Consider the following 56,577-nt stretch of genomic DNA (forward strand, 5'->3'; position numbering starts at 1 on the left):
GCGCGTAGCCCGGACGGAGGGGTGTCACGCTCTCGATAGGGTGACACCCCTCCACCACTTCGTGGTCCCCCTCCCCTGCAAGGGGAGGATTTGCGCTTTAGCGGCCGGTCATGGCTCTGGCGTTGGCGAGGAAGGTGCGGCCGATGCGGATTTCGTTGCCGTCGGCGAGCGCGGCGAACCACACGCCGCTGCCGTCGTGGCGCAGGCGGGCGATATGGTCGCGGCGGACGATGTGGGAGCGGTGGAGGCGGACGAATTGCTGCGGGTCGAGCCGTTCCTCCAAGCTGCTGATCGTCTGGTGGAGGAGGTAGCTGTGGGTGCCGACATGGAGGCGCATATAGTCGCGCTCCGCCTCGATCCGGTCGATCTGGTCGGTGGCGATGCGGATGAGTTCGGAGCGGTGCGGCACCCAGAATTCCTCGGCCCAATCGGTCTGGGCTTCGGTCGAGATGGCGGGCGCGTCGGTGGGGGGCAGGCTGCGTGCGGCCTCCACCCGGTCGATCGCGCGGGTCAGCCGGTCATGCGCGACGGGCTTGAGCAGATAGTCGACGGCGGCAAGATCGAAGGCCTCGACCGCGAAGCCTTCAAAGGCGGTCACGAAAATGACGGCGGGGCGCAGGCCCATGCGGCCGACCGCGCGAGCGACGCCTATGCCGTCGAGCAGCGGCATGGCGATGTCGAGCAGGACGAGGTCGGGTTTCAACGCTTCGATGAGGCGCAGGGCGGCTTCGCCATCGCTGGCGGTGCCGCAGAGCGTCAGGCGCGGTTCGCGGGCGCACAACATCTGCAGCCGCTCGATCGCGAGCGGTTCGTCATCGACGATCATGGTGCGGATGGACATGGGGATCAGCAACTCTGGCGGATGATGGGGAGGGTGATGAGGACGGAGAAGCCGCCGCCCTCACGCGGACCATAAGCGATGCGGCCCTGATCGCCAAAGCGGGCGGTCAGCCGGTCGCGCACATTGGCAAGGCCGATGCCGCTGCCGCGATCGGCGTCGCCGGGCGGCTGGTCGCCATCGTCAGTGACGTTGATGTGCATCAACTCGCCATCGGCGCGCGCGGTGATGCGGATCTGCACCGGGCTGGACGTGCGCGAGACGCCATATTTAATCGCATTTTCTACCAGCGGCTGGAGGATGAGGCCGGGGACGCAGGCGGTCATGAGGTCGGCGGGAATGTCGATGACGCTGGTCAGCCGTTCAGGGAAGCGGACCCCCTCAATATCGAGATAGAGTTGCTGGAGATGGACTTCTTCGGCCAGCGGCACGTCGTCGAGCGGATCGCCGGTCAGGCTGGTGCGGTAGAAGTTGGAGAGCGACAGGATCATCTTTTCCGCTTCGTCGGGTTTGTTGCGCATGACGAGGGTCGAGAGGCTGTTGAGCGTATTGAACAGGAAATGCGGGTTCACCTGATAGCGCAGCGAGCGCAGTTCGGCCTGTTGCGCGGCGCGTTCCAGCCGGGCAGCTCGGCGTTCGGTGCGGTGGACTTCGCTGGCGTAGGAGAGAGCGAGGTAGAGCGCGGCCCAGGCGGAGAGGAAGAAATAGCGGCTGATCGCATCCTCGACGATCTGGATCAGCGCGAAATATTCTTCGCTGCGATATTTCATCCGGTCGCCATCGGTGAAGATGTTGACCGGGTCATAGACGTTGAACATGTAGAAATTGGCCGACGCCATGGCGAGCGCGAAGGGCGCGGCGAGCGAAAAGGCAGCGACGACGCGGACGCTCAAGGGCTTCGTGTCGAAGCGGCGCAGCATCAGGTAGAAGATCCAGGTGGTGACGATGCCGATGACGGTGACGATGGCGCGCCGCGCGGCCAGCTCATAGGGGGCGTCGAAGCCCATGACCGTGGCGCGCAGCGTGACCAGCACGGCGTAGAATAACCAGAAGCCGAGAATGGAATAGAGCGCGATCGCGGGCGAGATGCCGCGTTCGCCGTCGTCGGGCGCATATGTCATGACATCCTGTTTACCCGCGCGCGTGATACTTGTCGCCCCATCGCGTGGCTGCTGGTCGAAGCGGCTGGCGCGTTGGTCGAACGGCGCGTGGGAACCGGGATGCGGGCCGGTCCGTTGATCAGGAGAGATGCCTGTGTGGCATCGAGCAGGAGAGACGCATGACCCCGACTGATCATTCCCATACGCAGACCCATGAGCAGGCCGATGGCGCGCGCAGCAGCGACGCGCAGGACCATGTTCGCGACGCCGAGGAAAAGCTGGACGAGGAGTTGGAGGATTCGATGGATGCATCCGATCCGCCGTCCAGCACGCGGCCCGGTGACAAGGGCGATCCTGTACCGTCATCGGGCTACACGCCTGAGAATTGATGGCTTTTTGGCCGCAAGGATGATAGAGTTTGGGGGCGGCAGATGAAGCCATCGCCGCCCGTAAAGAGAGGAGCCGCACCCCATGCCGACATCCGCTACCCCCGCCGTCGAGCGCATTGCCCGCGTCCTGGCTGGACGCCATCTGAGCCAGAATGGTGAGGGTAGCGATCCCCATGCAGCGAGTGCGGTGGATGCAGCATGGTGTAACCATGTCGAGGATGCCTATGCCATACTGCATACGTTGCGCGAGCCGGACGCGCAGATGGCACAGGCGGGCGACGTCGCGGTATGGCGCAGCATGATCGGCGCGGTGTTAGCGCGCCGGTCGGAGGCATGAGGGACGGCGCGACCAACCGAACCTTGGCTTCGCATTTTCATGTTGCGCTGCACAAGGAAATCTGATCCCTTGTGAATGGCGGCGGAACAGGCGCTTAAGCCTTCAGTAACCATAGAGGGCGCATGTTCTGACGATCGACTACAGGTCGGAGGGCATGAACATGGGTACGAGTGCAAAACCTGCGGACGGAGCCGTCACCTTGGCGGAACTGCGCGAATTCGCCAGCTTCTCGTCTGCCACACAACGTTATATTCGCCGGTCGCTCGACATCGGCCTGCATCGCCGCGATGCGATGAAGCTATGGTCGCGCGATCTGGTGGAGGAAGCCTCCATCCGCGCACAGGCACGCATCTATGGGCGGCTGGAAGAGATTAAGGCCCGCGTGCCCGATGACAGCGGCCTGGAACAGGTGGAGCCGTTCATGGCCCCGCTGGTGACCATCTCCGCCTTCGACCTGGGGCAGGACCGGCTGGCCAGCTTTTCCTCCTATCGGTTCCTGTACGAGCGGCTGTTGGGCGCGGGCGCACGACCCTGGCTGCCCGGTGCTTTCTGCGCGGCGGCGAGCCTGCCGCACCTGCACCCCGAAAAGCGGCGCGTGCTGTTGCAATCGATCAGCGAAGCGGCGGCGACGGCGGCGGGCTGGTCCAACCGCGAGCCGAGTTTCTACCCCGAATGGGTTGAGAAGGTGGATCTGAGCAAGGCCAACTGACAGCGCAAGGCGATGCCCGCATCCGGGGGGAAGCGGGCATCGGCACAGGGCGGAGAATATTGGCAACTTGCCTATTGGCGGTCCCGGTCGAGCGCCGACAGCGCGCGGGCGCAATTACGCAGCGCCGGTAGCAGGCGGGTGCGCAAGTCGGCCTCGCTATGGCGCTGGGCATTCGTGCCGATATTGAGTGCCGCACGGATTTGCCCGGTGGACGAACGTACCGGCACAGCGATGGAACGCAGGCCCGGTTCGAGTTCCTGATCAACGATCGCAAAACCTTCGTCGGCCACCTGTTCGCAAATGGCGAGGAGGCGGCTGATCTGCGTTTCGGTCCGCGCTGTGATCGGAACGATCGCCACGCGCCTGAAATAAGCGCGCCGCTCGTCCACACTCATCCCGGCCAACAGCACACGCCCCATCGATGTGGGATAGAGGGGGAGGCGGCTGCCGACGCGCAGGGCGACAGACATGATACGGGAGGTTTCCGCCCTGGCGATATAGCAGACCTCGTCCGCCTCCAGCAAACCAAGCGAGCAGGACTCGCCGATTTCATCGCGCAGGGTGTCCAGCAGCGGCTGGGCCTGAACGGCCAGCGGGGTCGAGGAGAGATAGGCGTAGCCCAACGCCATGACCTTGGGCTTGAGGGCGTATTTCGTCCCGATCTTCTCCGCATAGCCAAGGCGCGTCAGTGTATGTAGGCAACGGCGCACGGCGGGGCGGCTGAGGTTTGTAAGCTGGCTCGCCTGGGCGATGGTCATCAGCCGTTCCTGTTCCGCAAAACATTGTAGCACGGCAAGTCCGCGCGCCAGCGATGTCATGAATTCCGGGTCGCCGTCGGCCTGCAGGTCCGCGTCGTTCATGCTTCCACTTTATCCGTCCATAATGATCGATAATCGGCGTTCTACACCGCTTGGCCATCGACTCAATGGCCTGCGTTTCCGTCCGTCATGTGCATCGCGGTATCGGGCTGACTGGCTGGCTGCCGGTCAGCGGAATGCCGGGCGTGGACATGCCCTCAGGCATAGCGGCCGGGCGCGACCTTTCGCAATGTGATGGGCGGCTCCGTCGTGCCTACCGATGGCTCATCGATCACCGAGAGCGGGTCTATGGCCTGGCTGAGCAGCAGACCGCAGCGATCCACGCCGTGCCATATGACCGTGCCGCATACCTCCATATGATCACTGATCAATGTGATGCGCGCGGCGATCGGCGGCAAAAAGGCGGTTTCGAGCAAGGCACCATAGGCCGAGATGTTGAGAATGGTCACGGGTTCGCTGATGCCATCCCATAGCAGGGTGGCAGGGGCATTGGCGACGAAGCGGCTTTCGCGACGGCGGTCGGGCTGATGATGAGGTATGCGCGTCATGACGTTCTCCGGGCTCCCCCCAGGATCAGCCACGATCATGATATGGTTACGTTACCGAAATCACACGTCATCTGGTCAATACTATATTAGCCATGCGGGGCGGGCACGGTGCAGGCCCGCCAAGCCGCAATCAGGCCAGCGCGCCGTGGCAATGCTTGTATTTCTGGCCCGAACCGCAGGGGCAGGGGGCATTGCGGCTGATATCGAGATTGGCGAACTGATTGGCGGGGGCGGTGTCGAGCGGCCGGGTGGGAATGGTGGTGGTGATACCGCCCGTCTGGCCCGCGTCGATGTCCGCGCTGTTATCCTCGCCGGAAAAAGGATCAATGTGGGTGGTGATGAAGTCGGGCAGCACCGGCAGGTCGAATTGCGGCAAGGGTGCCTCATCCATGCGGAACTGCACCCGCGCGATTGAACCCGTCACATCTTCGCGGATATTTTCGAGCATCCGTTCGAACAGCGCGAAGGCTTCCTGCTTATATTCGTTGATCGGCGTCTTTTGCGCATAGGCGCGCAGATGGACGACCTGGCGCAGGGCGTCGAGCGTCGCCAGATGCTCCTTCCAATGATGATCGAGGCTTTGCAGCAGGATCGACTTCTCGATCATATGCCAGTCGGACGCATCGACATTGGCGACCTTTCCGGCAACGGCTTCGTCGGCCATCGCCACAAGCCGTTCCTCGATCATTTCCGGGTCGATGGCATCTTCGGCGAGCCAGGCGTCGAAATCGACGTCCAGCCCCAGAATTTCTTCGGTGCGGGTCTTGAGCTTCACCATGTCCCATTGTTCGGGATAGGTGCCGGGCGGGCAGGATGCGCCGACAATGTCGTTCACCGTTTCATGGCGCATGTCGGTAACGACGTCGTCCACTGTATCGGCATCCATGATGTCGGAGCGCTGTTCGTAGATCACCTTGCGCTGGTCGTTCATGACATCGTCATATTCGACGACCTGCTTGCGGATGTCGTAATTGCGCGCCTCGACCTTCTTCTGCGCGGTCTCGATCGCCTTGCTCAGCCATTTGGACGGGGGCAGTGCCTCGCCATCTTCCAGGTTGGAGCGGATCATCTTGGCGAACATCGTGTCCGGGCCAAAGATGCGCATCAGGTCATCGTCGAGGCTGAGGTAGAAGCGCGACAGGCCAGGATCGCCCTGACGGCCCGAACGGCCGCGCAACTGATTGTCGATGCGGCGGCTTTCATGGCGCTCGGTCGCCAGCACGAACAGGCCGCCCGCCGCCAGCACTTCCTGCTTCTCCACCTCGATCTCGGCCTCGATCCGCTTGATCGCCGCTTCACGCTCCGGCCCTTCGGGCATGTCGCGCAATTCGTCCTCGACCCGCATTTCGAGATTGCCGCCCAGTTTGATGTCGGTGCCGCGCCCCGCCATGTTGGTGGCGATCGTCACCACGCCCTTGCGGCCCGCCTGCGCCACGATATGCGCTTCGCTCTCATGGAAACGGGCGTTCAGCACGGCGTGGGGCACGCCTTCCTGATTGAGGAATTCAGACAGCATTTCGGACTTTTCGATCGACACTGTCCCGACGAGGACCGGCTGACCGCGTTCGGCATGTTCCTTGATCGTCCGGGCAATGCCGCGGAATTTATCCTCGATATTCTTGTAGAAACTATCCTGCTCGTCGATCCGCTGCACCGGCTTGTTGGTCGGGATGGTGACGACGTTCATCTTATAGATTTCGTAAAATTCGGTCGCTTCGGTCGAAGCGGTGCCGGTCATGCCCGAAATCTTGGGATACATGCGGAAATAATTCTGGAAGGTGACCGAGGCCAGAGTCTGGTTTTCCGGTTCGATCTGGACGCCTTCCTTGGCCTCCACCGCCTGATGCAGGCCGTCCGACCAGCGGCGGCCGTCCATCATGCGGCCGGTGAACTCGTCAATGATGATAACCTTGCCGTCCTTGACGATATAGTCGATGTCGCGGCGGAACATGACATTGGCGCGCAGCGCCTGGTTCACATGATGCACCACCTGCGTATTTTCAAAATCATAGAGGTTGGTGCCCTGGAGCAGCCCGGCATCTTCCAGCAGACGCTCGATCCGCTCGGTGCCGTCTTCGGTCAGCGTGACGGAGCGCTGCTTTTCGTCCTTCTCATAATCGGCTTCCGTGACCTGCTTCACGATCGCATCGACCGAGACATAGAGTTCGGACTTGTCGTCGGTCGGGCCGGAGATGATGAGCGGCGTGCGCGCCTCGTCGATCAGGATCGAGTCCACCTCGTCAACGATGGCATAGTTGAACGGGCGCTGGACCATCGAGGCGCGGTCATATTTCATATTGTCGCGCAGATAGTCGAAGCCGAGTTCGTTGTTCGTCGCATAGGTGATGTCGGCGGCATAGGCGGCGCGGCGCTGATCCTCGCTGATGTTGGGCACGATGACGCCGGTGGTCAGCCCCAGGAAGCGATAGACCTGCCCCATCCAGTCGCAGTCGCGGCTGGCGAGATAGTCGTTCACGGTGACGACATGGACGCCCTTGCCCTCCAGCGCGTTCAGGTAGGTGGCGAGCGTTGCCACCAGCGTCTTGCCCTCACCCGTGCGCATTTCGGCGATCTCGCCGCGATGCAGGACGATGCCGCCGACCATCTGCACGTCGAAATGGCGCATGCCCAGAACCCGGACGGACGCTTCGCGCACCGTGGCAAAGGCTTCGGGCAGCAGGTCGTCCAGCGTCTCGCCCGCGGCCAGCCGCTCGCGGAACTTGACGGTCTGCGCGGCCAGATCCGTATCGTTCAGCGCCTGCATCGCGGGTTCGAACGAGGCGATCCGATCGACGATCTTGCCCAGCGACTTCACATAGCGTTCGTTGGACGAACCGAAGATGGACTTGGCGAGTGCGCCGAACATGGACATTCCTGACTCAAAAGGGAGGCGCGGCCCATTGAAGGACAGGCGCGCGGACATGCGCGGCGATTTAGGGATGGCTCAACGGTTAGTCAATCAAGGTGCGCGCGGCGCGCAATGCTGGCTGAACGTCATAAGGGTGGCCATGTAGGCTTGCCGGGTTCGACGGACTGGCCGTGCGTCAATGAGAAGCATCTCTGCTGGCGGTCCATTCTCGCGCCAACGTTCGTTCTTGATAGAGGGCATTTCGTCTACAGTCTGTGATCCGGGGTATTGGTTTTACCGATCCCTGGCGGCAACTCCGCATGTGCCGAATACCGACTGGCTGCCCCGGCCCCGGTAACAATCTGATGCCGAAAGGACTGCGGTCGCCAGGATAAGGCGGGTTTCGTTGAAACCAGTATAACAAATATTGGCCTTACCCATTGACAAGCTTTTTTCGATATTGCAGTCAGCGATTGTGATAGCGTTACCATTCAGAAAGATTGTGTAACGTCACGCACTATCCAGGGAGAGGATGAAATGGCACGATATCAAACAGATGTTCGTCGCGCCTTGTTGGCTGCGACCGCTATTACGACGATGTTCGCGGGGGAGGTTCATGCGCAGGCAGGTGATGCGGCTCCGCAGGCTCAGTCGATAGCGCCCGACACAACCGTAAACGACATCGTGGTGACCGGCTATCGCGCCTCGCTGCAAAGTTCCACTAACGCCAAGCGCGATGCCACTGGCTTTACCGATTCCATCTTTGCGCAGGATATCGGGAAATTTCCCGATACGAACATCGCCGAATCGTTCAACCGTATTCCCGGCATTACGATCAACCGCGACGTGAACGGCGAGGGCGTAAACGTCGCGATTCGCGGCCTTGGTTCGAACTTCACCAACGTCACGCTGAATGGTGCGCCCATCGCCGTATCGTCATCGGGTGCGACCGACGCGCAGGGGACGGACCGTTCCGTCGATCTCAGCTTTTTCCCGACCGACCTTTTCACCAAATTGACGGTCAACAAAAGCTATACCGCAAACCTGCTGGAAGGCGGCGCAGCGGGCAACATCGATATGCGCTCCGCACGGCCGTTTGATCGCCCCGGCACACGCTTCACCTATAATATGCAGGGCACCAAGCAGAGCGGGGTCGACAAGATCGGCGCGCGCGGGTCGGCAATTTTCAGCACCACCAATGATACGATGGGGATCCTCGTCGGCGTGTCCGGTCAGCGGCTGTTCACGGACAATCGCGGCTATGAAACGATCGGCTATACCAATCCGGCGCTGACTGCCGCGCAATGTGGGGCAGCCACCGGGTGCAACACGACCGGCGGCGGCAACTGGACCATCCCGGCCACCGTACCGGCCGGTGCGGGCGCGGGCACCGTTGCTGGCCAGACCATCGATCGTGCCTGGTTGCTTGCCAATAATCCGGGTGCCACCATCCAGCAGATCGACAATGGCATCCTGCCCCGCCTTGGCCGTTTCTCAGCGCAATATGGTCGTCGCGACCGCATCAATGCGATCGCCAGTGCCGAATGGCGTCCGTCCGATACGATGAACTTCTATATTGACGGTCTCTATGGCTATAAGAAGAATGACCTGACCCGCGAAAATATCGCGTGGATCGTGCGCAACGGCCAGCTCATCCCGACCAACACCAGCTATGATCGGGAAGATTGCGCCGCGGGTTGCCTGGTTACCAATGGCACTTACGCCAACTCGCAATTTTTCCTGGAATATCGTCCCCTCACGGAAACGACCCGTCTTTACAGCATCAATCCCGGCGTGGATTGGGAACTTGGCGATCGCCTGAAGCTGTCGTTGCAGGCCAATTACACGCGCAGCACCTTCCATCGCGAAATCCCGACCGCCGGTCCGGTCACCGCCATGGGTACGGGTGTGACGGTGGACTATACCTATAACCCCAATGGTCCGCCGACGATCGCAGCCAATGTCGACCTCAATGATCCGAACAATTTTGTCTGGAACGGCGGTCGCGTGAATATTTCCGACGAACGGCGCCTCAACAAGACGAAGGGCGTACGCGGTTCGCTCAACTGGGGCGATGAAAATCTCAGCATCCAGGCCGGCGGCAATTATGACGATGTCAGCCGTCGCATTCGCGGGTTCGACAACAGCCAAGCGTGGCAGAACGCCGTTTGCGGCGGCAATCCCAATGTGTTCCTGCCGGGGCCGAACAGCCAGCCTGTCTGCGTCGGCGCGGCATCGCCGGTGGCTGGCACGCCTGGCTATCCCGACTATCCGGGCTATGGCACGGGCTATACCGCAGGGCAGAGCGGAACGGTCAACTATGGCGGTTCGCTCGTTCCGGTGGGCCAACTGCCGAGCTTCCTCATGCCGGGCCGTGCGGGCTTCGTCACCGTCGATTGGAACCGTTTCAAGCAAGCGTCCAACTATGATTATTTCCATGACAATGCGCCGGAATCGGGTGGGTCCAACACCGGGGCAAGTGGTGGTCTGATCCATGAAAAGTCCTTCGCCGCCTATTTGATGGCGTCGGGCAAGCAGCAGATTGGCGACAATGACCTGCGCTTCAATGTTGGCGCGCGCTATGTGAAGACGGATCAGACGATCGAGGGCCGGGTTTCTATCGCCGATCCGCGCAACAACCCGACCGCCACCACCCAGTTGCCGGACGGTTCGCGCTATCCGAGCATCGTTACCATGGTTCGCACTTCAAATAGTTACGACAAGTGGCTGCCGACTGCTACGCTGGCCTATGATCTGGGCGATATGGCGGTTGTCCGGGCGGCTTATTCCAAAACGATGACCCGGCCTGACCCGGCCGCGCAGTTGCCCGGCGTTGGCTTTGGCGATCCCTCGGCCGCGACCGCGACGATCGGCAATCCTGCCCTCAACCCCTATTTCTCGAACAACCTCGATCTGGGCGTCGAACTCTATACGGGTCGCGAAGGCCTGATTTCGTTCAATGCCTTCCGCAAGTCGCTGACGGGCTTCACCAACAACCAGATCACGACCCAGCCATTTTCGTTCCTGGCGCAATATGGCATTACCTATGACTCGCTGAACCCCACCCAGCAGCAGGCGATCGACCTGCGGGGTGGTCCGGCTGCTGCAACCATTCAGGTTCAGTCGCAGGTCAATGTGCCCAACAAGCTCACGGTCAACGGCCTTGAGTTTCAGTGGGTGCAGCCGCTCGACTTCCTGACCGATCGGTTCGGCGTTCGGGGCTTTGGCTTCAATGCCAACGCGACCCTGGTCGATCAGCGCAGTGACGGACCTGCAACCGCATTTGGTGTCGCGCCCTTTACCTATAACCTGATTGGTTATTATGAAAATGGCGGCGTCAATTTGCGAGTGTCGACCACCTTCCGCGAAGGATCGCAGAGCAGCGGCGGCAACCAGAACGGCATTCCGGCCGCCGCCCTCTACAGCGATGATTACCAGCAATGGGATTTCGCTTCATCTTTCGACCTGGAGAAGCTGTTTGGATGGAAGGGCGCGCCGCAGTTGACCGTCGATATCCAGAACTTCACCAACTCGAAGCTGCGCAGCTACTTCCAGTTTGAAGGGGCGACCTTCACCCAGTACAAGCCGGGCGTACAATATCTCGTCGGGCTTCGCGGTAGCTTCTGATCGAAGACAGGCGGAGAGGGTGGCGCGGCAACGCTCCACCCTCTTTGTCTTCCAACGCTTATGAGGCGGGATAGGGACGGTCGTCCCCGCCGGGCGGTTTTAGCTGGATTGGAACTCTCTGATGCTGTCACGTCGCGATGTGCTTTCTGGATCTGTTGCTGCGGCGCTTGCCGCAAGCCCGCTGCGCGCAGCGGTCAGTTTTGACGGGAAAGCCAAGGGTTTCGAACTGGCCGCAAAGGGGGCAAGCGTCCCTCTTTTCGTCGACCAGGGTGATTTTCCGGGCGTGCGTCGCGCCGCTGGCGACCTGGCGGCGGACGTGGGGCGGGTAACCGGAACGGATGCCGCCTTCTCGCCCGCGCCCGACAAAAGACGCATGGTGCTGATCGGAACATTGGGCAAAAGCCCGACGATCGACCAACTTGCTGCAACGGGCAAGATCGACGTCGCGCCGATAAGGGGCAAGTGGGAAAGCTATACGCTACAGACGGTTCGCAATCCGCTGCCGGGTATTGAAGAAGCGCTGGTGATCGTCGGCAGCGACAAGCGCGGCACCATCTATGGCATCTATGATCTGTCGCAGAATATCGGCGTGTCCCCCTGGTATTGGTGGGCGGACGTGCCGGTGGTGAAGCGCGATCAGGTCCGCATTTCCTACGGTACATATTTTCAGGGTGAACCAGCGGTTCGGTATCGCGGCATCTTCCTCAACAATGAGGCACCCTGCCTGTCCGCCTGGACCGCGGAAAAATTCGGCGGCATGAATTCGGACTTCTACACCAAGGTGTTCGAACTCCTGCTGCGGCTGCGCGCCAATTATCTCTGGCCGGCAATGTGGAATAACGCCTTTAACGAAGATGATCCCAAAAACGGGCCTCTGGCGGATGAATATGGCATCGTCATGGGGACATCGCATCATGAGCCGATGAACCGCGCGCATAAGGAATGGACGTCGCGCAGGCCGGGCAATGGCGAATGGAATTATGTCACCAATCGTCCGGCGGTGCAGCAATTCTTCCGCGAAGGGGCGCAACGCAGCAAGGACCGCGAACTGTTGGTGACGATGGGGATGCGGGGCGATGGCGATGTCGCGATGGAAGGCACTGGCGGCATTCAGTCCGACATAGACTTGCTCGAAACCATCATTTCGGACCAGCGTCGCATATTGCAGGAAGAAACCGGCAAGCGCATCGAAGACATCCCGCAGGTTTGGGTACTCTTTACCGAGGTCCAGAAATATTATGACGCGGGCCTCAAGGTGCCCGACGATGTAACCTTGATGTTTGCCGATGATAATGTGGGTTATATTCGCCGCCTTCCCACGCCGCAGGAGCGTGCAAGCCGGACGGGTGGCTTTGGTGTCTATCACCATATGGACATGAATGGCGGTCCGTATAGCTATAAATGGATCAACACCAATCCCTTCCCGAAGATCTGGGAACAGATGAATCTCGCGCTGGAATATGGCGCGAACCGCATCTGGATCAGCAATATCGGCGACCTGAAGCCGCTGGAACTGCCGATCGAATTTTTCCTGGCCATGGCCTGGGACCCCAAGGCGGTGACCAAGGAACGGATGGCGGAGTGGACCCGGCTATGGGCAGCGCGCGAATTTGGCCAGGCCCATGCCGCCGAAATCGCGTCACTGGTGTCGCGTTACGCCAAATATAATGCCTGGCGCAAACCGGAGCAGTTGCGGCCTGACACCTATAGCCTGCCCAATTTCAGGGAAGCCGAACGCATGGTCGCCCTGTGGCGGGCGCTGCGTAACCGGGCGGAGGCCGTGAACGAGGCTCTGCCGGAGATGTACCGCGCCGCTTATTATCAGTTGGTGCTTCATCCCATCAGGGGATGCTGCAATCTGACCGAAATGCTTGTGGCCGCCGGGCGCAACGGGTGGTTCGCCGAACAAGGCCGTGCCAGCACCAACAAGGAAGCCGTCGAAGTGAAGCGGCTGTTCGCGCAGGCGCATCGGATACGCGATACCTATAATCATGATCTGTCGGGTGGAAAATGGAACCACCTGATGGACCAGACCTATATCGGCTATTTCGACTGGTATCAGCCGACGCAGGATATCCTGCCGCCGGTATCCGAGCTGGATCTGAACGACGTTTCCTTGTTCGGTGTCGCCGTCGAGGGCAGGAGCGAGGCATGGCCCGGCTATTATCTGCCGCCCAGCCTGCCGACATTCGACAGTCTGCGGCGCGAACGGCGCTGGATCGAGATATTTCCGCGCGGCAAGCGGCCGATCGCGGCCAAAGTGTCGGTCAGCGAACCGTGGATCATCCTGACCGAAGATAGCGCCTTTTCCATCAGTGCCGAGGATCGGCGCTATTGGGTGGATATCGATTGGGCCAAGGTGCCGGAAGGTACGTCCAAGGGATCGATCGACATCAGCCAGGAGGGGGTGTCGTACAGCGTTTCAGTGGGCATCAACGCCGTGAAGGCATCGGCCGACCAGACGCGCCTGGCCAAGGGCTGCTGGGGCAGCCTGCACGGCCCATTCTCCATTCCCGCCAATGCATTCGAACGCAATGTTCCGGCCGGGAATGTACGGTGGGAAGCCATTCCCGACTATGGTCGTGTCGAAGCCGCCATGTCTGTATTCCCGGTCGACGCGCCCTCCATCGCCGATCCGGCCAAGGCACCGCGCCTCGACTATCCGATCTTTGTCGGCGAAGCGGGAGACTGGACCTTCGATCTCGTCACCGCGCCGACCCTTAACATCAACCCCGCGCATCAATTGTCGCTGGCGCTGTGGATCGATGATAATGCACCCCAGATCGTCTCTGTCTTCACGCCGGAAAGGCGCGAGACCGAGGAGTTTCTGGGCGAAGCGCATGATCATGATTCCCGGACCGACATGCGGATCATGCGGTTCAAGGCCGCGATAGCAAAAGCGGGACGGCATCGGCTCAGCATCGCGATGGTGGACCCGACGATCGTAATCCAGTCGATCACCGCCTATCGGGACAGGCTGCCGGAAAGCTATTTCGGACCGCCAAGCATCAGGATAGGCGAACCGTCGCGGTCATAGGGCGCAGCCAGGAGGGGGCGGGTAACCAGTTTCGGACTGCTATAGCGTCGCCTCGATCTCGCGCGCGGCCAGGTCGGGATTTTCCGCCAGGCTGATCGGCCGTCCCACGACTAAAATGGACGCACCGCGATCGAGCGCCTGGCGCGGGGTCACGGCGCGTTTCTGGTCTGCCATCGCGCCGCCTGTGGGCCGCACGCCCGGCACCACGAAAAAGCCGTCATGCCAGGCCTTCTTGGCCATCGCCACTTCCTCGCCCGAACAGACGATGCCGTCCAGCCCAGCGCTCTGCGCCAGGTCTGCAAGCCGCCGTACCTGATCCTCGGCCTTCCCGCCGACACCGATGTCGAGCAGGTCGCCATCATCCAGGCTGGTCAGCACGGTCACCGCCACCACCTTCGTATTGACGCCCGCCGCCGCCTTGGCATCCTCCAGCATGGCGCGGCCGCCTGCCGCATGGACGGTCAGGATCGCCGGCTCCAGCAGATGCAGCGCCTGCACCGCCTTGGCCACCGTATTGGGAATATCATGCAGCTTGAGGTCGAGAAAGATCGGCAGGCCGAACTTCATCATCTCCAGCACGCCATGATGGCCATGGGCGCAGAAAAATTCGAGGCCCAGTTTCAGCCCGCCGACATGATGGCGCACCTGCCCCGCCAGATGTTGCGCCTTGGCGAGGTCTGGCGTGTCGATGGCGACATAGATGGGGCTGCTCATGCTGGTCCTGCGGGCGAAAGAGGAGGGGAGGTGGGAAGTATCGGGTCCGTCGCTTCGGCTACGGGTGGCGTCGAGGACATAGGGGACGATGCGACCGGCGTCGAAGCGGCAGGAGCCACCGAAGCCGGGGGCGCAGGCGGCGTGGTGACCGCCGCCAGCGCCCGTTCGGTGCTGTCGAGCCGCCGCTTCAAGCGCCAGCGTGTGGCGCGCGCCACGATCCAGAAGGGCAAAGCACCCAGAAGATAGGCCCCGATCAGCAGGACCGGCAGCTTGGTTTCCATCACCAGGTCGCCCCACAGGCGCACGGTCACGGGGACATAATTCGCCATGCAGAAGAAGGCGAGGGCGACGGCGATGACGACCCAGAAGGCAGTCCGCAAAAATTGCATCGGCTTTACCTCATGCTGCTGTTGCGGTGCAGCTTAGGCGATCCTTGCGGATTTCGGAAGCGCCTGATCGCTTTTGTCGATTTCTATGCGCATCGAGAGGCTCAGGGTTGCGCCGGGGGGCAGTATCGCCATGCCATCGGCCCGGTTCAGGGCATCGGGCATATGGCTGACCGGCTCCAGGCAGAAGAAATCGGCACCGGGCGGTCGATAGACATGCAGCCAGTCCGCCCCGCTCGCCGTCAGCATCAGGCGCAGCCCGTCGCCGCGTTCCACGGTCGCCATCCCGTCCCAGCCGCCATAGACATTGTCGATCAGGCTGTCGCCCTGCACCAGGGCCAACCGCGACCAGTCGCCAAGCGTGTCGGCGGGCACGGATCGTTCGGGCAGCATGTCCGGGGTAGACAGCCACAGGGATTGGGCAGCGAATTGCAGGCGCGTTGCGGGATCGGCGCAGAAATAGGGGTGAAAACCCAGTCCGACCGGCGCATCGCCATCGGCCTGGTTGGTAAGCGCCAGCGTCATGATGATCGCGTCGGGAGCCAGCGTGACTTGCTGCTGCGCCGTAAAAGCCCATGGCCAGCGCGCATCGGCGCTGTGAACCAGGGTCAGCAACGCGCTGTCCGGGCTTTGGTCCGTCACTGCCCAGCCGCTCTGCCAGCCATGGCCATGGATGCTGTGCGGATGATCGCCGAAATTGCGCGGCAGGTGATAGTCCTGCCCGTCAAAATGAAAGCGCCCGTCTGCGATGCGATTGGCATAGGGCACCAGCGGAAAGCTCGCCATATCGAGCGGATCGGCGCTCCCCTCCGGCGCATGCCGCAGCAGGTCGACGCCATCGAGCGCGAGCCAGCGCAGCGCCCCGCCGCAAGCGGGCGAGAGCGCTGCCTCCAGCCCTCCCGCCCGCAACAGGATCGTCTCGTTACTCAGCCGACCATATCCTCTAGCTCGCGACCCTTGGTCTCATACACCATCTTGCGCACGAAGAAGAAGGAGATCGCCGCGAACAGCGCATAGCCCATATAGGTCCACACCAGCCCCGGCGAGACGGCCAGCGAAGGGAAGCTGACCGAAATCGCCGCATTGGCGATCCACTGGGCAAAGCCGGCGATGGCCAGGCCCGAACCGCGAATCTGGTTCGGGAACATTTCGCCCAGCATCACCCACATGATCGGACCCCAACTCAGGTTGAAGAAGATCACATAGAGATTGGCGGAAATGAGCGCCATCAACCCGTTATGGCCGGGCAAGGACACGGCACCATCCGCGCCGGTGACGGCGGTGGAGAAAGCATAGGCCACGACCGACAGCGTCACCGCCATGCCCGCCGATCCGATCAGCAGCAGCGGCTTGCGGCCGATCTTGTCCACCAGCGCGATCGCGCCAAGGCACGCGCCGATCGACAGCACGCCCGACAGGATGTTGATCTGTAGCGCATTATCCTCAGAGAAGCCGACCGCTTCCCACAGCGTCGCGCCATAATAGAAGACGACGTTGATGCCGACCAGTTGCTGGAACACCGCCAGGCCGATGCCGGTCCATACGATCGGGCGGATCTTGCCGCTGGTCTTTTCAATGAGGTCGGACAATTTGGGCCGATGATGATCGGCGGCAAGGCTGGCGCGGATTTCCGCGACCTTGCGCGCGGCTTCGAGCGGACCGAACAGGCGGGTCAGCACCACTTCGGCGTCCGCATCCCGGCCACGCGCGACCAGATAGCGGGGGCTTTCAGGGATGAAGAGCAAGGCGACCAGGTAGATGGCGGCAGGAATCGCCTGCAACCAGAACATCCAGCGCCACGCCGGGAAGTCGAGCCACAGCGGCGCGGTCGATCCGCCCGCATAGCGTGCCAGCACGAAATTGGCGATGAACGCGCCGGTCAGGCCGGAAATGATCATCACCTGCTGGACGCTCGACAGCCGCCCGCGCACCGCCGCTGGCGTGACTTCGGAAATATAGACAGGCGAAATGACGCTGGCCGCGCCGACGCCCAGGCCGCCGATGATGCGGGCGAAGATGAAGATGGCGGATGACCCGGCCGCGCCCGCCAGCAGCGCGCTGACGAGGAACAATATGGCCGCCAGCATCATGACGCCGCGGCGACCGATGAGGTCGGCCATCCGTCCCGCCATGAACGCGCCGACCGACGAGCCGACCAGAATGGCACCGACATTGATGCCGATGCCCAGCTTGCCGAGGTCAAAGGCGCTTTCAAGCCCCTTCTGCGTGCCGTTGATGACACCCGAATCATAGCCGAACATGAACCCGCCGATCGTCGCCACCGCGACGATCGCTGCGATAAAGGCCATGTTGACCTTTTCGGCGCTCCCCTCATTCATCCGTCATTCTCCCAAATCTTATATTGTGGCGACAGGACCCGGCAGCCCCGCGACGCCGGGGTCGAAGGCGAACAGATCACCCGCAAGGGGCTGCTCTGTCAACGCTGTCATATCCAGTCCCTTGCGCGCTGTCGTGGCATAGGCAACCGACAGGTCGTCGCCGCCGAACGCGATCTTGGTGATGTTGGCGACCGGAAAGCGGACTTCGCGCATCAGCGCCCCCGCCGGGTCATAGCGCCGCACCGCCCAGCCACCGAAGAGGCCCGTCCACAGGCAGCCTTCGGCATCGATCGTCGGCCCATCGGGATAGCCAGCGCCATTCTCGATCGTTGTAAAGAGCGACGTTTCGCCAATCGCGTCATCGGCGTCGAGCGCGGTGCGCCAGATATGGCGACCGAGCGTATCGGTATGATAAAGCGTTCGACCATCGGGCGAAAGCGCCGGGCCATTGGTGATGGAGACCGGGGGCAGGCCGACATTGACGCAGGTGCCCTGATGCAACCGATAGATGTGACCGCTATCAGCCTTTTCCGCATCGTCCATCGATCCGAACCATAGCGCCCCGTCCGGCGCAACGGTCGCGTCGTTCAGCCTGTTGCCGGGCAGATGCGCTTCGGGTGCGTGCAGCAGCCGGAAGCTGGCGCTCGCCGGGTCGAAGCGGTGAATGCCCGATTGCAGCCCGACCGCGAACATGCCGTCAGCGGTCGGCACGATCCATCCGACCTGTCCCGGCGTGGTCCAGCTCCGCGCGACATTGAGCGCGGGGTCGAAACGGTGGACGCAATGGCCCTTTATATCCACGAACCACAGCGCGGCGTCGCGTGCGACCCAGATCGGGCCTTCGCCCAGCATCGCGCCGACACTCAAAACACTCTGGGGCGTCACGCTGGTCATGTCAGCGCCAGCCGGCATCAATGAAATAGTCATGGCCGGTGCAATAGCGGGCATCGTCCGACGCCAGGAACATCGCCAGCGCGGCGACGTCGACCGGCATGATGCGTCCGTCCAGGCATTGCGCGGCGACGATTTCCGCCTCGCCTTCGGGCGTGTACCATTTGAGCTGGCGCGGCGTTTTGACATTGCCCGGAATGATCGTGTTGACGCGGATATTGTCGCGGCCAAGGTCGCGGGCCAGGCTGCGCGTCATACCCTCGATCGCCGCCTTGGCGGTCTGGTACAATATCAGTTCGGGCAAGGCGAGGTGCCAGCTTATCGATCCGAAATTCAGGATCACGCCACCGCCCGCGCGCTTCATCGCCGGAACGGCCGCCTGCGCGGCGAAGAACAAATGGCGCAAATTCACCGCCATCCGCTCGTCCCAATAGGTCGGCGTAACCTCCTCGATCGTGTGGCGGTCGTCGTTGGCGGCATTGTTGATCAGGATGTCGATGCCGCCCAGTTCGGCCTCGACCTGCGCCATCATCGCCTGCACCGCATTGATGTCGCACAGATCGATCGCGTGGAAAATCGGCGTGAAGGCCGCATCGCTCAGGCGCGCCACCAGCGCTTCGCTTTCGGCTACGGCGATGTCGCAAAAGGCGACATGCGCGCCCTGCGCAACAAAGCCTTCGACCAGCCCCTCGCCGATACCGCTGCCGCCGCCGCTGATGAAGACCCGTTTGCCCGCAAGGCTGGGGTAGATAGCGCGATTCATGCGACGGCTTTCTCTTTGGCGCTGTTCAACAGGCCACGTTCGGCCAGATTCATCATCAGGGCGGTCAGGCCATAGGTCCAGGGCGCGGCATCCTTCGACGTCACGACTTCGTTCACCAGCTTGCCAAGGCGGGGGGTGGCGATGGCGACGATATCGCCGACCTTATGGGTGAAGCCGCGACCCGGCTCGTCGCGGTCCTGCACCGGCGCGAACAAAGTGCCCAGGAACAGCGCGAAGCCATCGGGATATTGATGCTCCGACATGGTCTGGCGCATCAGCTCCAGCGGATCGCGGCTGATCTGGTTCATGCTGCTGCTGCCTTCCAGGCGATAGCCTTCCGGCCCGTCGATGGTCAGCGCGACTTCGGCATTGCGTACATCGTCGATGGTGAAGTCTTCGTCGAACAGGCGAATGAGCGGACCCAGCGCGCAGGAGGCATTATTGTCCTTCGCCTTGCCGAGCAGCAGCGCCGAGCGCCCTTCGAAATCGCGCAGATTGACGTCATTGCCCAGCGTCGCGCCGATAGCGCTCCCGGCCGAATTGCCGATCAGCACGATTTCGGGTTCGGGGTTGTTCCAGGTGGAATCGGATCGGATGCCGATCTGCGCGCCTGCACCCACGGTCGACAATATCGGAGCCTTGGTAAAGACTTCCGCATCGGGTCCGATCGCGACCTCCAGATATTGCGACCAAAGCTCGTCCTCGATCAGTGCGGCCTTGAGCGCGGCGGCTTCGGGCGAGCCAGGAACCACGGCGCGGATCGACCCGCCGACCCGTTCTTCCAGGCGACCCCGGATGGCGGCAGCGGCGCTGGCATCGCCACGCGCCCGTTCCTCGATCACGCGCTCGATCGCCGACAGGGCAAAGGTCACGCCCGCCGCCTTGACGCATTGCAGGTCGACGGGGCTGAGCAGCGGCAATGTCAGGGAATCGAGCGCGCCCAATGCCTCGCCGCCATCGCTGCCGAGCGGGAGCATCTCGACCAACTGGGCGACGGTGGGGGCCACCCTGCTCATGTCATGGGCTATGCCTTCAACGACCATGATCGGACTGGGGCCAGCGGCGGTCAACACGCGCCCCAAAAAGCGGCCCTCTCGCCAATCGGCGGGCAGGGCGTCGAGCAAGACATGGTCCCCCGGCATCATCAACTCCTAAACAACAACTCTTGATTGATAGCGCTACCAACATAATTGCGGTGGCGAAGTCAAGGGGGCACATCGCGATTCTTTGGCTATCGCTGTCATCGCGTCCTGCGTGGCCATTGGGGGAGGAAAAAAACGACGGGGGACGTTCGCAAACCTATCTGTCATCTTTTCATCGATGCAGGACTTTGCCATAACGCATTCCATTATGGATAACTCAGACAAGGGCGCGCCGCAGGACGGCGCAGATGATGCTCCCGCCGCAGGATTGCCGGACGACGAGCCTACCACCCTGGATATGGTGAACGCAGTTCGCCGTTCGATAAGCAAGACGGCCTGGACCGGCGCGGCGGTGGGCATTGGCTCGGCCGCGATCGTCGCAGCGCTGCTCTACACCCGCAAGCGGTCCTGATACGCGCAAAAAAGGCGGCATGGCGTTGCTGCCATGCCGCCGTCGGTGCGACCCGACTGACTCTTATCCCTTCCTTCGTGACAGGTCGGGAAATTCTCGTCTGTGTCAGCCCGCGCCACCGCTCAGATAGGTGACGAGTTCAGGCTTGCTGATCGTCGCATTCTTGTCGGTATCAGCGGTCACAAAGGCTCCGTTGGCCCAAGCGGTGACTTCCGCTTCGGGAAGGGTCTGACCCGTGGCCTTGGTCTCCTGCGCCTTCAGCGCCACCATCCAGCGGGAAAATTCCGTCTGGCTGAGCTTGCCATCACCATCGGTATCATAGGCCGGAAATTCGGTATCAACGATGGTCGCCACCGTGTTGGCGGGATTGGTGGGCGTCGCCGCCTGCAATGTCGCCGCTTCGGGCTGGACCGGGGCAGTCTGTGGCGTGGCGGTATCAGACATCATATCCTGCTGCGCCATGGCGGGCGCGGCGATGGCCAGAGCGGTGGTGAACAATAGAGTGCGGATCATGACAATCTCCTCTTAAGCGACCCGTTTTTCGCGATATTGATTTGGCATCAATACTGTTTGAATAGTGCAATAAGAATAGATGAACTGCCGCTATTGTTCCTGAACATCCATTCATATTGCCCCATTCGTCTTGCGAATTGCGTCAATTCATCTTGTTTGGCGTATCGGCTGCGTGCGGCATGCCGACCGGCGCGGATATGCCGCCCGCCGATTTGCCCCGCGCTGCCGACGCTGCTAGGCGGCGCGGCATCTTATCTCCTCCAGTTGCAGGATTCGCTCATGATCCCTCGCTATTCCCGCCCCGCAATGACCGCCCTCTGGGAGCCGGAAGCCCGCTTCAAGATCTGGTTCGAGATTGAGGCGCATGCGACGGAGAAGCTGGGCGAGCTGGGCGTCGTGCCGCCTTCGGCCGCCAAGGCGCTGTGGGACTGGTGGGCCACAAACCCGGTGATCGACGTCGCCGCGATCGACGCGATCGAGGCTGTCACCAAGCATGACGTCATCGCCTTCCTGACCTGGGTCGCCGAACAGGTGGGCGACGAAGCCCGCTTCATGCATCAGGGGATGACGTCGAGCGATGTCCTCGACACCTGCCTCGCGGTCCAACTGGCCCGCGCGTCGGACCTGCTGATCGAGGATATCGACCAGCTGCTCGCCGTCATCAAGCGCCGGGCCTTCGAACATAAGCTGACCCCGACCATCGGCCGCAGCCATGGCATCCATGCAGAACCCGTCACCTTCGGCCTCAAAATGGCCGAAGCCTATGCCGAATTTTCCCGCTGCAAGGCGCGCCTGATCGCGGCCCGCGCCGAAGTCGCCACCTGCGCCATTTCCGGCGCGGTCGGCACCTTCGCCAATATTGATCCTGCCGTCGAAGAGCATGTCGCCGAAAAACTGGGCCTCGCCATCGAACCCGTCTCGACCCAGGTCATCCCGCGCGACCGCCACGCCATGTTCTTTGCCACGCTCGGCGTCATCGCCAGCTCGATCGAACGGTTCGCCGTCGAAGTCCGCCATCTGCAGCGGACCGAAGTGCTGGAAGCGGAGGAATATTTCTCGCCCGGCCAGAAGGGTTCGTCGGCCATGCCGCACAAGCGCAACCCGGTGCTGACCGAAAATCTGACCGGCCTTGCCCGCGTCGTCCGCGCCGCCGTCGTGCCCGCGCTCGAAAATGTCGCGCTTTGGCACGAACGCGACATCAGCCATTCGTCGGTCGAGCGTTTCTTCGGTCCCGATGCGACGATCACCCTCGACTTCGCGCTGGGTCGCCTGACCGGGGTGATCGACAAGCTGCTCGTCTATCCTGAGCGGATGATGAAGAATCTCGACAAGATGGGCGGCCTTGTCCACTCGCAGCGCGTGTTGCTCGCGCTCACGCAGGCCGGTGTCAGCCGCGAGGACAGCTATCGCTATGTCCAGCGCAACGCGATGAAAGTGTGGGAATCGGACGGCCAGCTATCGCTGCTGGAACTGCTCAAAGCCGACACCGACGTCACCGCCGCGCTGCCGCCCGAACAGATTGAGGAAAAATTCAACCTCGATTATCATTTTAAGCAAGTCGACACGATCTTCCACCGCGTCTTCGGCGAGGCGTAATAGCACACGTCCCATAAACCCCTCCCCCTTGAGGGGGAGGTTCGGTGGGGGAGTGCTGCCGCCAGCCTCGACACGCGCGCCTTCGCCTCATCTCCCCGGCGGGGCAGGGCTATCGCATATGGCACCCAACCCATCCAAAGTCGTCACCCTGAACTTGTTTAGCATGACGAAGCAAAGAGGGATGCATTCCTTACGCCATAGCGCTGCCCTCTGGGGAGGGGAGATGAGTTGCAATCGTCGCGCGTTGTCATAAGGCTCCGCCGCAACGCGCCTTATTATCGCACGCCCAGCCTCGGCCGCATCCTCGGAGCCGCATCCGACTGCCGCCGCACCAGCTTATGCTCCAGAACCAGATGTTCAGAGTCCGTTTCGGCCCCACGCCGTCCTTTCAGCAACCGCACCAAGACCTCGACCGCCGCGCGCGACATGGCGCTGATCGGCTGGCGGATCGTGGTCAGTTCGGGCCAGATGGTGGTGGCGAGCGAGGTGTCATCGAACCCGCACACCGTCAGGTCGCCCGGCACATCCAGCCCGCTGCGATGCGCGATCGCCACCGTCGCCGCCGCCATATCGTCATTGCTGGCAAAGATGGCCGTGGGCGGATCGAGTAGCGACAATATCTGTTCGGCCGCGTCCAGCCCTGACCGATAGGTGAAATAGCCCTGCGCGATCAGTTCATCCAGCACCGGCAGGTTCGCTTCGCTCAGCGCCGCAAGATAGCCTTCGAACCGCTTGCCGCTCGCAGTCTGGTTGGGGTTGCCCTTGACGAAGCCGATGCGTGAATGACCAAGTGTGATCAGGTGGCGCGTCATTTCATAGGCGGCCTGAAAATCGTCGATGCTGACCGCGGCCAGGTCGCCGGGTGCCCGGCCGGTCGCCACCGCGACGGCGGGAATATCGGCGGCCTTCAACGCCGCCACCATTTCCTCCAGATCGCACAGCGGCGGCGGCAGGATGACGCCGTTGATCCGTCCGCGCAGCAGATGGTCGACCACCGCCTTCACCGACGTCTGCTCGTCCCATTTCTCCACGACCAGGTCGACGCCGCTGCGGCTCGCCTGGTCCAGGCTGCCGACCAGAAATTCGCTCAGATAAGAGGAGGACGGGTTGCTGTAGAGCAGGCCGATCCGCAGTTCATCACCCCCCGCCAGGCTGCGCGCAGCAGCGCTGGGGGCATAGTTGAGCGCGACGATGGCGGCATCGACCTTCGCCTTGGTCGCCGGGCGCACCACCTGCTCGCCATTGATGACGCGCGACACCGTCATGGGCGATACTCCGGCATGGCGCGCCACGTCGTTGATCGTGGGGGCGTTGCGCTGACGGCGGGAGGATCGGGTATCGGTCAATGCGGGGTACTTTCGGGTCGGTAATGATGTCGCCGAAGTGGTAGCGACATCACCCCGTCGGATTAAAGCGAAAAATCACGGATTGCCCGGCGCATAGGGGAATTTGCGCATTTTATAGGCTTCTAGCGTCTCAGGCGGCGACGCGGCCCCGGCGGGCAGGGGGCGACGGGCGATCGACTGGAAATAGGCAATGCTCGCGTCACGCCACCATTGGGCTTCCTTTTGCTGGATGGCGAGGAAGGTCTGCGTCTGCGCAAAGCGCTCCCCATCGACCATCGGACGCAGCCCTTCCCAAGTCGCGCGCATCCCCGCGACATAGGCAACGCCCCGGTCATAGCGATGGACAAGGCCATCCCACAGCGTCTCGCCCGACGCCAGCCGATAGTCCCAAGGCAGATGATGGAACCACAGCAAGTCCCGCTCCGGCGTGGTGCGCGGATCGGCGAACCGTTTGGCCAGCGGCGGCGCATATTGGGCGATGGCATTGCTGCCGCTCTTGGTCCGGTCAAAGCCGATGCCGGTCGCATCCGCCTTATGATAATAGACCGGGTTCCATTCGGGCCGCGCTAATTCCGATACCCAGGGACCGGGACCATAATGGTGGCCGGTGTCCATCACATGGGCAAGGCCGAGCGGCGTCATATAGTCCACCGCCGCCTCGCGCGATCCCATCATCATCGTGGCAACCGGCTCGACCACTGCCTTGTCGGGCGTGAAGGTCAGCGCCGCCCATTCGCGCGCCACCGTATCGGCGGTCAGGTCCGGGTTCCAGGCCATCCGCCCGAACGCATACCAGTCCGCCTGGTTGAAGATCGACCCGCTCCAGTCGCGATCCGTGCCGATATTGGCGACGCCCGCAATCCCGGTCAGCTTGTGCGCTTCCAACGATCCGTCGATTACCTTGGCGACCGTCGATCCCTTGCCCTTCGCAAACGTATCGCTTTTCAGCGTCTCTTCGAACAACGGCCCCAAATAGGTCAGGTGCGTCGATTGCCCCAGATATTCCTTGGTGATCTGGAACTCCATCATCAACGGCGTCTTGGGCATCGCCCCGAACAGCGGATGGAACGGCTCGCGCGGCTGAAAGTCGATCGCGCCATTCTTGACCTGGACGATGACATTGTCGGCAAACTGGCCGTCGAGCGGCTTGAAATCGGCATAGGCCTGCTTGGCGCGATCGTCGGGATTGTCATGGGCGTAGACAAAGGCGCGCCACATCACGATCCCGCCATGCGGCTTCACCGCTGCGGCCAGCATGTTCGCGCCATCGGCATGGGTGCGCTTATAATCCTGCGGACCTGGCTGCCCTTCGCTATTGGCCTTGACCAGGAAGCCGCCAAAATCGGGGATCGCCGTGTAAATCTCGTCGGCCTTGGCCTTCCACCAGGCAGCCACGGTCGGATCGAGCGGATCGGCGGTTTTCAGCCCATCCAACTCCATCGGCGCGGTCCATTTGACCGATAGATAGACTTTGATGCCATAGGGCCGGAACACATCCGCCAGCGCCGCCGCCTTGGCGATATAGGGCGCGGTCAGGCTGTCCGACTTGGCATTCACATTGTTGAGGACGGTGCCGTTGATGCCGATCGACGCATTGGCGCGGGCATAATCTGTATAGCGCGGCCCCTTCCAGTCGGGCAGCCGCCACCAGTCCCAGATCGAAGACCCTGAATAGCCGCGCTCGACCGTGCCATCCAGATTGTCCCAATGGTTGAGCAGGCGCAGGCCGATGCGCGGCGCGCTCCGCACATCGATCGCATCGAGCGCCGCACCCGATTGCGCCAGCCGCAGCCAGTGGAATGCACCATGCAGCAGCCCACTGTCGCTATTCGCCGCGATCAGCGTGACCGGCTGTCCCTCAACCCGAATCGACCGGATCGCATAGCCTTCCTGGCCAAGGTCGTTCGTTTTAACTGGCAGGGCAGGCGCGGTCTTCGGCGTCGCCAGCCATAGGGCACCCGGCGCAACCATATCTGACAGGCTGGGGGGAGCGCCGGTCATACCGATGATGCCGCGTTGCAATTCGTCTCGCGCCGCTTGCATCGTCGCGCTGCCAGTGGGCGCAGCGATCACTCGCGCATGGGCTGAAATGCGCGCGGCCGTCGCATCGTCGGCACGGGGATAGCGCAGCCAGAGGTCATAGCCGTCCTCTGCCCGTGCCAAGGGCGTCAGGCTGGCCAAGGCAACAGCCATCATCCAGCAAATCAGGCGCGCGATCATCTCTTCCTCTCCCTAGCGTCGGCTTGCTCCGCCCGCTATCGGGCATTGACAATTCCAACTTGTCTTACCAATGGTAACGCTATCAGCGATGATCCGGCAAGCAGAAACGTGACAGTTCGGCAAAATTGGAGAGGTGCATCATGAATCATCACCGCAACATATCAATCCGGGGGACGATTTCGATCGTCCTGATGACGTAATGACCATGACTGTTGCGCGACGCCAGGCGCTCGGACTGCTGGCTTCCACGTCGCTCGCCGCGGCAACTCCGGCCATGGCCGCGAAAAAAGGCGGCCCGCTCTACAAGGACGCGACCGCGCCGATCGACCTGCGCGTCCGCGACCTGCTTGGCCGCATGACGCTGGAGGAAAAGGTCGGCCAGATCATCGCGCTCTGGGCGACCAAGGCCGATATCATGGATGGCCTGACATTCTCCCCCGCCAAGGCGAGTCGCGCCTATCCCGCAAGCTTTGGCCAGATCACCCGCCCGTCCGACAAGCGCGGCGCGCCTGACGGATCGGAGCAGGCTGGTGGCGTGGGTGCCCGCTGGCGCACACCGGCGGACACCGTGGCTTTCATCACCGCGATCCAGAAATGGGCGATTGAGGACACCCGCCTCGGCATCCCCGTTCTGTTCCACGAAGAATCGCTGCACGGCTATATGGCGACCGACGCCACCAGTTTTCCGATGGCGATCGGTCTGGCCGGCAGTTTCGACCGCCAGTTGATGTATGATATCCAGTCCGTCACCGCGCGCGAAGTTCGTGCCCGTGGCGTGCATCTCGCTTTGTCCCCGGTGGTTGATATCGCCCGCGATCCGCGCTGGGGCCGAATCGAAGAGACCTATGGCGAAGACCCCTATCTCTGCGGCGAAATGGGCGTAGCCGCGGTGCTGGGCCTGCAAGGCGAAAGCAAGCAGCTTGGCCCGGACAAGGTGATGGCGACGCTCAAGCATATGACCGGGCACGGTCAGCCTGAAAGCGGCCAGAATATCGCGCCTGCCTCCATCTCGGAGCGCCAGTTGCGCGAGAATTTCTTCCCGCCCTTCCGCGAAGTCGTCCGCCGCACCGGCATCGCCGCCGTCATGCCCAGCTATAATGAGATTGATGGCGTCCCCAGTCACCAGAGCAAGTGGCTGCTGGGCGACATTTTGCGCGGCGAATGGGATTTTGATGGCGCAATCGTCAGCGATTATGGCGCTGTCCACGAACTCGACACCATCCACCATGTCCAACCGGACCCGGAGGCCGCGGCGAGGGCGGCACTGCGCGCCGGGGTGGATTGCGAATTGCCCGATGGCCTGACCTATCGAACGCTGGTGGATCAGGTACGCGCGGGCAAGGTGCCGGTCGAAGCGGTCGATATGGCCGTGCGCCGCATGTTGACGCTCAAATTCCGCGCGGGCCTGTTCGAAAATCCCTGGCCGCGCAAGGATTATGACGCGCTGACCGGCAATGCCGAAGCGCGCGCGCTGGCCTTGAAAGCCGCGCACAGGTCGATTGCGCTGCTCAAGAATGACGGCACGCTGCCGCTGGCTGCAGGCGCGCATAAGCGGGTCGCGGTCGTCGGTCCCAATGCTGCCGTCGCGCGCCTTGGCGGCTATTCCTCGATCCCGCGCCAGGAAGTGTCGCTGCTCGAAGGCATCAAGGCCAAGCTCAAGGGCAAGGCGCAGGTGGTCCATGCCCAGGGTGTCTTCATCACCCAGAGCGAGGATCGCTCGGCGGACGAGGTGCTGCTCGCCGACCCCGCCAAGAACCGCGCCTTGATCGCCCAGGCGGTCGAGGTCGCCAACAGCGCCGACGTCATCATCCTCGCGATCGGCGACACCGAACAGACCAGCCGCGAGGGCTTTGCCAAAAACCATCTTGGCGACCGTACCAGCCTTGATCTGCTGGGCGAACAGAATGACCTGTTCTTGGGCCTAAAGGCGACCGGAAAGCCCGTCATCGTTTGCGCCATCAACGGTCGCCCGCCCAGCTATCCAACCGTAGTGGAGGGCGCGAATGCGCTGCTCGAATGCTGGTATCCGGGGCAGGAGGGCGGCACGGCCATGGCCGATATTCTCTTCGGTGACGTCAATCCCGGTGCAAAACTGCCTGTCAGCGTCGCGCGGAATGAGGGACAAATTCCCATTTTCTACAATCGTAAGCCTTCCGCTACGCGCGGCTATCTGTTCGCGGAAAACACGCCGCTCTTTCCGTTCGGATATGGCCTCAGCTACACCCGCTTCGAATTTGGCCAACCCCGCCTGTCCGCACCGCGCATCGGTTCTGGCGGGCAGGTGACGGTCGAGGTCGACGTGCGCAATGTGGGCGACAGGGCAGGGGACGAAGTCGTCCAGGTCTATGTGCACGACCAGGTCGCCAGCGTCACCCGCCCGGTCAAGGAATTAAAGGGGTTTGAGCGAATCACTCTCGCGCCGGGCGAAAGCCGCACTGTCCGCATCACGCTCGGCCCCGATGCCTTCGCGCTTTGGAATCTCGACATGCACGAAGTGGTCGAACCCGGCCTCTTCGACATCATGGTCGGCCCGGACAGCGAAACTCTCCAGACCGTCACGCTTGAAATCATCTGAACAGGACCGCGTTCATGTCTAAAATCCTTGATGCAAAAGTCATCATCACCTGCCCTGGCCGCAATTTCGTCACGCTGAAGATCATCACCGAGGACGGCGTCTATGGCCTTGGCGACGCGACGCTTAACGGTCGCGAACTGTCTGTGGCCAGCTATTTGCAGGACCATGTGATTCCCTGCCTGATCGGGCGCGATGCCCATCGGATCGAGGATATCTGGCAATATCTCTACAAGGGTGCCTATTGGCGGCGCGGGCCGGTCACCATGTCGGCCATCGCCGCCGTCGATACCGCGCTCTGGGATATCAAGGGCAAGCTGGCGGGCCTGCCGGTCTATCAGTTGCTGGGTGGTGCCAGCCGCGAAAATGTGATGGTCTATGGCCATGCCAATGGTACGACTATCGAGGATACGGTAGCGGTCGCGCTCGATTATCAGCGGCAGGGCTATAAGGCGATCCGCATCCAGTGCGGCGTGCCCGGCATGGCGTCCACCTATGGCGTCAGCAAGGACAAATATTTCTACGAACCCGCCGACGCCGACCTGCCGACCGAAAATGTCTGGAACACGTCCAAATATATGCGCGTCGTGCCCGAATTGTTCAAAGCCGCGCGCGAAGCGCTCGGCTGGGACGTCCACCTGCTGCACGACATCCATCATCGCCTGACCCCGGTCGAAGCGGGCCGTCTGGGCAAGGATCTGGAACCCTATCGCCCCTTCTGGCTGGAGGATGCGACGCCCGCTGAAAATCAGGAAGCCTTCAAGCTGATCCGTCAGCACACCACCACGCCGCTGGCGGTGGGCGAAATCTTCAACTCCATCCACGACTGCCGCGAGCTGATCGAAAACCAGTTGATCGACTATATCCGCGCCACCGTGGTCCATGCGGGCGGCATCAGCCATCTGCGCAAGATCGCGAACCTCGCCGATCTCTATCAGGTCCGCACCGGCTGCCATGGCGCAACCGACCTGTCGCCGGTCTGCATGGCCGCGGCGCTGCATTTCGACCTCAGCGTCCCCAATTTCGGCGTACAGGAATATATGCGCCACACCCCCGAAACTGACGCGGTCTTCCCCCACGCCTACACGTTCGCCGACGGCGCGATGCATCCCGGCGAAGCGCCGGGGCTAGGCATCGACATCGACGAGGAACTGGCCGCGAAATATGAGTATAGCCGCGCCTTCCTGCCGGTGAACCGGCTCGAAGACGGCACGATGTTCAACTGGTGATGGGGTGAATTGCCCCTAGGCAGTTTCGTCATTCCCGCGAAGGCGGGAACCCATCTCCCGTCATAGCGGCGATGGACAGGGCCGGAGATGGATCCCCGCCTTCGCGGGGATGACGACGTATTTGGAGAGGCCAATGAGTAACCCGACCATCCCCAAACCCTCCGGCAAAGTCCGCTGGATCGTCTGCGCTTTGCTCTTCTTCGCCGTGGTGCTGAGCTATGTCGATCGCCTCGTCCTGCCGACGCTCAAGCCCGATCTTCAGGCGCGCTATGACTGGAGCGAGAGCGGCTATGCCGATCTCGCCATCTGGTTTCAGGCGGGCTACGGTATTTCCTACGTCTTTTTCGGCCGCCTGATCGACAAGATCGGCGCGCGGGCAGGCTATACGCTGGCGGTGTCGCTATGGACGATCGGCCATGTCGCGCACATCTTCTTCACCTCGACGGCGGGCATGTTGATCGCGCGTATCCCGCTCGCGATCGGCGAGGCGGGCACCTTCCCCGCCGCCATCGCCGCGACCAATGAATGGTTCCCCAAGAAGGAACGCGCCTTCGCGATCGGTATCTTCAACGCCGGGTCCAATGTCGGCGCGATCCTGACCCCGCTGATCGTGCCGATCATCGCCGTCACCCTCGGCTGGCGCTGGGCCTTCATCCTGACCGGATTGCTGACGGTCATATGGCTCGCCGCCTGGCTCAGCTTCTACCGCACCCCACGCGAGAAAAAGAGCCTCACCGCCGAGGAACTGGCCTGGATCGAAACCGACCCGGTCGAACCACAACGTCCCGTCAAATGGGCGACGCTGTTCCGCCTGCGCCAGACCTGGGCCTATATGGCCGGGCGCTTCCTGATCGATCCGGTCTGGTGGACCTTCCTCTTCTGGTTGCCCGATTTCTTCAACAAACAATATGGCGTCAAGATGCTCGACTTCGGGCCGCCGCTGATCGCCGTCTATCTGCTGGCCGATGTCGGCTCGGTCGCGGGCGGCTGGGCTTCGTCGCGCTTCATCGGCCGGGGCTGGAGCATTAATCGCGGGCGCAAGACGGCAATGCTGCTCGCCGCGCTCTGCGCCGTCCCCATCGCCTTCGCCACGCATGCGCCTAATATGTGGGTTGCGGTTGCGCTAATTGGGCTTGCCTGTGCCGGTCATCAGGGCTTTTCCGCCAACCTGTACGCTTTGCCCGGCGACGTCTTCCCCCGCTGGATGGCCGGGTCGGTCGTCGGCCTCGGCGGTCTGGCCGGCGCTGTCGGCGGCATGATGATGGCCAAGTTCGCCGGGGTCATCCTCGAAACCGTCGGCAGCTACGGTCCCATCTTCGCCGTCGCCTCCTGCGCCTATCTCGTCGCGCTCGCCACCATCCACCTCATCATCCCGCGCTACCAGACCGTCGATAGCGCCGCCATCAGGGCAGAACCATGACCCGTCGCCTCCTGCAAAAAGCGTCAACCAGTGTACGGGTCGCTGTCCGCTTGGCCTGCATCGCCACGGCCTTGGCTACCGGGTCCGCCCATGCGCAAAGCTGCTCCCCGACCTGGGTCGCGGGCTGGGCTTCGTCCCAATTCCGCCCCACTGGCGACGCCGCGCTTCCGCCCGGCACACTGGCGAACCAGACCCTGCGTCAGGTCGTCCGCCCCTCGGTCAGCGGCGATCGCGTCCGCATCCGCCTGTCCAACCTCGCTGGCACCAAGCCACTTCCCATCCTGGGCGCCAGCATCGCCCGCGCGACCAGTTCCGCCGCGCCCACCATTGATCCCGCAAGCCGGATAGCCCTCCGCTTCGATGGCAAGCCCGACGTCATCATCCCGCCCGGCGCGGACTATCTGTCCGACCCGGTCGCGCTATCGGCTAAAGCGCTCGACACGCTCGCCATCTCGATCCGCTACGCCGCCGACGACCCCGAACAGACAGCGCATCCCGGTTCGCGCGCCACCTCCTGGCATCTGCCCGGCGACCATCTTGCTGACCCGCAATTTGCCGGAGCGGCGAGCTTCGACCATTGGTTCAACCTGGCCGCGCTCGAAGTCGAACGCTGCGCCCCCGCCCACCTCATCGTCGCGCTGGGCGACTCGATCACCGACGGCAAGAACAGCACTACCAACGGCAATGATCGCTGGACCGACCGGCTGGCCGAACGCTTGCAGGCCGACCCGAAGCGCCGCCACATCGCGGTCGTCAATCAGGGGATCGGCGGCAACCGGCTGCTCGACGACGGGCTTGGTCCCAACGCGCTCGCCCGGCTTGACCGCGACGTGCTGGCGCAGCCCGGCGTTACCCATCTCATCCTGCTGGAGGGGATCAACGATCTCGGCACGCTCACCCGCGAAGCGCCCGTCAGCACCGCCGCGCATCAGGCCCATGTCGCGCGCATCATCGGCGCCTATCGCCAGATCATCGCCCGCGCCCGCGCCAGGGGGATCAAGGTCATCGGCGCGACCGTCATGCCCTTCGTCGGCAATGATTATTATCACGCCGACGCCCAGAACGAAGCCGACCGCCAGGCCGTCAATGCCTGGATCAGGCAGCCGGGCAATTTCGACGCGGTGATCGATTTCGATGCCACGACCCGCGACCCGGCACGGCCCGATCGCTTGGCGCCCGCCTATGACAGTGGTGACGCGCTCCATCCGTCACCACGCGGCTATCGGGCGATGGGCGACGCGATCGCGCTGGACCTGTTCGACTGACCGGCAGCGGTTATTTCCGCCGTCCCCCGGCATCCAACACCGTTTCCATCGCGACGAAGGTGGAGGTGCTGGCGACATGGGGCAGGGCGGAAATCTTCTCCCCCATCACCATGCGATAGCGGCGAATATCCGCCGTCCGCACCTTGAGCAGATAGTCGAAGCTGCTCGCGATCATATGGCATTCCTCGACTTCCGCGATCCGCCGCACTGCCGCATTGAACTCCCGCAGCGCTGCCTCGCGCGTATCGCTTAGCTTGACCTCGGCAAAGGCGACATGGTCCATCCCCAGCTTCGCCGGATCGACTATCGCGCGGAACCCATGGATCACGCCGGTTTCGATCAATCGTTTCAGCCGCACCTGGCACGGCGTCTTGGACAGGCCGACCAGCGCCGCGAGATCGGTCACGGTCATGCGGCCGTCCTCCACTAGAGCGGCGATGATCTTGCGGTCGAATTCGTCCAGATCGACTATTGTGGCGGCTTTATCCATCATTACTGCCTAGCACAGAGGCATGAATAAGTCATATCCGCCATCCAAACGGACCGGATAAGTCAGATCGACGCCGTCATATGCGATATTATGGCAAGTATGACCGTCCAGCCCCCCTTTGCCGCTTTCGCCCCTGCCATCCGCGCCCAGTCCCCGCTGCGCCAGGCGATCACCGGTGCCTATCGCCGCGATGAAGCCGAGGCGCTCGCCCCGTTGATCGTTGCGGCGACGCTGCCCGATGCGACCCGCGCCGCAGCGCGCGAAACAGCGCATAAGCTCGTCACGGCCCTGCGCGCTAACCACAAAGGCACCGGCGTCGAAGGTCTGGTGCAGGAATATGCGCTGTCCAGCCAGGAGGGCGTCGCGCTGATGTGCCTTGCCGAAGCGCTGCTCCGCATCCCCGATGCCGCGACCCGCGACGCGCTGATCCGCGACAAGATCGCCGACGGCGACTGGGGGTCGCATCTGGGCACTGACAAGTCGCTGTTCGTCAACGCCGCTACCTGGGGACTGGTGGTCACGGGCAAGCTGGTCGGCAGCGTCGATGATCGCGGCCTTGGCGCAGCGCTGACGCGCCTCGTCGCACGGGCGGGCGAGCCGGTCATCCGGCGCGGCGTCGACCTGGCCATGCGGATGATGGGCGAACAATTCGTCACCGGCGAAACCATCAAGGAAGCACTCAAGCGCGCCAAGGTGATGGAGGCCAAGGGGTTCGCCTACAGCTATGACATGCTGGGCGAAGCAGCGACGACGGCCGAGGACGCCGCGCGCTATCATGCCGATTATGAACAGGCGATCCACGCGATCGGCAAGGCGTCGGCCAAGCGCGGCATCTATGCCGGGCCCGGCATCTCGATCAAGCTGTCCGCGCTCCACCCGCGCTATGCCCGCGCCCAGGCCGACCGGGTGATGGCCGAGCTTCTGCCCCGCGTGCAGCAACTCGCCGCGCTCGCCAAAAGCTATAATATCGGCTTCAACATCGATGCGGAGGAAGCCGACCGGCTCGACCTGTCGCTCGACCTGCTCGAAAGCCTGGCGCTGCATCCTGCTCTCTTCGACTGGAACGGGCTTGGCTTTGTGGTCCAGGCCTATGGCAAGCGTTGCCCCTTCGTCATCGACTGGATCATCGACCTTGCCCGTCGCGCCGATCGCCGCATCATGGTCCGTTTGGTCAAGGGCGCCTATTGGGATGCGGAGATCAAGCGCGCGCAGGTTGATGGCCTCGCCGATTTCCCCGTCTATACCCGCAAGTTGCACACTGACATCGCCTATATCGCCTGCGCGCAAAAGCTGCTCGCCGCGAAGGACGCGGTCTTCCCGCAATTCGCCACCCATAATGCGCAGACGCTGGCCACCATCCATGCGATGGCCGACCCGGATTTCAGCATCGGCGCTTATGAGTTTCAGTGCCTCCATGGCATGGGCGAGCCGCTCTACGAACAGGTGGTTGGCGCGGGCAAGCTCGACCGCCCCTGCCGCATCTATGCGCCGGTCGGCACGCATGAGACGTTGCTCGCCTATCTCGTCCGCCGCCTGCTCGAAAATGGCGCGAACAGCAGTTTCGTGAATCGCATCGCCGACCCGGCCGTGTCGGTGGAGGAGATGATCGCCGATCCCGTCGATACCGTCCGCGCCATGGCCCATCCCGGTGCCCGTCATGACCAGATCACGCTGCCTGCCGCCATCTTCCCTGATCGTCGCAATTCCGATGGCATCGACCTCAGCGATGAAAGCGCGCTCGCAACGCTGACACAAGCGCTCCAACTCAGTGCGACGCTCGACTGGACCGCCGCCCCGCAAGGCGGGGCGGGCGAGGGGCGGCCCGTCCGCAACCCGGCTGATCATCGCGATATCGTCGGCACTATGGTCGAAGCAAAGGTGGACGATGCCCGCGCCGCGGCGATCCGGGCGGCCGCATCGCTCTGGCGCAACACGTCGGTTGCCGATCGCGCTGCCACGCTTGATCGCGCCGCCGACGCGATGCAGGCGCGCATGCCGATCCTGCTTGGTCTGATTGTCCGCGAAGCGGGGAAATCCATCCCCAACGCCATCGCCGAAGTGCGTGAGGCGATCGACTTTCTACGCTATTATGCGCAGCAGGCGCGGACCACCTTCGGCCCGCCGCAGCAGGCGCTCGGCGTCGTCACCTGCATCAGCCCCTGGAATTTCCCGCTGGCGATCTTTACCGGCCAGGTCGCTGCCGCGCTGGTCGCGGGCAATGCCGTCCTGGCCAAGCCTGCCGAAGAGACGCCGCTTATCGCTGCTGAAGCCGTCCGCCTGCTCCACGCCGCAGGCGTGCCGACCGACGCGCTCCAGCTTTTGCCGGGCGATGGCGCGATCGGTGCTGCGCTCGTCGCCGCGCCGCAGACGGCGGCCGTCATGTTCACCGGATCGACCGAGGTCGCCCGCCTGATCCAGCGCCAGCTTGCCACCCGCCTGTCGCCACAGGGCAGGCCGATCCCGCTCATCGCCGAAACCGGCGGGCAAAATGCCATGATCGTGGATTCATCGGCGCTCGCCGAACAGGTTGTGGCGGACGTCATCGCTTCGGCCTTCGACAGTGCGGGCCAGCGCTGTTCGGCGTTGCGTGTCCTGTGTCTGCAGGATGACATCGCCGATCGCACGCTGACGATGCTCAAGGGCGCGCTCGCCGAACTCAGCCTCGGCCGCACCGATGCGCTCAAGGTCGATATCGGCCCGGTCATCACCGCCGAGGCCCAGACGGGCATCAACGCCCATATCGATGCCATGCGGGCGATGGGGCGGACGGTGGATCAACGACCGCTGCCACCCGAAACCGCGCATGGCACCTTCGTTGCGCCGACCATCATCGAGATTGAGAGCCTTACCGACCTGGATCGCGAAGTCTTCGGCCCGGTCCTCCATGTCCTGCGCTTCCGTCGCGACGGATTGGACGCGCTGGTCGATGCGATCAACGCTACCGGCTATGGCCTGACCTTCGGTCTGCACACTCGGCTCGATGAAACGGTCGCGCGCGTCACGCGCCGGGTGAAGGTCGGCAATATCTATATCAACCGCAACGTCATCGGCGCGATCGTCGGGGTCCAGCCCTTTGGCGGCTGTGGCCTGTCGGGCACCGGGCCGAAGGCTGGCGGGCCGCTTTATCTGGGGCGGCTGGTCACCACGCCGCCGGCGCTGGCGACGCGGGTCAGTCGCCTGCAAACGCCGCTCCACGCCTTTGCCGACTGGCTCGATGCGCAGGGCTATGGCGAGGCCGCGAGCGAGGCGCGCCGGGCGGGCGATGCGTCGGCGCTGGGTGTCGAAATGACGCTGCCGGGGCCGGTCGGCGAGCGCAATCTCTATACCCTTCATCCGCGTGGGCACATGTTGCTGCGTCCTGCCACCCGTGCCGGACTGTTCCGTCAGATGGCCGCGATCCTTGCCACCGGCAACAGCGCCACGGTGCAGGGCATGACTGTACCACCAAGCCTGCCACCGGAGGTGGCCGCGCATTTCACGGCAGATCCGAGCGCACCCATTGCCGCAATATTGGTCGAGGGAGACGCCGAGCGCGTCGCTGCTGCGGTCCAGGCCGCCGCCGATCTGCCCGGCCGGATCGTGCCGGTTCATGCCGAAACTGCTGGCGGTTACTGTCTCGACTGGTTGCTGGAGGAAGTCTCTACCTCGATCAACACGACGGCGGCAGGGGGCAATGCCAGCCTGATGATGATCGGCTAAGGGCTCAGCCTCCGATCATTACCTGCAGCCGGGAAATGCGCGAGCGGTGGATGCGCCAGCGGCCGTCCACCCGCTTATAGTCTTCATGATAGTGGCCGCAGCCATGCAGGGTCATGCTGGTGCCGCTGGCATCCCAAATCTGGTCCTCCATCGCGATCACGCCGCGCGCGTCATCCGGGCCGATGATCTCGACTTCATGGCCATGGCCATGATGGACGGTGCGTTGCGTGCCGATCGCGGTCTGGATGAAGGCGACGATGGTGTCGCCGCCTTCATAGACCCAGTCATTGCTTTCCGCCGCCCGGCCTTCGTCGCCCTTGCCGTCGATACTGAGTGATGCGCGTGCGTCGAACAGGGCGTCGTCGCAGAAGACGTCGCGCAGCCCGGCCCAGTCCTTATTGTCCATCAAGCGGAAATAGCGGGCCTTGAGCTGTTTGATCGCCTCGATCGCCAGCAATGTCTCGACGCCATCCATGCCACCATCTCCCATTGATTATAGCGCGCTCTTATGCCGTCGAACATCGTCCCGCCCCACCTGCGACAAGTGCCAGCCCATCCCGCCTGACAGAAGTGCAAGGCGACGGGGCAGGCCGTGACGCCTATTCCTTGGGTACAAGAACGCCAGCAGGAGAGAGCAGCATGGACCAGCCCGCCATTCATCCGCTGACCATGGACGGTCGCGATCCCGCCGCGTTGCGCGGCGATCCGATCAGCGGCGACCGCTATACCAGTCGCGATTTTATGCAGCAGGAATGGGACCATCTGTGGACCCGGATCTGGCATGTCGCGGGGCGGACGGCGGAACTGGAGGAGCCGGGCGATTATGTCGTCCACGACTTCCGGCATGAAAGCGTCATCTGCATCCGGCAGGACGACGGAAGCATCAAGGCCTTCTACAATGCCTGCGGGCATCGCGGTATGCGCCTGACCGATGGCAGCGCTTTTGCCGAGGCCTTCACCTGTCCCTATCATGGCTGGAAATGGGGCAAGGACGGCATGCTCCAATATGCGCAGGACCCGCATGATTTTCCGCAGGGCAACCCCTGCGGAAAGTTGACGCTGAAGGAACTGCGCTGTGCCACCTGGGGCGGGTTCGTCTGGTACACGATGGATGACGCCGCGCCCGACCTGCTCGATTATCTCGCGCCGATGCCGGAGCTTTACAAAAGTTACCCGATGGAAACGGGCGTCCGGGTGTTCTGGATGAAGATCAACCTCAACACCAATTGGAAGTTCGCCACCGACAATTTCTCCGAAAGCTATCATACCCGCACCGCCCATCCGCAGGTGCCGCCCTGGATCGACCAGGATGTCGATACCGCCCGGCATGAAATGTATCCAGCAGGCCACGGGCGCACGGTTCAGCCGATGCGGCCCTCGCTCAGCGACCGGCTGCCCGACGGCGTGCCGCACCCGTTCGACCATATCCTGCGCCAGTGGGACATCGATCCGGACAGCTACTCGGACTATGAGACCAAGGCGATGCAGGGGTGGCTGGACCTCAAGGCCGCCAAGCGGCGGCTATGGCGCGAGCGGGGCTATCTCCATTATGAACATATGGACGATGAACAGATCACCGACAGTCCGCATACGGTGATCTTCCCCAACGTCACCATTTCCTTCCTGCCCGACAATATCCTGTTCTTCCGCACCGAACCCCATGCTGATGATCCGGGCAAATGCACCTTCGATCTATGGTGCATGGCCTTTCCGGTAGCGGGGCAGACGGAGGTGGAATCGATCATGGCGGGACGACAACCGTTCAGCGAAGCGGACATGCTTTGGCGTGATTTCGACAATGGCCGGGGCGTGCCGGAAATTGAGGGGCAGATCGTCTATCAGGACATGATGCTGGCCGAAGGGATGCAGCGGGGGATGCATTCGCGCGGCTATGGCGACGCTTATTTGAGCGCGCAGGAAACGCGGGTGCGCTATTTCCATGAGGTGCTGAACGATTATCTGGCGGGACGGCGATAAGCCTGGATCAGGGTGCGCCGTCCGCATTTTCCGGCGGCTGGGTCGGGGCGATGCGCGGAGGCAGGATGCCCGCTGGTGCGGCGGGCTGGTCGATCGGCAAGCGGATTTGATTGCCACCGATATTAACCGTTACGCCGTCCCCATCGACGCCCACGCCGACATTGCCGATGCCGGTTTCGACCGCGATATTGGCGATGGCATTGACGAGGTCGGCGTCCTGTGTCTCTTCGGGCGCATCCGCAACCGGCTCGTTGATCGCCCCGCTCATGAAATTGCGCCAGATGCGGGCGGGCATGCCACCGCCTGCTGCGCCGCCGGGGAGCGGTTTGTTGTCGTCATTGCCGACCCAGACGGCGGTGACGAGGCCGCCCGCATAGCCCACAAAAATGGCGTCGCGGCTGTCCTGCGTCGTGCCCGTCTTACCGAAGGTACTGGTGCGCAGCGCCGCCGCGCTGCCGGTACCGCGATTGGCAGCGGATGAGAGCAGATCGCGGATCATCGCCAGTTCGCCGCTGTCGAAGGCGCGCTGCCGCTCCAGCAGCCGTTCGAACCATCCCCGTTCTTCGGGCGGCAGGCCATGCGCGACCACTGGAAAGGCGCCAAGGGCGACCGCCGCATAGGCTTCGGCCAGTTCGATCAGTGGGATTTCCGACGTGCCGAGCGCGAGGCTCAAATCCTCGGTCAAGGGCGCGGTGATGCCCAGGTCGCGCGCGACCTTGATCACGGCATCGACGCTGACCTTTTGCGTCAGGCGGATGGCGGCGACATTGCTGGATGCGGCGAAGGCCTGACGCAGGCTGATGCGGCCGCGATATTTGCCGCCATGATTGGCCGGGCGATAGCTGCCGGTGGTAATCGGCGTGTCGTCGATCATGTCTTCGGGTGTCATGCCAGCGCGGAAGGCGGCGAGATAGACGAACAGCTTGAAGGTCGATCCGGGCTGGCGCTTGGCCTGCACCGCGCGGTTGAAGCTGCTTTTGTCGTAATTCTTGCCGCCGACCATGGCGACGACGCTGCCGTCGGGCTTCATTGCGACGAGCGCGGCCTGCGCGCCGCCCAGGGGCGCACGGCGGACAGCGGCTTCGGCGAGGCGCTGGATGCGCCAGTCGAGTGTCGTTTCGATCTTTTGCTCGCCATAGACCGCGCCCGCCCGATCTCGCGCCTGCGGCAGCATCCAGTCGGCGAAATAGGTGCCGGTGGTGGCGTCGGGCACATCATGGACGTTGAGGCGGGCAGGCGGCAGGGCGTTGCGCTCCGCCTGGGTCAGATAGCCCGCATCGACCATCGCCTGCGTCACCAGCGCGGCGCGGGTGCGCGCGCCCTTGAGGTTGCTGGTAGGCGCGAGGCGCGAGGGGGCCTTGAGCAGGCCCGCCAGCATCGCGGCCTGCGGGATGGTAAGGCGGTCGGGCGAGCGGTTGAAATAATGACGGGCAGCGGCGCGCAGGCCATAGACATTATCGCCGAAATAGACGTTCGACAGATAGCGTTCCATGATCTGGTCCTTGGTCAGCCAAGCCTCCAGCCAGAGCGCGATCATAGCTTCGCGCGCTTTGCGCCCCATGGTGCGGTCGCTGGACAGGAACACGCCCTTGGCGAGTTGCTGGGTGATGGTGCTGCCACCCTGCGAAGCGCCATCATTCCACAGATTATGCCAGGCCGCGCGCGCGATGCCGCGCGGGTCGATGCCCCAATGGCTGGCAAAGCGGCGATCCTCGATTGCCATGAAGGCCTGGGGCACATGGGTGGGGAGGTCGGCCATCGTTACGGGCGTGTCAATGACCGCGCCGCGCCGGGCGATGAGATGACCGTCCGCCGACATGAGGCTGAGGCTGGGCGGGGCGATCGGTTTGAGCGACTGCGACAAGGGCGCGGTAATGGCGAGCCAGGCGATGGCGATCATCACGATGGCGAGGCCCGCTGCCATGATCCAGCCCATTATCTGCAACCGTCGCCGCCATGGCGTGGGCGGCGCGAAGGCGCTGGGCGGCCCCGCGCCAAATTCGCGCGGCTGCGTGGATGGATCAATAGGGCCAGGCTCAGTCATTGGTGTCGACATGCTGTGTTATTCATATGACACAGTCAAGCCTGTCCCGCAGTGGGACAGGCGAAAATTGCCCATCAAATACAATGGTCGAAATGGTAAATAATGCGTTAACCTGTCGCTATGCGAAACCGAACCCTTGTCCTGACCACAGAATCGGCCCGTCATCCCTTTCGCCAGCGGCTGCCCGCCCATGTGCTGCGCGTGATGGAAAAATCCCCCGCTAGCAAGGCGCGGGTGGTGGATGATGATAATGACTGGAAGCTGTTCGGGCTGAGCTTCTGCGCTTTCTTTACCGCCTTCTACAGCTTCATTTCCTGAGGGACGCGCCATAGGGGCAGCCCTCATCAATGACATATCGGGCCGTCGCAGGCCTTATGCAGTTTCCACGCCATCGCAGCACAGGGCAGCGTCAGGAAGGCGACGAGCAGCAACTGCATTACCACGGGCATGCCAGCAATGCTGAGGCCGATCGCGCAGAGCGACCCGATGACCATCGCACCTGAATTGACGATATTATTCGCCGCGACGGTGCGGGCCGCTTCGCATTTTTCGACCGTCGTGGTCAGGAAGGCGTAGAGCGGCACGACGAACATGCCGCCGAAGGTCGAGACTCCGAGCAGACAGAGCGATAGCGGAATGGCCAGCGGATGCGCCACGAAGTCGCGCAACGACAGCATCTCGCCAGCGGGTTCGGATGGCCACATAACGCACACGAAATGGAAAGCCACGATGCACAGGCCCATGCCGATGACGGAGGCAGGCGCATATTTGGCGGAGACATGACCCTGAAGCAGGCGGTTGATCGCGACCGAACCGATGGCGATGCCGATGGAGAAAATCGCGAGGAACAGGCTGGCGACGGCCTTCTCGGCAGTCAGGACGTTTTTAACGAGGGGCGGGAACTGAATGAACAGGATCGACCCGACCGCCCAGAACAGGCTGATCGACATGATTGCCAGAAACAGCCGCCGGATATGCATCGTCCCGCGCACCAGCGCGACCGACGCGCGGATGATATGATAGTCGATCGGCTGCGCGGAGAGAAGTGAGGGCGCGGAGGGTACTTGCCGTCCGGCGACATAGCCGATCAGTGCGGTAATGATGATGCAGACCGCCGCCGCCTCGACCGGGATGATTCCCGCCAGGATCGTGCCAGCCAGGATCGCGATATAGGTGCCTGCCTCGACCAGGCCGGTGCCGCCCAGCACCTCTTCGTCATGGAGATGCTGGGGCAGGATCGCATATTTGATCGGGCCGAAGAAAGTCGAGTGGATGCCCATGGCGAACAGGGCCGCAAGCAGCAAAGGGATGGCGATCGTATGGACGCCGATGCCACTCCAGATGAGGCCGAGGCCGACCGCGCCGACCAGCATGATGAGGATTTCGGCCGCCTTTACCCAGCGGATAATGAGCGCCTTGTCGCGTTGATCGGCGAGTTGGCCGGAGAGGGCGGAGAGCAGGAAGAAGGGCAGGATGAACAGCCCCGTCGCCAGCGCGCTGAACCAGGTTTCGGACCGCTCGTCATTATAAACCTGATACACGACGAACAGCACCATCGCGTTCTTGAACAGATTGTCGTTGAACGCGCCGAGCAACTGGGTGACGAACAGCGGCAGGAATCGGCGCTTGTTCAAGAGCCTGAGAGAGGCTTGCATGGATAGGGGCGTCTTCTTTCCCGTTGGCGACCGGGGCGGGGTCTAGCGGTTGGCGGCGTCCCTGTCCAATGCCCCTTGCATGGAAGTCGATATGCCGTCTGGCTTGTGCGCCGCGCCTGACTGTGGCAGGCGGCGGCTATGCTGACGCTGCCTAATCTGCTCACGCTTTCGCGTATCGTCACGGTGCCGTTGCTCGTCGCGCTGCTTTGGCCTGCGGAAATGGGCGCGCGCTGGACCACCGGCTATACGCTGGCCTTCGGTCTTTACTGCCTGATGGGCGTGACCGATTATTTCGACGGTTATCTGGCGCGGGCGCAGGGGACGGTGTCGAAGCTCGGCGTCTTCCTCGATCCCATCGCGGACAAGATCATGGTCGGCGCGGTTATTTTGATGCTTGCGGCGACGCGCGATATTGCCGGGCCGCATATCATTGCGGCCATGGTCATCCTGCTGCGCGAGATTGCGGTGTCGGGCCTGCGCGAATTTCTGGCGGGGTTGCAGGTGTCGATGCCGGTGTCACGATTGGCGAAGTGGAAGACGACGTGCCAGATCGTCGCACTAGGCGCGCTGATCCTGGCGGGGGCGGTGCCGCATCTTGTGTTCGTGCAGACCGTGGGCATCGTGACGCTGTGGGCCGCCGCCATCCTGACGTTGATGACGGGCTGGGATTATCTGCGCGTCGGCATCCGGCATATGGACTGAGGCGATGGCGATGCTGTCGGTCGTCTATTTTGCCTGGGTGCGCGAGGCCATTGGCCGTGACGAGGAGCAGATTGAGCGGCCCGATGCTGACATGACGGTGGCCGATCTGGTGGCGATGCTCGCGGCGCGGGGTGGCGGCTATGCCGAGGCGCTGGGCGATCCCGCACGGTTACGCGCGGCGGTCGATCAGCGATTCGTGCCAATGGACAGCCTGATCGGCGCGGCGAAGGAAGTGGCGCTGTTCCCGCCAGTGACCGGCGGATGAAGCGGGTCGCGATCCAGGCGGAAGATTTCGATGTTGGCGCTGAGCTGGCGGCGCTCGAAGCCTTGGGCGGCGGCGGGGTAGCGAGCTTTACCGGCGTGGTGCGCGGCGGCGACGGGCTGGTCGCGCTGGAACTGGAACACTATCCGGCGATGACGCAGGCGCAGGTCGGGCGGATCGTCGATGAGGCGATGGGGCGCTGGCCGCTGCTGGGCGTGAGCGTGATCCATCGGTTCGGGCGGCTGGAGCCGGGCGCGCGGATCGTGTTCGTCGGCACGGCGGCGCGTCATCGCACGGCGGCGCTTGAAAGCTGTGCCTTCCTGATTGACTGGCTGAAATCGGATGCGCCCTTCTGGAAGAAGGAGCATTTTGCGGGCGGCGCGACGCAGTGGGTGGCGGCGCGCGACGAGGATGCAGTCAAAGCGCAGGGCTGGGACAGCTAGGCGGCTTCGGGCAGGCGGCAGTTGAGTGCAGCGGCATCGCGCAGGATTTCGGACAGCAAGTGAAATTCCTTCTCGCGCGGGCTGTTCTTGCGCCAGACCAGGGCGATGTCGCGCCAGGCGCGTTCGGACTTGAGCGGGCGGACGGCGATGCGCGTATGTTCCAATATGCCCGCGGCGATGGCCATTTCGGGGATCATCGTGACGCCCAGGCCATTATCCACCATCTGGATGAGGGTGTGGAGCGAGGTGCCCATCATCGTCGCGCTGGCGCGCAGTTCGGGGCGGTTGCAGGCGGCCAGTGCGTGATCCTTGAGGCAATGGCCATCCTCCAAGAGCAATAATTTGCTCTCATCAATCATATTCGGACCGATCCATTCGGGCGGATCGACCGGCTCGTCATGGGGGAAGGCGACGAAGAGTCGGTCCTGAAACAGGATTTCGCTGTCCAGTTCGCCGATCGGGAAGGGCAAGGCCATCAGCACGCAATCGACATTGCCATGGCGCAGCGATTCGACGCCCGCTTGGGTCGTTTCTTCGCGCAGATAGAGTTTGAGTTCGGGCCGGTCGGCGCGCAATCGGGGGAGCATGCGCGGCAGCAGGAAGGGGGCGATGGTGGGAATGACGCTCATGCGCAATTCGCCGGTCAGCGGCTTGCCGGACGCTTCGGCGATCGCGGCCAGTTCCTCCGCCTCGCGCAACACGCGATGGGCTTTGGCGACGATGCGATCGCCGAGCGCCGTGAAGCGGACGACGCGGCGGGTGCGCTCGACCAATGTCACGCCGACCAGCGATTCCAGTTCGCGGATACCGGCCGACAGGGTGGATTGGGTGACGTAGCAGCTTTCGGCCGCCTTGCCGAAATGCCCCTGCTCCTTGAGCGCGACGAGATATTGCAGCTGTTTGAGGGTGGGGAGGTAGCTGGACATTTATCGGTTTCCTCGATCAGAAAGCCGAATATAAGTTCCTTAGCCGATAAATCCAAGCCATTTGACCACGCCGAACAGCGACGTCAGCGTGAGGATGATGCCGACCGCCGTGAAAAGGACGCGGGGGGCAACACGGCGGGCGAGGATGGCGCCGAAGGGGGCCGCGACCACGCCGCCGATCAGCAATCCGACCGTGTAGGTGGTGAAGGTCTCCCAACCCAGATGAAACAGGAAGGTGATGCTGATCGACAGCGTCAGGACAAATTCGACACTGTTCACCGTGCCAATGGTGTGGCGCGGGCTAGCCCCTTGCAGCAAGAGGTTGGAGGTAACGACAGGCCCCCAACCGCCGCCGCCGGTTGCATCCATGAAGCCGCCGACCAGGCCCAGCGGGGCCACCCATTTGGGATCGCGCGGCTTGGGCGGCAGATGGAAGCCACGCCAGATGAGATAGACGCCGATCGAAGCCAGATAGACCTGCACGAACGGCTTGATGACGGCCCCGTCGATATTCGACAGCAGATAGGCACCGGCCACGCCGCCAATGACGCCGGGAATGATCAACCGGGCAAAGAGCCGCCAATCGACATTCTTGTGCAGGATATGGCTGATTGCCGAAACGCCGGTGGTAAAGGTTTCGGCCGCATGGACGCTGGCCGAGGCGCGGCTGGGAGGGACGCCGAGCGCCAGCAGCAGCGTGCTGGAGATCACGCCATAGGCCATGCCAAGTGCGCCGTCGATCATCTGTGCGCCGAAGCCGATGAGGATGAAGGGCAATATGTCGCCGAAATTGGCGATGAAGGCGTCGATCATCCATGGTCCCCTGACATTATTCTCTACCTGTATGATAGTCATATTCGAAAAGGCAAAGCAAGTTTCCGTTTGGGCGGCGATATCCCCCTTTTTGGGCATCACTGGAAATGCAGATGTCTCTTCTCTATATCCGCTGTCAGGTTCAGTTTTCATCAGGCAGGGGCGCGTTCATGTTGCGCAATCTCATTTCCTATCTGGATTCGGTAAAAAGCCGCGATCCTGCGCCCCGCTCCCGCGCGGAAATTCTGCTTTATCCCGGCGTCTGGTCGCTTGGCTATCATCGCATTGCGCATCGCCTCTATCGGGCGCGGCTCTATTTCCTGGCGCGCCTGGTCAACCATATATCGCGGTTCCTGACCGGGAACGATATTCATCCCGGTGCCAAGATCGGCAAGCGCTTCTTCATCGACCATGGTTTTACCGTGATCGGCGAGACAGCCGAGATTGGCGACGATGTGACGCTGTACCAGAATGTCACTTTGGGCGGGACTGACCCGGCCAATGGCATTGCGGGCAAGCGGCACCCGACTCTGGGCGACGGCGTGATCATCGGGTCGGGCGCGCAGGTGCTGGGACCAGTGACCGTCGGCGCGCGCGCGCGCGTGGGTGCCAACGCTGTGGTGACCAAGGATGTGGCCGAAGGCGCGACCATGGTCGGCATTCCGGCGCGGGCGATGCTGGTCGATGTCACCGCCTATCAGCGCGATTTCATGCCCTATGGCACCCCCTGTTCCGACTGTTTCGATCCGGAAAAGCAGAAGCTGGAACTGCTGCAGTGCGAGGTCGAGCAGTTGCAGAAGCGGCTGGCCGAATTGATGGTCGAAAAGCAGCGGCCTTCGCTGCCTGATGACGCCAGCCTGTTTCAGGAGCGTGACCGGGCCTGATGAGCAATGTGACGCCGTTTCCCCATCCAGGGACGGGGCCGGGCGAACGCCAGGTGGGGTTCGAACGGCTGGAGTTGCAGCGGATCATGGACCTTTATGGTCGGATGGTCGCCGCCGGCCATTGGCGCGACTATGCAATGGACATGGGGCGCGAGGCCGCGATCTTCAGCGCCTTTCGCCGCACTGCCGAGCGGCCTGAATATCGGATCGAAAAGCGTCCCGCGCTGCGCCATCGGCAGGGCATGTGGGTGCTGGTCGGGGAGGGCGGGCAAATCCTCAAGCGGGGGCAGGATTTGCAGAATGTGCTGGCCCCGGTCGAGCGGAAATTGATGCGGGTGGTCGAGGGGTAAGGCGAGTCGGCCCAACCCGCTGCGACTAACGCGCTTCGCGCGTAAGTCTCGCTGCCCCTCCCGCTGGCGGGAGGGGGTGGATCAAGCGTAGGGGAGGCGGTTGGTCAGGGATGGCGGCAAGGTGCCCACCACCAGCATGCGGGCATGGTGCCAGAGCGCCGAGAGTAGCAACAGCGATGAGCCGATGACCAGTGCGGTGAAGGCCGCCGAAAGCTCGACTGCGCCCGCCTGCTTGAACAGGGCGTATAGGGCGAAGAGGACATAGGCGAGGCTGGAGACCAGCAGCGCGCGCCGGTCGATCGCGAGGCCGACCAGGCCGAAGGCGATGTAGAGCAGGATCACGACGACTGCTTTGCCGATGCTGATGTCGTCGCCCCGGAACACGCCAAGCAGGTTGAACAGAGAATGCGCGATCATCGGCGCGGCGGTCAGGTGCAGCCAGAAGGCGACATCGGCGCGGCGGGTGGTGCGCGTTCGGTCGCTCATGTCCCAGCGCATGGCGAGGCCGAAGATGACAAGGCCGCCGGCCAGCAGCAGCAGATAGGCCAGCCGGATATCGCCGGGGAAGGCGGCAAGGACGAGGCCGCCGACGACGCCAGCCGCGGCGGCCGCGCCAGCCGCGACCGTGATCGGAACCATGAAGCGCCGCCAGTGCATCCAGGCGGCCAGCGCGCTGAAGGCTGCGACGCCCGATATGATCAGCGAAGTCTCTCGGTCACCGGCATCGGGAAATAACTGTCCCGCCAGTGCGCCCAGCGCGAAGGCTACCCCGCCGACAAAGCCCGCGAGCAGCAGAATGGAGGGCAGCGCCATGCGCCGTTGCCGGGTGAAATATTCGGCCAGCCCCCAACTGACCGCCGCGACCAGCGCGCCCGACATGAAGGACGGATGATGTTCCGCCGCGCCGAGTCGCAGGCTGTTACCGAGCCAGCCAACCGCCACCAGCAGGATGACGCCCGCTATGGCGACGAAAATATCGTTGAAGCCAGTGAGCAGACGGAAATTTTCTTCGTCGACCACCGGGCTGGCACGTAGGCGGGCGACATGATCACGCAAGGCCTGCGCGGCTTGGGGGGATAGCACGCCCGCCGTAACGGCATCCTGCAAGTCGCCTTCGCTATACATTGGCCCTGCTCCTGTATCGATCTTCGTCGTTGATGATAGTATCAGTGTGTTATGCTATCAATACAGTTCTTTTTGCGCTTTTTAGCGGCTGTCCGCAATGATAGCGCGGGCGGGAGATAAAAGAGAGGAAAGTCCGTTTATGTCCCTGCCGTCTGCACTCGAAGGCCGCCTGTCGCTCCCGCTGATCGGGTCGCCGATGTTCATCATTTCGCAGCCCGAACTGGTGATCGCCCAATGCCGTGCAGGGATCGTCGGTGCATTTCCATCTCTTAACGCCCGTCCTTCGGGCATGTTCGAGAACTGGTTGCAGCGACTGGGTACGGAATTGACGCCGACTGATGCGCCCTTTGCGGTCAATCTGATCGTCCACAAGAGCAATGGCCGCCTGGATGAAGATCTGGCTCTGTGTGTACAATATCGGGTGCCTATCATCATCACGTCGCTCGGCGCGCAGGAACGGGTGAATGAAGCGGTGCATAGCTATGGTGGCATCGTCCTTCACGATGTCATCAATGACAGATTCGCGAGGAAAGCGATCGAGAAGGGCGCGGATGGCCTGATCGCAGTGGCGGCCGGGGCAGGGGGCCATGCGGGTACGTTGTCGCCCTTTGCTTTGGTGCAGGAAATCCGGGCCTGGTTCGATGGTCCGCTGGCGCTGTCGGGGTCGATCGCGACCGGACGCGCGATTGCTGCCGCGCGGATGATGGGGGCAGACCTTGGCTATATGGGGTCGCCCTTCATCGCCACGACCGAGGCCAATGCGGATGGTGCCTACAAGCAGATGATCGTGGACAGCAGCGCGGGCGACATCGTCTATTCCGACGTGTTCACCGGCGTCCATGGCAATTATCTGCGCCCCAGCATCGTCGCGTCGGGCATGGACCCGGACAATCTGCCCAAGGCCGTCGATATGGACTTTGCCAGCATGACGGGCGGCGACAAGAAGGCGTGGCGCGACGTGTGGGGATGTGGCCAGGGGATCGGCGCTATTGGCAAAATTCAGCCCGCTGCTGACTTCATCGCGCAGTTGAAGGCGCAATATCGCTCGGCGATCGACAACTTCACCTCATAGAAAAGCGCGCAGCTCGTCGATGAAGCGGTCGAACTGATCGTGATGGAGCCAATGCCCGGCATCTGGAAATTCGACCAGCCGCGCATCGGCGAAATGCGCCATGCGGCCGTCCTTTGCCGGGTTTGACGCCCAGCTATCCTGCCCCAGGCATAACAGGGTCGGGCAGGTGATCTGCGACCAGAAATGGGGCAGATCCGCATCAGTCCCCGCCTGTGGCGCGGCGCTGCTCAGATAGGGATCGAACTTCCAGCTAAAGCTGCCATCTTCATTGCGATTGACGCCATGGATGGTGAGGTGCAGCGCCTGTTCCACCGAGAGATGCTCATTGCGTTCGCGCATGCGGCCCACGGCGGCCTCTATCGTGGCATAGCGCCGGGGCGTGCGGCGGGCATTGGCACGGCGGATGTCGATCCATTGCCGCCACATGTCGAGCGCTGGCTCCTCCGCCTTCTGCTTCAGCCGGTCAGGAGACAGACCCAGTCCTTCAATCGCGACGATGCGTTGCACCTTGTCCGGGAACAGCCCGGCATAGCGCAGGGCGACCGAACCGCCGAGGGAGTGACCAACGATCGCAACCGGCGGGCGATCAAGCAGATCGACGAGCTGGGCCAGATCATAAATATAATTGGCCATCATATAGGAACCGTCGGGCGACCATGCGCTATCGCCATGGCCGCGCAGGTCAGGGGCGATGACGTGAAAATCCTTCGCCAGCGCGCGCGCCGTCCAGTCCCAGCTACGCCCATGATCGAAGCCGCCATGGATGAGGATCAGCACCGGCGCGGCACTATTGCCCCAATCGAGATAGTGGAGACGGGTGCGCAGGGAGGTGAAGAAATGCGAGGTCGGGGTCAGGGCGGTCGGCGTGTCCATGCAGTCCTGCTGGCCGGAGGAGAAGGTTTTTAAGCTTGCGCACCCCCTTTGGCGAACTCCACCCCGCTTGCAAGCAAAGAGCGACCAAAATCGTGGAATTTTTCGAATGTTTCAATGCTGTTTCCAGCAGTATGACGGACTTCCTACACTCTATTCGCCATCGACGTGGGGCAGGATATGGGGTGCGCGCGCCGCCGCCGCCGCGTGACCAGCCTGCGCCACGACCCGCGCCAGTTCCGTCTGGCGGAAGGGTTTGTCGAGGCGAGGGCGGCTGCTGGCATGGGGCGGCAATTCAGCAAAGCCGGTGATGATGACGACAGGCAGGCCGGGCCGTATCTTGTCGATCGCATCAGCCAATTGTGCGCCTGTCATGCCTGGCATGGCGTGATCGGTCACGACCAGGTCGACATCCCCTTGCTCCAGCATGCGCAAGGCTTCGGCAGCGTTTGATGCCTGGAACACGGTATGCCCCAGATCCTCCAACATGCCGGCCGTGTTGGTCAGCACCAGTTCGTCATCATCCACTGCCAAGATGACGAGCGGGACGGATGGGCTGTTGCTATAATCGACGGGCATCATGGCATCCGTGGCGGGTCCAGCCTGCGACATGGGGAGCCAGAGCGAGACGGTCGTACCTTCGCCGAGTTCGCTGGTGATGGTGAGCGAGCCGCCGCATTGCTGAACAAAGCCATGCACCATGGAGAGGCCAAGGCCAGTGCCTTTACCCACACCCTTGGTCGTGAAGAAAGGTTCACGCGCGCGCGCGATCGTGGCGGCATCCATGCCTTCGCCCTGGTCAGCGACGGACAGTTCGACATAGGTGCCGGGCGAGAGGTCGGGCCGGTTGTCCGGCTCGATGGTCCAGTTTTGCGCCGCGACGATGATGTTTCCGCCTTTGGGCATGGCATCGCGCGCATTGACCGCCAGGTTCAGTATCGCGAGTTCCAACTGCGCCGGATCGGCATGCACATTGGCTAGCGACATAGGAAAACGGGTTTCGATGTCGATGGCGCTGCCCAGCGTCGTTTGCAGCAGGTCCGCCATGCCCAGCACCAGCGCCACCGGATCGACGCTTTGCAGCTTTAGTTCCTGTTTGCGGGCGAAAGCGAGCATCCGCTGCGTCAGCGTAGCGCCGCGTTCGGCCGCTGCCATGGCATTGTCGAGATAGCGGCTGATGTCCGCGCCACTCGCCATGCGTTGCCGGGCGAGGTCGAGGCTGCCGACGATGACGGCGAGCAGATTGTTGAAATCATGGGCGACGCCGCCGGTCAGCTTGCCGATCGCATCCATCTTCTGCGTCTGGATGATGGCGTCGCGGGCGGCGTCGAGTGCCTGCTGAGATTCGCGCCTTTCGGTCAGGTCGCGGGTGACCTTGGCGAAACCGATCAGGTGGCCTTGGGGATCACGAATGCAGTCTATGACGACATTGGCCCAGAAGCGTGACCCATCCTTGCGGATGCGCCAGCCTTCGGCCTCGAACCGGCCTTCGCGTTCGGCGGTGTGCAGCGCGCGCGACGGCAGGCCGGCCAGCCGGTCCTCTTCCGAATAGAAGCGGGCGAAATTCTGGCCGAGAATTTCGTCGGCCTTATAGCCCTTGAAGCGTTCTGCCCCCATGTTCCAACTGGTGATGGTGCCCACGGGATCGAGCATGTAGATGGCATAATCCGTGACGCTTTCGACCAGCAGGCGAAACCGCTCCTCGCTGGTGCGGAGCGCTTCCTGCACCGCGCGCCGCTCGGTCAGGTCACGGGTGATCTTGGCAAACCCCAGAAGATGGCCGTCCTGGGCATCGCGGATCGGGTCTATGACGACATTTGCCCAGAAGCGAGAGCCATCCTTACGCACACGCCAGCCTTCGGCTTCGAACCGGCCATCATGATCGGCGGTATAGAGGGCAAGGGTGGGAACGCCGGTCGCCTGATCCTCTGGCGTGTAGAAACGCGAAAAATGCTGGCCTATGATCTCGTCGGCCGCATAGCCTTTGAACCGCTCAGCGCCTGCGTTCCAACTCGCCACAACCCCGTCGGCGTCGAGCATGTAGATGGCATAGTCCGTAACGCTCTCAACCAGCAATTCGAAACGGTTGCCCGTATAATCGGATAGACCCTTGTTCATTATATTCCCGATCAGGACGCCATGATCATGACGTCATCCCCTTGCCTTAAGGCAAACGCCGCAACCGCGTGATCGTTCCCCCATCTCCCAATAGAGCCTGTGCGTGGATGGCTTGACTTGCGCCGCGGCTCTGCGCCACCACGCCCGCGCATTGACAGCTTTGGCAGGACGGGATTTGGGCATGGGCAAGGATGTGACGGTCACGGTGATTGGTGAGGCCATGCTGGAACTGAGCCGGGGAACGGGCGATAGTTGGAACCTGCGTTATGGCGGCGATGTCATCAATACGGCGGTTCATCTCGCCCGCTTTGGTAACAGGGTCCGGCTGGCAAGCGCGATGGGCAGCGACCCGATGAGCGCCGACCTGTGTGCGGCATGGGAAGCCGAGGGCGTGGATACCTCGCTGGTGCTGCGCGCCGCCGATCGGTTGCCGGGCCTCTATGCGATCGAGACGGACGCGAGCGGGGAACGCAGCTTCCATTATTGGCGCAGCGAAGCAGCGGCACGGCGGATGTTCGCGCTGCCCGATAGCGCGGCGATGGTCGCGGCGGCGGCGCAATCGGACCTGCTCTATTTCTCGCTGATCACCCTCGCCATCCTGCCCGATGAGGGGCGAGAGGCGTTGCTGGACCTGTGCGCGGCGGTGCGGGCGGGGGGCGGCAAGGTCGCCTTCGACGGCAATTACCGCGCGCGCTTGTGGGATGATGCCGCCACCGCGCAGATTTGGCGCGATCGGGCGATTGCGATCGCCGATATTGGGCTGCCGACGCTGGCGGACGAAGTGGAGATGGGCGAGGCCGATGATGCGCAGGATGCCGCGACACGCTGGCGCGCGGGCGAGGGGCGGGAGATCATCGTCAAGCTGGGCGGCGACGGCTGCCTGGTCGACGGGCAGGTCGTGCCCATTCCCCGCGCGCTGGAGGTGATCGATTCGAGCGGCGCGGGCGATGCGTTCAACGGCGGCTATCTCCACGCCCGACTGGGCGGCGCGACCCCGGTGGACGCCGCGCTGGCCGGGCATCGGCCGGCCGGATGGAATATCGGCCGTCGCGGCGCGATCCCGCCAAAGGATGCCGACGCGCTTTATTAATCTATCGGTGAGGGTGGAGCGGGTGAGGGGAATCGAACCCCCGTCGTCAGCTTGGGAAGCTGCTGCTCTACCATTGAGCTACACCCGCGTTGGAGTGCCCATTGCCACGGTGGAAATGCGCCGTCAACCAACCTGGCGCTTGGCCAGTTTGCGTGCGAGCGTCCGGCGGTGCATGCCCAAACGGCGGGCGGCTTCGGAGATGTTGAAATCGCTGTCCTTGAGCGCTTCGTGGATATGTTCCCATTCCAGCGTCTTGATCGATGTCGGGCGGGGGGCGAGCGGGGTGTCGGGGTCGCCGCCGGAGCGGGCGAAGGCGGCTTCTATGTCGTCGGTGTTGGACGGTTTGGCGAGATAATGGGTGGCGCCCAGTTTGATCGCATCGACGGCAGTCGCGATGCTGGCAAAGCCGGTCAGCACGACGATGAGCATCGCGGGGACATGGGCGTGGAGCGCCTGCACGCAGGCGAGGCCGGACTGGGGGCCGAGCTTGAGGTCCACGACGGCAAAGCCGGGGCGGTGGTCGGCGAGGTAGGCGTTGACCGTTTCCAGGCTGTCGGCGAGCAGGACGCTATAGCCGCGCCGCTCGAACGAGCGTTTGAGCGTGCGGGCGAAGGCTTCGTCATCCTCGACGATCAGCAACAGCCGTTCAGATGTCATTCTTGCCCTCCTCCAAGGCCAGAGTCGCGAGCGGCAGCCGCAGCAGGATCATCGCGCCGCCTTCCACACTGTTACTGGCATTGACGCGCCCGCCCAGCTTGCGCACGACATTGACCACCAGGAAGAGGCCGAGGCCGCCGCCCTGTTTGCCCTTGCTCGACCGATAGGGTTTGCCGACATCGGCCAGCATCTCTTCGCTAAAGCCGGGGCCATTGTCGCGCACGGCGATGTGGAGCCAGCGATTGTCGCGGCTGATGAGCATGTCGATATAGGTCGCACCCGCTTCGCGCGCATTGTCGAGCAGGTTGGTGACGGCCTGGCGGATCACCGGATCGGCGACGATGCGCGGATAATCGTGCGGGCCGAAATCGCAGCGCAGCGGCATGCCGGGATTGGCGCCGCGCCAGTCGCGGGCGATGGCATCGACGAAGTCGCGGACATTGGTGATTTGCGGCGCTTCGCCGCGCGCTTCGCCGGCCGACATGAGGATACCCGACAGGATCGCCTTGCAGCGTTTGATGGCGGTTTCCATCTCGCCGACTTCCTCGACCAAAGCGGGGTGGCCGGTGATTTCGGGCATGTGCCGCCAGTCGCCCAGCACGACGGCGAGTTGCGCGAGCGGCGTGCCCAATTCATGCGCCGCGCCCGATGCGAGCAGGCCCATGCGGACGATATGCTCCTCCTCCGCCGCCTGCTGCCGCAACCGGGCGAGATAGGCTTCCCGCTGTTGCAGGTTGCGGGTGATGCGGGTCATGAACAGGACGAGCAGCACCGCGATCATCGTCAGGCAGATCCAGGTGCCGATGATATGCAGGTCGAACAGGCGGCCCTCGAACGCTTCGCTCAGATCCAGCGGGCGATAGACGAGCGAGAGCATCGCGGCGCAGAGCGAGGATATGGCAACGATGCCCCATACGCTCCAGCGGTGGAGCAGGACAGCGCCCAGCGCCACCTGCACCAGATAGAGCGAGATAAAGGGGTTGGTCGCGCCGCCGCTTAGATACAGTTGGGTGGTCAGCGCCAGCACGTCGAACAGCAGCGCCAGGAAGAGTTCGGCATGGCTGATGTCGGTGCGCCGCCGCAGAACCATCATGCTGCCAAGGTTCATGGCGGCCGCGATGCAGGGCACGACCAGCATGGACGGGAAGGGCAGGCGGATGTCCATGCCATAATGGACGATCAGGATGGTCGCGACTTGCCCGGCGATCGCGATCCAGCGCAACTGCACCAGCAGCGCCATATTCTTGCGCCCGGCCGCATCGGCGGACCATTGGCTGGGGAGCCAGCGCGCGCGCAGGGGCGTGCTGCCCTTCATGCCCGGCGATCTTTTCCTGACTGACGCATGACGAAGATATAGGCACCCGCGACCATCGCCGCCAGCGCGAACCAGGTGATGGCGTAGACAAGATGGTTGTTGGGGAATTGCACCACGGTCAGCCCGCCGATGGGCAGGGCGTCGAGCTGTGGTCCGGCATCAGCGTCGATGAAATAAGGCAGCGTGGCGGGCAGGGCGCGGGCGGCGGCGATGGCAGCAACGTCGCGCGAATACCAGCGGTCGGCCGCGGGGTCATTGTCGCGCAGGAAGCCGCCGCCCGGCTCGGTCAGGCGCAGCAGGCCGGTAATGCGGACTGGCCCCGTCGGGCGGGTGTAGCGGGTGCGGGCGTCGGGGGGCACGAAGCCGCGATTGATCAGTAGCGTCGAACCATCCGCGCGCCGGATCGGGGTCAGCACCCAGAAGCCGGGGCCGCGGACAGTCGAGGCCTGGACCAGGGTCGCGCGATCATGGAGGAAGGTGCCGGTCGCGGCGACGCGGCGATATTCGTCGGATTTGGTCGCCGTGGCGGGGGCAGGCACCGGCGGGGCGTGAATGCGGACAGCGACCCGGACAATCAAATCGCGTTTCCATGCCAGCCGTTCGACCTGCCAGACGCCAAGCGTACATAGGGTCGTGAACAGTATTGCCGCGATCAGCGTCAGGCCGATCGGAAATTTCGCCTTATTTGCCAATGTCATCGGTCATCCTCCCCTCGTAGGGGAGGTGTCGGGCCGCAGGCCAGACGGAGGGGTGTCGGCCCATCGATAGGGCGACACCCCTCCACCACTTCGTGGTCCCCCTCCCCTTTCAGGGGAGGATTTTGGTGCCGGGTTTGAGAACTACACAATCGCCAATGCCAAACCGTTGTGGTTCTGGATGTCTGCTAGAAGCATGTAGATGTCACGGCATTTGGCTCATGTCATGCGTCATGGCCGGCATCATGTTGGTGTTGAGATGATACATGACCCACATCGAACCGGACAAGGTGATGACCACCAGGACCAGCGTGAACATCAGCGCCATCAT

General features: G+C 62.9%; 49 protein-coding genes and 1 tRNA gene (1 of these 50 only partly in view). 21 read left to right on the forward strand and 29 right to left on the reverse strand.

Annotation, left to right across the window (positions count from 1 at the left end; translation table 11 throughout):
- Positions 1–97: 97 nt before the first annotated feature.
- Positions 98–841, reverse strand: a complete 744-nt coding sequence (locus tag V2I08_RS12210) for a LytTR family DNA-binding domain-containing protein (protein WP_349635349.1) — start codon at positions 839–841, stop codon at positions 98–100.
- A gap of 5 nt (positions 842–846) precedes the next feature.
- Positions 847–1,959, reverse strand: a complete 1,113-nt coding sequence (locus V2I08_RS12215) for a histidine kinase (RefSeq protein WP_349635350.1) — start codon at positions 1,957–1,959, stop codon at positions 847–849.
- Positions 1,960–2,117: 158 nt separating this feature from the next.
- On the opposite strand from V2I08_RS12215, the gene V2I08_RS12220 reads away from it, so the two are divergent.
- From V2I08_RS12220 to V2I08_RS12230, 3 genes are all read left to right on the forward strand, one after another.
- The gene (locus tag V2I08_RS12220; RefSeq protein ID WP_349635351.1) at positions 2,118–2,327 is read left to right on the forward strand and encodes a hypothetical protein; all 210 of its coding nucleotides are present in this window, start codon (positions 2,118–2,120) and stop codon (positions 2,325–2,327) included.
- 82 nt (positions 2,328–2,409) lie between these two features.
- Entirely contained in the window at positions 2,410–2,664 is a 255-nt protein-coding gene (locus V2I08_RS12225; protein ID WP_310223652.1) for a hypothetical protein, read from the forward strand.
- Between the two features lie 160 nt (positions 2,665–2,824).
- Positions 2,825–3,373 (forward strand): hypothetical protein, encoded by a 549-nt coding sequence (locus tag V2I08_RS12230; RefSeq protein ID WP_349635405.1) that lies wholly within the window; start codon positions 2,825–2,827, stop codon positions 3,371–3,373.
- Between the two features lie 71 nt (positions 3,374–3,444).
- Here V2I08_RS12230 and V2I08_RS12235 read toward each other — a convergent pair whose 3' ends face one another.
- The 3 genes from V2I08_RS12235 to secA form a co-directional block, all read right to left on the reverse strand.
- Positions 3,445–4,233, reverse strand: coding sequence for an IclR family transcriptional regulator C-terminal domain-containing protein (locus V2I08_RS12235; RefSeq protein ID WP_349635352.1), 789 nt, complete (start codon positions 4,231–4,233; stop codon positions 3,445–3,447).
- 155 nt (positions 4,234–4,388) lie between these two features.
- Complete coding sequence (locus tag V2I08_RS12240; protein ID WP_349635353.1) at positions 4,389–4,739, reverse strand: PilZ domain-containing protein; 351 nt, start codon at positions 4,737–4,739, stop codon at positions 4,389–4,391.
- Between the two features lie 130 nt (positions 4,740–4,869).
- Positions 4,870–7,605, reverse strand: a complete 2,736-nt coding sequence (gene secA, locus V2I08_RS12245; protein WP_349635354.1) for a preprotein translocase subunit SecA — start codon at positions 7,603–7,605, stop codon at positions 4,870–4,872.
- Positions 7,606–8,124: 519 nt separating this feature from the next.
- On the opposite strand from secA, the gene V2I08_RS12250 reads away from it, so the two are divergent.
- A complete protein-coding gene (locus tag V2I08_RS12250) occupies positions 8,125–11,214 on the forward strand; it encodes a TonB-dependent receptor (protein WP_349635355.1) in 3,090 nt (1,029 codons plus the stop codon).
- Positions 11,215–11,335: 121 nt separating this feature from the next.
- A complete protein-coding gene (locus V2I08_RS12255) occupies positions 11,336–14,251 on the forward strand; it encodes a glycosyl hydrolase 115 family protein (protein WP_349635356.1) in 2,916 nt (971 codons plus the stop codon).
- 39 nt (positions 14,252–14,290) lie between these two features.
- On the opposite strand, the gene pyrF is transcribed toward V2I08_RS12255, so the two are convergent.
- Genes pyrF through V2I08_RS12290 form a run of 7 tightly spaced genes read right to left on the reverse strand, consistent with a single transcriptional unit; the run spans position 14,291 to position 20,486 of the window.
- Positions 14,291–14,965, reverse strand: coding sequence for an orotidine-5'-phosphate decarboxylase (gene pyrF, locus V2I08_RS12260; RefSeq protein WP_349635357.1), 675 nt, complete (start codon positions 14,963–14,965; stop codon positions 14,291–14,293).
- Positions 14,962–15,354: a LapA family protein gene (locus V2I08_RS12265; protein ID WP_349635358.1), complete on the reverse strand. Its 393-nt coding sequence runs from the start codon at positions 15,352–15,354 to the stop codon at positions 14,962–14,964. The genes pyrF and V2I08_RS12265 overlap by 4 nt, the downstream gene beginning before the upstream one ends.
- A 33-nt stretch (positions 15,355–15,387) precedes the next feature.
- The gene (locus V2I08_RS12270) at positions 15,388–16,260 is read right to left on the reverse strand and encodes an aldose 1-epimerase (RefSeq protein WP_349635359.1); all 873 of its coding nucleotides are present in this window, start codon (positions 16,258–16,260) and stop codon (positions 15,388–15,390) included.
- Between the two features lie 17 nt (positions 16,261–16,277).
- A complete protein-coding gene (locus V2I08_RS12275) occupies positions 16,278–17,690 on the reverse strand; it encodes a sugar porter family MFS transporter (protein ID WP_310223671.1) in 1,413 nt (470 codons plus the stop codon).
- An 18-nt stretch (positions 17,691–17,708) separates the two neighbouring features.
- The gene (locus V2I08_RS12280; protein WP_405053646.1) at positions 17,709–18,617 is read right to left on the reverse strand and encodes an SMP-30/gluconolactonase/LRE family protein; all 909 of its coding nucleotides are present in this window, start codon (positions 18,615–18,617) and stop codon (positions 17,709–17,711) included.
- Complete coding sequence (locus tag V2I08_RS12285; protein WP_349635360.1) at positions 18,586–19,344, reverse strand: SDR family oxidoreductase; 759 nt, start codon at positions 19,342–19,344, stop codon at positions 18,586–18,588. The genes V2I08_RS12280 and V2I08_RS12285 overlap by 32 nt, the downstream gene beginning before the upstream one ends.
- The gene (locus V2I08_RS12290; RefSeq protein ID WP_349635407.1) at positions 19,341–20,486 is read right to left on the reverse strand and encodes a fumarylacetoacetate hydrolase family protein; all 1,146 of its coding nucleotides are present in this window, start codon (positions 20,484–20,486) and stop codon (positions 19,341–19,343) included. Before V2I08_RS12290 ends, V2I08_RS12285 begins: the two co-directional genes overlap by 4 nt.
- Before the next feature lie 208 nt (positions 20,487–20,694).
- Here V2I08_RS12290 and V2I08_RS12295 point away from each other — a divergent pair, with 208 nt between their 5' ends.
- Positions 20,695–20,898 carry a hypothetical protein gene (locus V2I08_RS12295; RefSeq protein ID WP_349635361.1) on the forward strand — a complete coding sequence of 68 codons (204 nt, stop codon included), beginning with the start codon at positions 20,695–20,697 and terminating at the stop codon, positions 20,896–20,898.
- A gap of 105 nt (positions 20,899–21,003) precedes the next feature.
- Here the strand turns inward: V2I08_RS12295 and V2I08_RS12300 are convergent, their stop codons facing one another.
- Entirely contained in the window at positions 21,004–21,411 is a 408-nt protein-coding gene (locus tag V2I08_RS12300) for an EF-hand domain-containing protein (RefSeq protein WP_349635362.1), read from the reverse strand.
- Between the two features lie 279 nt (positions 21,412–21,690).
- Between V2I08_RS12300 and purB the strand changes: the two genes are divergently transcribed.
- A complete protein-coding gene (purB, locus tag V2I08_RS12305) occupies positions 21,691–23,007 on the forward strand; it encodes an adenylosuccinate lyase (protein WP_349635363.1) in 1,317 nt (438 codons plus the stop codon).
- A gap of 275 nt (positions 23,008–23,282) precedes the next feature.
- Here the strand turns inward: purB and V2I08_RS12310 are convergent, their stop codons facing one another.
- Both V2I08_RS12310 and V2I08_RS12315 read right to left on the reverse strand, forming a co-directional pair.
- Positions 23,283–24,353, reverse strand: a complete 1,071-nt coding sequence (locus tag V2I08_RS12310; protein ID WP_349635364.1) for a LacI family DNA-binding transcriptional regulator — start codon at positions 24,351–24,353, stop codon at positions 23,283–23,285.
- 75 nt (positions 24,354–24,428) lie between these two features.
- Complete coding sequence (locus tag V2I08_RS12315; RefSeq protein ID WP_349635365.1) at positions 24,429–26,573, reverse strand: alpha-glucuronidase family glycosyl hydrolase; 2,145 nt, start codon at positions 26,571–26,573, stop codon at positions 24,429–24,431.
- A gap of 199 nt (positions 26,574–26,772) precedes the next feature.
- Between V2I08_RS12315 and V2I08_RS12320 the strand changes: the two genes are divergently transcribed.
- From V2I08_RS12320 to V2I08_RS12335, 4 genes are all read left to right on the forward strand, one after another.
- Positions 26,773–29,148, forward strand: coding sequence for a glycoside hydrolase family 3 N-terminal domain-containing protein (locus tag V2I08_RS12320; RefSeq protein ID WP_349635366.1), 2,376 nt, complete (start codon positions 26,773–26,775; stop codon positions 29,146–29,148).
- A gap of 14 nt (positions 29,149–29,162) precedes the next feature.
- Positions 29,163–30,374: a D-mannonate dehydratase ManD gene (gene manD, locus V2I08_RS12325; RefSeq protein WP_349635367.1), complete on the forward strand. Its 1,212-nt coding sequence runs from the start codon at positions 29,163–29,165 to the stop codon at positions 30,372–30,374.
- A 133-nt stretch (positions 30,375–30,507) separates the two neighbouring features.
- On the forward strand, positions 30,508–31,794 hold the full coding sequence (locus V2I08_RS12330) for an MFS transporter (RefSeq protein WP_349635368.1): 1,287 nt from the start codon (positions 30,508–30,510) through the stop codon (positions 31,792–31,794).
- Positions 31,791–33,059 (forward strand): SGNH/GDSL hydrolase family protein, encoded by a 1,269-nt coding sequence (locus V2I08_RS12335; protein WP_349635369.1) that lies wholly within the window; start codon positions 31,791–31,793, stop codon positions 33,057–33,059. Before V2I08_RS12330 ends, V2I08_RS12335 begins: the two co-directional genes overlap by 4 nt.
- A 10-nt stretch (positions 33,060–33,069) precedes the next feature.
- Here the strand turns inward: V2I08_RS12335 and V2I08_RS12340 are convergent, their stop codons facing one another.
- Entirely contained in the window at positions 33,070–33,549 is a 480-nt protein-coding gene (locus V2I08_RS12340; RefSeq protein ID WP_349635408.1) for an Lrp/AsnC family transcriptional regulator, read from the reverse strand.
- A 99-nt stretch (positions 33,550–33,648) separates the two neighbouring features.
- Here V2I08_RS12340 and putA point away from each other — a divergent pair, with 99 nt between their 5' ends.
- On the forward strand, positions 33,649–37,248 hold the full coding sequence (gene putA, locus V2I08_RS12345) for a trifunctional transcriptional regulator/proline dehydrogenase/L-glutamate gamma-semialdehyde dehydrogenase (RefSeq protein WP_349635370.1): 3,600 nt from the start codon (positions 33,649–33,651) through the stop codon (positions 37,246–37,248).
- A 4-nt stretch (positions 37,249–37,252) separates the two neighbouring features.
- Here putA and V2I08_RS12350 read toward each other — a convergent pair whose 3' ends face one another.
- The gene (locus V2I08_RS12350; protein WP_349635371.1) at positions 37,253–37,723 is read right to left on the reverse strand and encodes a nuclear transport factor 2 family protein; all 471 of its coding nucleotides are present in this window, start codon (positions 37,721–37,723) and stop codon (positions 37,253–37,255) included.
- Between the two features lie 164 nt (positions 37,724–37,887).
- Between V2I08_RS12350 and V2I08_RS12355 the strand changes: the two genes are divergently transcribed.
- Complete coding sequence (locus V2I08_RS12355) at positions 37,888–39,225, forward strand: aromatic ring-hydroxylating dioxygenase subunit alpha (protein ID WP_349635372.1); 1,338 nt, start codon at positions 37,888–37,890, stop codon at positions 39,223–39,225.
- Between the two features lie 7 nt (positions 39,226–39,232).
- Here the strand turns inward: V2I08_RS12355 and V2I08_RS12360 are convergent, their stop codons facing one another.
- The gene (locus tag V2I08_RS12360) at positions 39,233–41,281 is read right to left on the reverse strand and encodes a transglycosylase domain-containing protein (protein ID WP_349635373.1); all 2,049 of its coding nucleotides are present in this window, start codon (positions 41,279–41,281) and stop codon (positions 39,233–39,235) included.
- A gap of 108 nt (positions 41,282–41,389) precedes the next feature.
- On the opposite strand from V2I08_RS12360, the gene V2I08_RS12365 reads away from it, so the two are divergent.
- The gene (locus tag V2I08_RS12365; RefSeq protein ID WP_349635374.1) at positions 41,390–41,587 is read left to right on the forward strand and encodes a hypothetical protein; all 198 of its coding nucleotides are present in this window, start codon (positions 41,390–41,392) and stop codon (positions 41,585–41,587) included.
- Between the two features lie 26 nt (positions 41,588–41,613).
- On the opposite strand, the gene V2I08_RS12370 is transcribed toward V2I08_RS12365, so the two are convergent.
- Positions 41,614–42,924: an MFS transporter gene (locus V2I08_RS12370; protein ID WP_349635375.1), complete on the reverse strand. Its 1,311-nt coding sequence runs from the start codon at positions 42,922–42,924 to the stop codon at positions 41,614–41,616.
- A gap of 138 nt (positions 42,925–43,062) precedes the next feature.
- On the opposite strand from V2I08_RS12370, the gene pgsA reads away from it, so the two are divergent.
- The 3 genes from pgsA to V2I08_RS12385 are packed head-to-tail and all read left to right on the forward strand — an operon-like array spanning position 43,063 to position 44,331.
- On the forward strand, positions 43,063–43,626 hold the full coding sequence (pgsA, locus tag V2I08_RS12375; protein ID WP_349635376.1) for a CDP-diacylglycerol--glycerol-3-phosphate 3-phosphatidyltransferase: 564 nt from the start codon (positions 43,063–43,065) through the stop codon (positions 43,624–43,626).
- Between the two features lie 10 nt (positions 43,627–43,636).
- Complete coding sequence (moaD, locus tag V2I08_RS12380) at positions 43,637–43,891, forward strand: molybdopterin converting factor subunit 1 (RefSeq protein ID WP_349635409.1); 255 nt, start codon at positions 43,637–43,639, stop codon at positions 43,889–43,891.
- Positions 43,888–44,331: a molybdenum cofactor biosynthesis protein MoaE gene (locus V2I08_RS12385; RefSeq protein ID WP_349635377.1), complete on the forward strand. Its 444-nt coding sequence runs from the start codon at positions 43,888–43,890 to the stop codon at positions 44,329–44,331. Before moaD ends, V2I08_RS12385 begins: the two co-directional genes overlap by 4 nt.
- Here V2I08_RS12385 and V2I08_RS12390 read toward each other — a convergent pair.
- Entirely contained in the window at positions 44,328–45,257 is a 930-nt protein-coding gene (locus tag V2I08_RS12390; RefSeq protein WP_349635378.1) for a hydrogen peroxide-inducible genes activator, read from the reverse strand. The two genes, V2I08_RS12385 and V2I08_RS12390, sit on opposite strands and share 4 nt — an antisense overlap.
- Before the next feature lie 39 nt (positions 45,258–45,296).
- A complete protein-coding gene (locus V2I08_RS12395; protein WP_349635410.1) occupies positions 45,297–46,070 on the reverse strand; it encodes a sulfite exporter TauE/SafE family protein in 774 nt (257 codons plus the stop codon).
- A 170-nt stretch (positions 46,071–46,240) separates the two neighbouring features.
- On the opposite strand from V2I08_RS12395, the gene epsC reads away from it, so the two are divergent.
- Positions 46,241–46,954, forward strand: a complete 714-nt coding sequence (gene epsC / locus V2I08_RS12400) for a serine O-acetyltransferase EpsC (protein WP_349635379.1) — start codon at positions 46,241–46,243, stop codon at positions 46,952–46,954.
- Positions 46,954–47,304 (forward strand): DUF2794 domain-containing protein, encoded by a 351-nt coding sequence (locus tag V2I08_RS12405; RefSeq protein ID WP_349635380.1) that lies wholly within the window; start codon positions 46,954–46,956, stop codon positions 47,302–47,304. The genes epsC and V2I08_RS12405 overlap by 1 nt, the downstream gene beginning before the upstream one ends.
- Positions 47,305–47,385: 81 nt before the next feature.
- On the opposite strand, the gene V2I08_RS12410 is transcribed toward V2I08_RS12405, so the two are convergent.
- Positions 47,386–48,429: a hypothetical protein gene (locus V2I08_RS12410; protein ID WP_349635381.1), complete on the reverse strand. Its 1,044-nt coding sequence runs from the start codon at positions 48,427–48,429 to the stop codon at positions 47,386–47,388.
- 139 nt (positions 48,430–48,568) lie between these two features.
- Here V2I08_RS12410 and V2I08_RS12415 point away from each other — a divergent pair, with 139 nt between their 5' ends.
- Positions 48,569–49,501, forward strand: coding sequence for a nitronate monooxygenase family protein (locus V2I08_RS12415; RefSeq protein WP_349635382.1), 933 nt, complete (start codon positions 48,569–48,571; stop codon positions 49,499–49,501).
- Here V2I08_RS12415 and V2I08_RS12420 read toward each other — a convergent pair.
- On the reverse strand, positions 49,496–50,374 hold the full coding sequence (locus tag V2I08_RS12420) for an alpha/beta hydrolase (RefSeq protein ID WP_349635383.1): 879 nt from the start codon (positions 50,372–50,374) through the stop codon (positions 49,496–49,498). The two genes, V2I08_RS12415 and V2I08_RS12420, sit on opposite strands and share 6 nt — an antisense overlap.
- Before the next feature lie 150 nt (positions 50,375–50,524).
- Positions 50,525–52,489: a PAS domain S-box protein gene (locus tag V2I08_RS12425; RefSeq protein ID WP_349635384.1), complete on the reverse strand. Its 1,965-nt coding sequence runs from the start codon at positions 52,487–52,489 to the stop codon at positions 50,525–50,527.
- A 181-nt stretch (positions 52,490–52,670) separates the two neighbouring features.
- Between V2I08_RS12425 and V2I08_RS12430 the strand changes: the two genes are divergently transcribed.
- Positions 52,671–53,579 (forward strand): sugar kinase, encoded by a 909-nt coding sequence (locus tag V2I08_RS12430; RefSeq protein WP_349635385.1) that lies wholly within the window; start codon positions 52,671–52,673, stop codon positions 53,577–53,579.
- Between the two features lie 14 nt (positions 53,580–53,593).
- Here V2I08_RS12430 and V2I08_RS12435 read toward each other — a convergent pair.
- The 5 genes from V2I08_RS12435 to cyoD all read right to left on the reverse strand — a co-directional run.
- Positions 53,594–53,667: transfer RNA gene (locus V2I08_RS12435), tRNA-Gly, on the reverse strand.
- A 35-nt stretch (positions 53,668–53,702) separates the two neighbouring features.
- Complete coding sequence (locus V2I08_RS12440) at positions 53,703–54,236, reverse strand: response regulator transcription factor (protein ID WP_349635386.1); 534 nt, start codon at positions 54,234–54,236, stop codon at positions 53,703–53,705.
- Positions 54,226–55,551, reverse strand: a complete 1,326-nt coding sequence (locus V2I08_RS12445) for an ATP-binding protein (RefSeq protein ID WP_349635387.1) — start codon at positions 55,549–55,551, stop codon at positions 54,226–54,228. Before V2I08_RS12445 ends, V2I08_RS12440 begins: the two co-directional genes overlap by 11 nt.
- Positions 55,548–56,249 (reverse strand): SURF1 family protein, encoded by a 702-nt coding sequence (locus V2I08_RS12450; RefSeq protein ID WP_349635388.1) that lies wholly within the window; start codon positions 56,247–56,249, stop codon positions 55,548–55,550. Before V2I08_RS12450 ends, V2I08_RS12445 begins: the two co-directional genes overlap by 4 nt.
- Before the next feature lie 202 nt (positions 56,250–56,451).
- On the reverse strand, positions 56,452–56,577 hold the 3' end of the coding sequence (cyoD, locus tag V2I08_RS12455) for a cytochrome o ubiquinol oxidase subunit IV (RefSeq protein WP_349635389.1). The gene runs 246 nt beyond the window's last position; 126 of the gene's 372 nt are visible here — the last part of the coding sequence; its start codon lies off the right edge, out of view — the gene reads right to left on this strand; its stop codon occupies positions 56,452–56,454.

It is taken from the genome of Sphingobium sp. MK2 (assembly GCF_040170545.1).
Classification (GTDB): Bacteria; Pseudomonadota; Alphaproteobacteria; order Sphingomonadales; family Sphingomonadaceae; genus Sphingobium.

What these genes read in the sequence shown, in the direction of transcription:
- V2I08_RS12355 (WP_349635372.1), top strand. Translation starts at nt 37,888, where the DNA reads ATGGACCAGCCCGCCATTCATCCGCTGACCATGGACGGTCGCGATCCC.
- V2I08_RS12265 (WP_349635358.1), bottom strand. Translation starts at nt 15,354, where the DNA reads ATGCAATTTTTGCGGACTGCCTTCTGGGTCGTCATCGCCGTCGCCCTC.
- V2I08_RS12340 (WP_349635408.1), bottom strand. Translation starts at nt 33,549, where the DNA reads ATGGATAAAGCCGCCACAATAGTCGATCTGGACGAATTCGACCGCAAG.
- V2I08_RS12250 (WP_349635355.1), top strand. Translation starts at nt 8,125, where the DNA reads ATGGCACGATATCAAACAGATGTTCGTCGCGCCTTGTTGGCTGCGACC.
- V2I08_RS12395 (WP_349635410.1), bottom strand. Translation starts at nt 46,070, where the DNA reads ATGATCGACGCCTTCATCGCCAATTTCGGCGACATATTGCCCTTCATC.
- V2I08_RS12350 (WP_349635371.1), bottom strand. Translation starts at nt 37,723, where the DNA reads ATGGATGGCGTCGAGACATTGCTGGCGATCGAGGCGATCAAACAGCTC.
- V2I08_RS12275 (WP_310223671.1), bottom strand. Translation starts at nt 17,690, where the DNA reads ATGAATGAGGGGAGCGCCGAAAAGGTCAACATGGCCTTTATCGCAGCG.
- manD (WP_349635367.1), top strand. Translation starts at nt 29,163, where the DNA reads ATGTCTAAAATCCTTGATGCAAAAGTCATCATCACCTGCCCTGGCCGC.
- V2I08_RS12360 (WP_349635373.1), bottom strand. Translation starts at nt 41,281, where the DNA reads ATGTCGACACCAATGACTGAGCCTGGCCCTATTGATCCATCCACGCAG.
- V2I08_RS12330 (WP_349635368.1), top strand. Translation starts at nt 30,508, where the DNA reads ATGAGTAACCCGACCATCCCCAAACCCTCCGGCAAAGTCCGCTGGATC.
- V2I08_RS12220 (WP_349635351.1), top strand. Translation starts at nt 2,118, where the DNA reads ATGACCCCGACTGATCATTCCCATACGCAGACCCATGAGCAGGCCGAT.
- V2I08_RS12430 (WP_349635385.1), top strand. Translation starts at nt 52,671, where the DNA reads ATGGGCAAGGATGTGACGGTCACGGTGATTGGTGAGGCCATGCTGGAA.
- pyrF (WP_349635357.1), bottom strand. Translation starts at nt 14,965, where the DNA reads ATGAGCAGCCCCATCTATGTCGCCATCGACACGCCAGACCTCGCCAAG.
- V2I08_RS12440 (WP_349635386.1), bottom strand. Translation starts at nt 54,236, where the DNA reads ATGACATCTGAACGGCTGTTGCTGATCGTCGAGGATGACGAAGCCTTC.
- V2I08_RS12370 (WP_349635375.1), bottom strand. Translation starts at nt 42,924, where the DNA reads ATGCAAGCCTCTCTCAGGCTCTTGAACAAGCGCCGATTCCTGCCGCTG.
- V2I08_RS12215 (WP_349635350.1), bottom strand. Translation starts at nt 1,959, where the DNA reads ATGACATATGCGCCCGACGACGGCGAACGCGGCATCTCGCCCGCGATC.
- V2I08_RS12450 (WP_349635388.1), bottom strand. Translation starts at nt 56,249, where the DNA reads ATGACATTGGCAAATAAGGCGAAATTTCCGATCGGCCTGACGCTGATC.
- V2I08_RS12280 (WP_405053646.1), bottom strand. Translation starts at nt 18,617, where the DNA reads ATGACTATTTCATTGATGCCGGCTGGCGCTGACATGACCAGCGTGACG.
- V2I08_RS12335 (WP_349635369.1), top strand. Translation starts at nt 31,791, where the DNA reads ATGACCCGTCGCCTCCTGCAAAAAGCGTCAACCAGTGTACGGGTCGCT.
- V2I08_RS12385 (WP_349635377.1), top strand. Translation starts at nt 43,888, where the DNA reads ATGAAGCGGGTCGCGATCCAGGCGGAAGATTTCGATGTTGGCGCTGAG.
- V2I08_RS12300 (WP_349635362.1), bottom strand. Translation starts at nt 21,411, where the DNA reads ATGATCCGCACTCTATTGTTCACCACCGCTCTGGCCATCGCCGCGCCC.
- V2I08_RS12210 (WP_349635349.1), bottom strand. Translation starts at nt 841, where the DNA reads ATGTCCATCCGCACCATGATCGTCGATGACGAACCGCTCGCGATCGAG.
- V2I08_RS12240 (WP_349635353.1), bottom strand. Translation starts at nt 4,739, where the DNA reads ATGACGCGCATACCTCATCATCAGCCCGACCGCCGTCGCGAAAGCCGC.
- V2I08_RS12390 (WP_349635378.1), bottom strand. Translation starts at nt 45,257, where the DNA reads ATGTCCAGCTACCTCCCCACCCTCAAACAGCTGCAATATCTCGTCGCG.
- V2I08_RS12320 (WP_349635366.1), top strand. Translation starts at nt 26,773, where the DNA reads ATGACCATGACTGTTGCGCGACGCCAGGCGCTCGGACTGCTGGCTTCC.
- V2I08_RS12415 (WP_349635382.1), top strand. Translation starts at nt 48,569, where the DNA reads ATGTCCCTGCCGTCTGCACTCGAAGGCCGCCTGTCGCTCCCGCTGATC.
- V2I08_RS12445 (WP_349635387.1), bottom strand. Translation starts at nt 55,551, where the DNA reads ATGAAGGGCAGCACGCCCCTGCGCGCGCGCTGGCTCCCCAGCCAATGG.
- V2I08_RS12425 (WP_349635384.1), bottom strand. Translation starts at nt 52,489, where the DNA reads ATGAACAAGGGTCTATCCGATTATACGGGCAACCGTTTCGAATTGCTG.
- V2I08_RS12410 (WP_349635381.1), bottom strand. Translation starts at nt 48,429, where the DNA reads ATGTATAGCGAAGGCGACTTGCAGGATGCCGTTACGGCGGGCGTGCTA.
- V2I08_RS12285 (WP_349635360.1), bottom strand. Translation starts at nt 19,344, where the DNA reads ATGAATCGCGCTATCTACCCCAGCCTTGCGGGCAAACGGGTCTTCATC.
- purB (WP_349635363.1), top strand. Translation starts at nt 21,691, where the DNA reads ATGATCCCTCGCTATTCCCGCCCCGCAATGACCGCCCTCTGGGAGCCG.
- V2I08_RS12420 (WP_349635383.1), bottom strand. Translation starts at nt 50,374, where the DNA reads ATGGACACGCCGACCGCCCTGACCCCGACCTCGCATTTCTTCACCTCC.
- V2I08_RS12295 (WP_349635361.1), top strand. Translation starts at nt 20,695, where the DNA reads ATGGATAACTCAGACAAGGGCGCGCCGCAGGACGGCGCAGATGATGCT.
- V2I08_RS12230 (WP_349635405.1), top strand. Translation starts at nt 2,825, where the DNA reads ATGGGTACGAGTGCAAAACCTGCGGACGGAGCCGTCACCTTGGCGGAA.
- V2I08_RS12365 (WP_349635374.1), top strand. Translation starts at nt 41,390, where the DNA reads ATGCGAAACCGAACCCTTGTCCTGACCACAGAATCGGCCCGTCATCCC.
- V2I08_RS12315 (WP_349635365.1), bottom strand. Translation starts at nt 26,573, where the DNA reads ATGATCGCGCGCCTGATTTGCTGGATGATGGCTGTTGCCTTGGCCAGC.
- moaD (WP_349635409.1), top strand. Translation starts at nt 43,637, where the DNA reads ATGCTGTCGGTCGTCTATTTTGCCTGGGTGCGCGAGGCCATTGGCCGT.
- secA (WP_349635354.1), bottom strand. Translation starts at nt 7,605, where the DNA reads ATGTTCGGCGCACTCGCCAAGTCCATCTTCGGTTCGTCCAACGAACGC.
- epsC (WP_349635379.1), top strand. Translation starts at nt 46,241, where the DNA reads ATGTTGCGCAATCTCATTTCCTATCTGGATTCGGTAAAAAGCCGCGAT.
- V2I08_RS12235 (WP_349635352.1), bottom strand. Translation starts at nt 4,233, where the DNA reads ATGAACGACGCGGACCTGCAGGCCGACGGCGACCCGGAATTCATGACA.
- V2I08_RS12255 (WP_349635356.1), top strand. Translation starts at nt 11,336, where the DNA reads ATGCTGTCACGTCGCGATGTGCTTTCTGGATCTGTTGCTGCGGCGCTT.
- V2I08_RS12405 (WP_349635380.1), top strand. Translation starts at nt 46,954, where the DNA reads ATGAGCAATGTGACGCCGTTTCCCCATCCAGGGACGGGGCCGGGCGAA.
- V2I08_RS12290 (WP_349635407.1), bottom strand. Translation starts at nt 20,486, where the DNA reads ATGCCGGGGGACCATGTCTTGCTCGACGCCCTGCCCGCCGATTGGCGA.
- putA (WP_349635370.1), top strand. Translation starts at nt 33,649, where the DNA reads ATGACCGTCCAGCCCCCCTTTGCCGCTTTCGCCCCTGCCATCCGCGCC.
- V2I08_RS12225 (WP_310223652.1), top strand. Translation starts at nt 2,410, where the DNA reads ATGCCGACATCCGCTACCCCCGCCGTCGAGCGCATTGCCCGCGTCCTG.
- pgsA (WP_349635376.1), top strand. Translation starts at nt 43,063, where the DNA reads ATGCTGACGCTGCCTAATCTGCTCACGCTTTCGCGTATCGTCACGGTG.